Origin of the sequence: Micromonospora parastrephiae (genome assembly GCF_016802865.1) — a bacterium.
GTDB lineage: Bacteria > Actinomycetota > Actinomycetes > Mycobacteriales > Micromonosporaceae > Micromonospora > Micromonospora parastrephiae.
Genome location: NZ_JAEVHM010000016.1, coordinates 1 through 57,208, shown reverse-complemented (window position 1 = coordinate 57,208; position 57,208 = coordinate 1). Strand labels below are relative to the sequence as shown.

Genomic DNA, 57,208 nt, shown 5'->3' with positions numbered 1-57,208 from the left:
CGGCTGCGGAGCCGACCTCCCCACTCAGCCCCTTCTCCGCGGAGTCGTCCGGGCCCCGGGAGGCGGCCATCGACCTCTTCGCCGAGGTGCTGACGGGCTCGACCGCCAAGGTCGACGCCGACCTGCGTCCGCAGTTGCCCGAGCTGCTCTGGCTGGCGTACATGGGCGTGGTCCTCTACTGGGTGCACGACAGGTCGCCCGGGCAGACCAAGACCCGGCAGTTGATCGACGGCGTCGTCCCGCTGATCGACCGGCTCACGGCGCTGTCCCGGCTCCGGGTCCTACGCCCCGTGACCCGACAGGTGCTCGACCTGATCCGCACGCTACGTCACTGACGGGTCTGCACTCCCCGCCCGACCGACATGCAGGTCAAGTCCACTATTCGACACTCCGAACCGACAGCTCGCACCTTGCACCGAGCTTGCTCGATACGTAGCGTGATCGGCACGAACCGGCCCGCCCACGCGTGGACGGTCGCCCGAAACCGGGACCTGGGGGGAGGTCGCGGACCGTGGATCCGGCCCGGGATCCACGGTCCGCGCCCGACGCGGTCAAGCGTCAGCGCGGATAGACCCCGTACGCGCGCCAGCCCCGGTCCGGAAAACCCGCCGCGTCGGCGACCCGGGCGGAGGCGAGATTGTCCCGCTCATGCAGATAGGTGGGCACCGCGCCCTCGTCGAGCACCCGCCGCGCCGCCTGCGCCACCAGCCGACGGGCGAGGCCGCGACCCCGGGCGGCGGGCACGGTGCCGACGGCCAACTCCTGCCCGTACGCGTCGTGCCGCTTCATCCCGGCCCCGGCCAGGTAGTTGCCGTTAGCATCGCGGACCACCAGCACCGGCCGGTCGAACAGTCGCAACCAGGGTGGCAGCCCGGGGGCGGTGGACTCGGTCCACTCCCCCACGTCGGGTAGCGGCGCGGGAGCCACGCTCCACCGGAACGGGCCGTCGTGCACGCACCACTGGGGCAGACCGACCGCCTCCGGCAGCGCGGCAACCAGCCGGCCCGGTACGCCGCGGGCCAGCGCGCGGACCGCGGCCACCCGGTCCGGCGCCACGGAGAGCACGGCGCTGCGACCGGTGTCCACGGCGAGCGCCGGACGCAGTCGACCGTCCCAGGCCGGCTTGGCCCGCCGGTGCGAGCCGACCACGTGCAGACCCGGCCCGGCCGGCCACTGCCCGAGCCAGGCGGCCAGGTGCAGCTGGAGCCGTCGGTCGAGCATGCGTACCTCCCCGTCACCCGGCCCGTCGTGGATCACCGTACGCCGGGCGGGCCGGTCGGGCGGACGATCCCCAGGGCCGGAGGACCGAGCACCTAGGTGCACCTATCGACCGTCATAGGTATTTCCATACATGGACACCTTTGTTTGGGACGGTATGGTCATGCCGATTCAGCCGAACGACCGCCACCAGCAGGACCCCGAGCGCCTCTGGGCGGCAGCGGAGGCAGTCGAACGCCTCCCGGCCCAACCACGCCATCGGGGGCCGCGGGCGACAGGCGATGCCAACGGCATGTCGTGGGCCGCGCTGAACAAACTGCGCGTCGGCAGCTCCAGTCGGCACGGCCTGAACACGCACTGACTCTGAGTTCGCGCCGGACGACACACCGGAGGAGGTCCAGCGGCGGCTTTCGCACACCTGTCGGGTAATTTCTTGTGGTCCCGCATCCGGCCTACGACAGGAGAAGCTCCGCGCATGGGCAAGAAGACGATCCACGTCTCCGACTTCACCGGCACCGTTCTCCAGCAGGACGACGAGGCGGTGCGCGTCGTCGTCCTGGAGCACCCGGACCTGGTCGCCGGGCCCGTGCAGTTGGACGCCACCCCGGCCGAGGTGGAGAACATCGACGACGCCGCCCTGGACGTCGCCGTGGTCGAGATCCACGACCGGCACGGCGGCGGCGAGCCCCGGCGGGTGGTGCTGACCGCCAGCGAGTTCGACGCGATGGCCACCGACGTGCCGATGGCGCAGTTGCTGAAGACCGCCGAGCGGGTCCGCCCGCCCAAGGCCCGCAAGAGCGCGGAGAAAATCGACTACGGCACGCTGGAGCACGCCGGCAAGCCGCACCGGGGCCGGGTCACCGAGGAGGAGGCCCGACTGGTGCGCGAGCAGCTCGACGAGGTCAACAAGCGCCTCGCCGACGCGGGCGTGCGCCAGATCGACCCGGCCGATCCGGAGCACGCCCTGCGCTACGGCTTCCCCGAGGCGCCCTGACCTCGGGCGGTCACTTCTGCCCGACGACGGCGGCGAGGACGGCACTCAGGTCGGCCTCGACCGCCGCCTTCTCCAGACCGAGGTCGTTCAGCACGCCGGTGCCGTCCTCCTGCTCCAGCAGGGCGAGCAGGATGTGCTCCGTGCCGATGTAGTTGTGCCCGAGGCGCAGCGCCTCCCGGAAGGTCAGCTCCAGCGCCTTCTTGCCGCGGGCGTCGTACGGGATGAGGTCCGGGACCTGGTCGGCCGGCGGCGGGAGGGCCGCGCCGACCGCCTCCCGCACGGCCTCCGGCGTTGCGCCGCGACCGGCCATCACCTTGGCGGCCAGCCCTTCCGGCTCGGCCAGCAGGCCCAGCACCAGGTGCTCCGGGCCGATCTCGGCGTGACCGGTGGCGCGAGCCTCCTCCTGCGAGGCCATCACCACGTTGCGGGCCCGGAGGGTGAACCGGCCGAAGCCGGCGCTCGGGTCGAGCGCTCCGGCGTCGGTGGACGCCTTCGCCACGAAGCGCTTCTGCGCGGCCTGCTTGCTGACCCCCATGCTGCGGCCGATGTCGGTCCAGGAGGCGCCCGAGCGCCGCGCCTGGTCGACGAAGTGCCCGATCAGGTGGTCCGCGACCTCGCCGAGGTGGTCGGCGACGAGGACGGCGTCGGTGAGCTGGTCGAGCGCGTCGGTGTGCAGCTTCTTGATCGACTGAATGAGGTCGTCGAGCTTCAGTGCGTTACTTGCCGGGACAGATTCGGTCATGCGTCAACCATAAGTTGACGCCATCACTGCGTCAACCTCAAGTTGACGATTGCTCGCTGACTGATCACTTGACGCCGACACTGCTGTCGAGGACTGAGGTTCAAGCGGTCTCGGCGTACTCCGGTAGCCGGCGGACGACGGTGGCCGGCGAGGGCATGCGGGCGATCTCCTCGGCGAGCGCACGGGCGGCGTCGCGCTGCTCGCCCGTGCCGTGCTGCGGCAGCAGCCTGCGGGTCTGCTCGGCGATGGCGTCCGCGTTCACCTCGCCGGGAAGAAGGCGCAGCGCGGCACCCGCGACGCTGACCGCGTCGGCATTGGCGAACTGGTCGGCGCCCTGCGGCAACAACAGCTGCGGTACGCCGGCCGCGAGAGCGCCGAGGGTGGTGCCGCTGCCGCCGTGATGCACGACGGCGTCGACGTACGGCAGCAGTTCCGCCTGCGGCACCCAGGGCTGCACGGTCACGTTCTCGGGGATCCCGCCAAGCTCCTGCGGCGGCACCCGACCGGCGGCAACCACCACCCGCGCGTCCAGCGTCGTCAGCCCTGCGATGGCCGTGCGCAACAGCTCCGGCGTGCCGAACGCCGTACCGAGGGTCAGGTAGATCAGCGGCCGTGACGTACGGCGGCCGAGCAGGGCGGGCAGCGCGCCGGGCGGCGAGAACGGCACCGGCCGCAGCTCGATCCGCCGTTCCGTGTCGAGGAAGTCCCTGTCCTGCAACGAGGGCGGGCAGATGTCGACGTGCCGGCGACCAGCGACCTCGGGATTCCCTGTCGGCAGTTCCAGTCCGATGCCGTCGGGGTACATCCGGCCGAAGCCGTGCCAAATGCCGGGAATGCCGGCCCGCTCGGCGGCGACGGCCGCGCCGGGCAGCCCCCATTCGTGCACCACAAGGTCGGGGCGCAGCCGCGCCAGCTCGGGTTCGAGATCCTCGGCGTACACCTCGTAGAAGGCGTCGCCGGGGCGGAACGGCCGCAGGCCGTTCGCGGCCAGCGGCGGGTGCACCGCCGTACCCGCGGCGAAGTGCACCTCGTGACCGGCGTCCCGGGCGGCGACCGCCAGCGGGATCAGCGGGTAGGTGTGCCCGACGGACGCAAGGCTGGCGAACAGCAGACGCATGGCGTCGGACCCTACCTGCCGCACCGTCGGTCCGGTCACGCCCGACGCGCGTATACCGTGGGCTCCGGCCAGTCGCGGTTCACCGGAGGGAGGGCGGTCGTGCGGCTTTCCGTGGGATGCGCGATGTGGACCCACCGGGCGTGGCAGGGTCGGCTGCTGGCGCATCCGCTCGCGCGCAGGAGCGTCTGCGGCACTACGCGGGCTGGTGCGACGCCGTCGAGGGAAATACGACGTTCTACGCGACGCCGAGCCGGGAGACCGTGGCGTCGTGGGCCGCGCAGACCGACCCGGGTTTCCGCTTCGTCCTCAAGCTTCCCAGGGTCGTCACGCACGAACACCGGCTCACCGACACCGGTGAGCCGCTGCGCGCCTTCCTGGACGCGATCGAGCCGCTCGGTCCGCGTACCCATGCTCTGTGGATCCAGTTGCCCGGCTCGTTCTCCCCCGCCGACGTGCCGACCCTGGGTCGTTTCCTGGGCCACCTCCCCCGTTCCCACCGGTACGCCGTGGAGGTCCGCCATCCGGCGTTCTTCACCGACGCCCGCGCGACCCGGCTTCTCGAACAGACCCTCGCCGGCGTGGACGCCGAGTGGGTCCCGTTCGACACCACCGCGTTCTTCGCCACCCCTCCGAGCAGCGACGCGGAGCGGGACGCCTGGACCAAGAAGCCGCGCGTACCGCTGCGGTCGGTGGCGCTGACCGACCGGCCGATCGTCCGCTACCTCGGCCGCGACGACACCGCCCGGACCGTCGAGGGATGGCAGCACTGGATCGAGGTCACCGCCGACTGGCTGCGTGCGGGACGCTCGCCGACGGTGTTCGTCCACACCCCGGACAACGCCGACGCGCCGGTGCTCGCCCGCCGCTTCCACGACGAGGTACGGGCGCGGGTGCCCGGCCTCGACGCGCTGCCCGAGCCGATTCCGGTCGAGCCACTGACCCTCTTCTGACGCCGCCGGGCGGCCGGGTCAGGCGCCGACGTACGCCGCCAGGTGCTCGCCGGTGAGGGTGGAGCGGGCGGCGACGAGGTCGGCGGGGGTGCCCTCGAAGACGATCCGGCCACCGTCGTGCCCGGCACCGGGGCCGAGGTCGATGATCCAGTCCGCGTGCGCCATGACCGCCTGGTGGTGCTCGACGACGATGACCGACTTGCCCGAGTCGACGAGCCGGTCCAGCAGACCGAGCAGTTGCTCGACATCGGCGAGGTGCAGGCCGGTGGTCGGCTCGTCGAGGACGTAGACGCCGCCCTTTTCGGCCATGTGGGTGGCCAGCTTGAGCCGCTGGCGCTCGCCGCCGGACAGCGTCGTGAGCGGCTGACCGAGGCTGAGGTAGCCGAGCCCGACGTCGGCGAGACGGTTGAGAATGGCGTGCGCGGCCGGCGTACGCGCGTCGCCCGCGCCGAAGAACGTCTCGGCCTCCGACACCGGCATCGCGAGCACCTCGCTGATGTCGCGACCGCCGAGGTGGTATTCCAGCACCGACGCCTGGAACCGCTTGCCCTCGCAGTCCTCGCAGGTGGTGGCGACGCCGGCCATCATGGCCAGGTCGGTGTAGATGACGCCGGCACCGTTGCAGGTCGGGCAGGCGCCCTCGGAGTTGGCGCTGAACAACGCCGGTTTCACGCCGTTGGCCTTGGCGAACGCCTTGCGGATCGGGTCGAGCAGGCCGGTGTACGTGGCCGGGTTGCTCCGCCGCGAGCCGCGGATCGCGCCCTGGTCGATCGACACCACACCCGCGCCGGCCGGGATCGAGCCGTGGATCAGTGAACTCTTGCCGGACCCCGCCACGCCGGTGACGACGCAGAGCACCCCCAGCGGAACATCGACGTCGACGTCACGGAGATTGTGGGAGGTGGCGCCGCGGATCTCCAGCGACCCGGTGCGGGTGCGCACCGTCGGCTTGAGCGACGCCCGGTCGTCGAGGTGCCGACCGGTGATGGTGCCGCTGCTCCGCAGGCCGTCCACGGTGCCCTCGTAGCAGACGGTGCCGCCCGCCGTGCCGGCGCCGGGGCCGAGGTCGACGATGTGGTCGGCGATGGCGATCGCCTCCGGCTTGTGCTCCACGACCAGCACGGTGTTGCCCTTGTCCCGCAACTGCAACAGCAGCTCGTTCATCCGCTGGATGTCGTGCGGGTGCAGGCCGATCGTCGGCTCGTCGAAGACGTAGGTGACGTCCGTGAGCGACGACCCGAGATGGCGGATCATCTTGGTGCGCTGCGCCTCACCGCCGGACAGCGTGCCCGACGGCCGGTCGAGCGAGAGGTAGCCCAGCCCGATCTCCTCGAACGAGTCGAGGAGGTGTTGCAGCCCCGTGAGCAGCGGGGCCACCGACGGCTCGTCGAGGCCGCGTACCCAGGCGGCGAGGTCGCTGATCTGCATCGCGCAGACGTCGGCGATGTTCTTTCCCTTGATCTTCGACGACAGGGCTGCCTGGCTGAGCCGGGTGCCGCCACACTCGGGGCAGGTCGTGAACGTCACCGCCCGCTCCACGAAGGCGCGGATGTGTGGCTGCAACACGTCCACGTCCTTGGACAGGAACGACTTCTGGATCGAGGGGATCAGGCCGGCGTACGTCAGGTTGATCCCATCGACCTTGATCTTGGTCGGTTCCCTGTGCAGCAGGTCGTCCAGCTCCCGCTTGGTGTACTTGGCGATCGGCTTGTCCGGGTCGAAGTAGCCGCAGCCGCGGAAGATGCGGCCGTACCAGCCCTCCATGCTGTAGCCGGGGATCGTGATCGCGCCCTCGTTGAGCGACAGGGTGTCGTCGTACAGCGCGGACCTGTCGATGTCGGTGACCGAACCCATGCCCTCGCAGCGCGGACACATCCCGCCGAGGCGGGTGAAGGTCGCCTTCTCGGTCTTCGTCCTGCCCGCGCCACGCTCGACGGTGATCGCGCCGCTGGCCTTCACCGAGGGGACGTTGAAGGAGTACGCGTTGGGCGAGCCGATGTGCGGACGCCCGAGCCGACTGAAGAGGATGCGCAGCATCGCGTTCGCGTCGGTGGCGGTGCCGACCGTCGAACGGGAGTTCGCGCCCATCCGCTCCTGGTCCACGATGATCGCCGTCGTCAGGCCGTCCAGCAGGTCGACGTCCGGCCGCGCCAACGTCGGCATGAAACCCTGCACGAACGAGCTGTACGTCTCGTTGATCATCCGCTGCGACTCGGCGGCGATGGTGCCGAACACCAGCGAGCTCTTGCCGGAGCCGGAGACGCCCGTGAACACCGTCAGGCGGCGCTTCGGGATCTCGACGCTGACGTCTTTGAGGTTGTTGACCCGTGCGCCCTGCACCCGGATGAGGTCGTGACTGTCGGCTGCGTGCGGCGCGGACGACCGCGTGGCCCTGTTCATCGTGCCTCCACCTGTCGCCCGGCCCCGCCGACCGCTCAATGCTTCTCCTGAATGCGGATCATGTTGCCAGCGGGGTCGCGGAAGGCGCAGTCCCGGACGCCGTACGGCTGGTCGGTCGGCTCCTGGACGACCTCGGCGCCGCTGCCCTCCAACTTTCCGAACGTCTCGTCCAGGTCGGCGGTGGCCAGGTTGACACCGAAGTAGCTGCCCTTGGCCATCATCTCCACGATGGTGCGGCGCTCGTCGTCGGTGAGACCGGGGTTGGCGGTCGGCGGGTGCAGGACGATCGACGTGTCGGGCTGACCGGCGGGGCCGACCGTGATCCAGCGCATCCCCTGGTATCCGACGTCGTTGCGGATCTCGAAGCCGAGGACGTCGCGGTAGAAGGCCAGGGAGGCGTCCGGGTCGGTGTGCGGGAGGAAGCTGGAGTGAATGCTGATGTCCATGACAGTCAGGCTAGGTGCGGTCCGAGGTGCGCGGCTTCTCGATTCCTGATCGGTCTGGTCACCTGCTTCGCCACGCAGGACGGCATCCCGGCCGTCGCGCGCACCGCCTCTCGTCGGTAGACGCTGGGCGGAACACCCACCAGCTCGGTGAAGCGGGTGCTGAAGGTGCCCAGGGACGAACAGCCGACCGCGAAACAGACGTCGGTGACGCTGAGGTCACCTCGGCGCAGCAAGGCCATCGCGCGCTCGATGCGTCGCGTCATCAGGTAGCTGTACGGGGACTCTCCGTACGCCTGCCGGAACGCCCGGCTGAGGTGCCCGGACGACATGTGCACACCGTGGGCGAGCGCCTCCACGTCCAGCGGCTGCGCGTACTCCCGGTCGATCCGATCCCGGACGCGACGCAGCCGAGCGAGATCGCGCAGGCGCTGCTCCTCGGCAGGTGTGCTGGTCACAGCCGAAATCGTGCCACATCGCGGGTGTCGATTGGCAATCGGAACAGCGTTCCGTATAGTTGTTAACGGAACGACGATCCGCTTGCCTGAAACGTACCCCGCTCTGGAGGACCGTCATGCAGTACCGCAGCTTGGGCCGCACCGGCGTGCAGGTCAGCACCCTCGCGCTCGGCGCCATGAACTTCGGCAGCCTGGGGCGCACCACCCAGGACGAGGCCACCGCCATCGTGGGCGCCGCCCTGGACGCCGGGATCAACCTCATCGACACCGCCGACATGTACAGCCAGGGCGAGTCGGAGGAGATGGTCGGCAAGGCCATCGCCGGCCGCCGCGACGACATCGTGCTCGCCACGAAGGCCGGTATGCCGATGGGCGACGAGCGCAACCATCAGGGCAGCTCGCGGCGCTGGCTCGTCACCGAGCTGGACAGCAGCCTCCGCCGCCTCGGCGTCGACCACGTCGACCTCTACCAGATCCACCGGTGGGACCCGCGCACCAGCGACGAGGAGACGCTGTCGGCCCTGACCGACCTTCAGCGCGCGGGGAAGATCCGCTACTTCGGCTCGTCGACGTTCCCCGCCTACCGCATCGTGCAGGCCGAGTGGGCCGCCCGGGAACACCACCTCGGCCGTTACGTCACCGAGCAGCCCAGCTACTCGATCCTGCAACGCGGAGTCGAGACGCACGTCCTGCCCGTCACCGAGCAGTACGGGCTCGGCGTGCTGGCATGGAGCCCGCTGGCCTCGGGTTGGCTGTCGGGCGCGATCCGTGCGGGCCGGGAGATCACCACCAGCCGCTCGGCGATCCTGCCGCAACGCTTCGACACCACCATCCCGGCCAACCGGGCCCGGCTCGACGCCGTCGAGCAGCTGGCCGCGGTCGCCGAGGAGGCCGGCCTGACCATGATCCAGCTCGCGCTCGGTTTCGTCACCGCGCACCCCGCCGTGACCAGCGCGATCATCGGCCCCCGCACCACGGACCACCTGCGCTCCCAGCTTGACGCAGCGGACACCGCGCTCTCCGCCGACGTGCTCGACGCGATCGACGCGATCGTCGCTCCGGGCGTCGACCTCGCCGCCCACGAGAAGTTCGACACCCCGCCCGCCCTGCTCGACCCGGCACGTCGACGCCGCTGAGGCGCCGCCTACTCAGGGGACGTTCGGGAGGACGTCGTCCACGCGGCCGGTCTGGGGTAGTCCGGCGGCCGCGGCGATGGCCTCGACGGCCTGCACCAGCGTGGTGCTTTCCGGCAGGACGAGTTCGTCGGGCCAGCCCAGGACGTCGTGGGCCGAATAGATCCCACTCATGTACTCGGCGGTGAACTCGTTGACCTGAGGGCGCGTGAGGTGCCGGCGCAGGGTCTCGGGCAGGGACACGTCGAGGTAGCAGAACAGCGACCGCCCACGATGGTCGTCCCGCAGGCCCGTCAACAGCGTCCGGTAGAGGCTGGTGTGCAGGATGCCCTCCAGCACCACGTGGTAGCCGTGGTCCAGCGCGAACCGGACGGTCTGCCCGATCAACGCCGGCGCCGCGCCGCCGGGCCTGTCCCGCTCGCGCAGCACGATGCGACGCAGGTAGTCCTGTTCGACCAGCGCGCACCCCCGGCCGTGCCGGCGCCGCAACTCCCGGCCGATGCTGCTCTTGCCCGAGCCCGAGTTACCCCGGACGCAGACCAGGACCGTGTCCGGGCTGCCGGTAGGGCCGGCGTCAGCGGCCATGGCCTTCCTTCACCTCGGTGGGCAACCACCGGAGTGCCGCGTCGGCGGTGTCCTCGGGGCTGTTGTTGAAGGCTATCGCCGCGCCGGAAGCATGCTGCCGGACAGGTCCCAGTGCCATGCGTACTCCCGTAGAACGGTCCGCCCGCGGCCAGCACCGTCGATGCTGCCACAGGGGGCAGCAGAATGAGTACGAGCACTCATCCTGCTGCTCCCGCCGGCCGGCATGCTCGACGCCATGGCTCTTCTTCGCCGACTCAGCGTGGTGATGGTGGCGAGCTGTCTGCTGCTGAGCGGATGCGCCGAGTACCGCGACGGCGACTCGATGGCGCGGGACATCGCGGCGGCCGAAGCGGAGCGCCTCGTCGACGACCTTGGTCATCGCAACCGGGTCCGGGACGCCGAGTACATCGCCGCGACCGGTATCCCCAAGGCGGCGCAGGGCGGCAGCTCGCCGGTCCGGATCGAGGCGTTGGCCTGGTCGGGCCGAACCGCGCCCGACGAGCAGGCCATCATCGACGTGCGGATCGCCGTGACGGTGACCGAGGACTACGGGTCCTCCTTCGGCGACCGCGGCCACTCCGCCGGGCAGGCCACGCGGTGCTACCGCTACCGGCTCGCACTCCACCGTGCCACGTCCCGTCAGGAGATCGACTGCCCGGCCGTGGCCACACCCCCGGTGCCCACCGCCGTGCCGATCCCGGCACTGCCCGACGACGCGCGCGACCGGCTCACCGGGGCGCTGCGCACCGCCACACCCGACACGCTCGCGGGCGCGGTGCGGGCGGCGTTTCCCGAGAAGCACGTCACCGTCGACACGGTCACCCACGAGGGTGCCCTCGTCGCCGCGGTGGGCGTACCCGCCGAGCTGGACTGCCTCCTCCTGGTCCGGACTCCCGCCGGGGCCATCGAGTCGCCCGGGTACGACCCCAACTGGCTGGAACCGGGCGAGACGGGGTGCCGGACCGGGCTGTACGTCTCGCCACCGCGTTAGAGACGGCCACACCGACGCCCGCAGCCGGGCAGTGGTTGTGACGCTCCTTTGGAGCTGAACCGTTTGGGACATCGCGCGTCAAGGCGCCACTCGTTGCGATGACGCGGGTCCCGTCCGGTCGTTGCGATGACGCGCGTCGTCCCGTCCGGTGCCAGCGCATCGACACACCGCAGACCGGCACGCGGGTACGGCGGCTGCCGATCACCTGGCCGCCCCGCTCCCGATTCGCTTACGACATCAGCTCCAAAGGCCCGCTGGGTCAACAGCCTGCCCGGGGCACCGGCGGATCGTCGGCGCAGCAGCGGTGCGAACGCGAAACGGCCCGTAACGAGATCTGGGCACCCACCCGTGCGGGTGACTGCCCAGATGTTGCTGGTGCGCCGCCAGGGACTCGAACCCCGAACCCGCGGATTAAGAGCCAGCGCTGATCAATGCTCCCCTGTCCCTGCACGTCACACCAGTGCACGTTCTGCCGGATTCTGCCTGGTTACGCGTCATGGATCACACCCAACGGTCCACCCGAGCTGACCCTGTCCGTGGGCGGCCGAGCACCCCCGGAGCACCCGCATCACACGGTCTCAGGTCCATAGTTCGACGCTCACCGGTTTGCCAGCAGCAGCGGCAATAGAGAGTCGCTTAGCTGCTCCGTGACCTCGACGATTTCCCGGTGTAGTGCGATCTTGTCGTCAAGAGCACTCATGATGTCGCCGATGGTCGTCTGCACGGCGCTGGGCGGAACCAGTACTGGCAAGGTTCGCAGTGTGCTGAGGGTCAGCGATGGGACGGTGGCTGTGGAGGCGTGCCGGGCAATCCAGTCGCGGACCGTCGGATGCCGCAGGTACTGCAGCAGATACCGGGATTCAACCGTCGGTTCGGGACGTAGCCGGAAGCAGGCGGTGCCGACTACCCATCGCTGATGCTCCGGGCCGGCGAGGGCTTGCTTGCCGAGGTCTCCAGTACGCACGCAGATCAGGTCACCGGGGACGAGTCGATATCGATCCAGCCGTGCGGATGCCTCAGCCGTCACCAGCAAAGTGCTGCTATCCGCAATGCGTCCGTGCAGCAAGTGCTTTGGCGCGACGACTTCGATCGGCACGCCATCGGTCTCGACGGGGCGAATCATGCTATTCGACGGGCCAGCCAGCACGTGACACACGTCGGCGAGAGGCATCTCCTGCCAGCCATCGGGCACAGGACCGATCAGCGAGCTCACAGTGAAAGCTCCTTGAGTTGCGCCTCAATGGTCCGGTCGAGGCGGGCAGCTTGTTCGGCAAGCCAGTCGAGGCGCTGGGTGAGTTCGCCTACCTGCCGGGCTCGCGTCCGCAAGTCCGGCGCCTCGTCAATTGGCCTGATGTACGCCCGGGGGTTCAGTCGGTACCCGTCGCTACGAATCTTCTCAAGCGATACTCCGGCGGCGATCCCTGCCACCGCGTCATGTCGGTGTTCGCGCCAGTCCTGATACGTCTCCACGATTTTGTCAATGTCTGCGTCGGCGAGGGTGCGGCGGGCCCGCTGGTAGACGCTGCCCATCCCGGTAGCGTCGATGAACAGCACCTCGCCAGGCCGGCTGGCGGGCGAGCGCTGCAGCAGCCAAAGCGTGACCGGGATGTCGGTGGCGGTGAACATCTGACCCGGCAGCGCGATGACTGCCGACACCACGCCGTCTTCGAGGATCGCGGTCCTGATGCTCCGCTCCTGCGTGTTCTCCGAGAGGCCAGCGCCGTACGGCATTACCACTGCTGCTCGGCCACCAGGGTTGAGCGAGGCGATGATGTACTGCAGCCAGGCGAAGTTGCCGTTGTGTGCCGGTGGCACGCCGTACCGCCACCGTCCAGTGATCTGGCCATCGTCGTTCCAGCTCGACAGGTTGAACGGCGGATTCGCCGTTGCCAGGTCGTACCGGTTCTCCGGCGCCCCGGTGGGCAGACTTTCGGCGACGCCTGGCAGCACCTGCGGCGTTATCCCCCTCAGGCGCAGGTTTAGGTACGCCAACGCGCACGAGCGCGTCGAATAGTCGGAAACCGCCACCGCCAACCGATCGGCGGCGGCGCCCTGCCGAATCAGCCCATCGGCAATCGCGGCTGGAAATCCACCCGCCTTGCAGCAGGGGTCGAGTACCCGGTCACTTGGTGTCGGGGCGAGCAGCCCTGCGGCCAGGTCGGTGATCGCCTTGGGCGTGTGGAACTCCCCAGCGCCTTTGCGGACGGCTGCCCCGCTCACATGGTCAAGTACCGCATTGAAGACCTGCGGGAGTGGGACGTCACCGTCGGGGTCAAGCCGGTCGACCAGCTCGACAAGCGGCGCCAACTGTCGCGCCTCGCCAGCCTTACGCACCGATTCCAGCAGAGGGCGGAGGAGCACCGGATCCTCTCCGTCCGCTGACAAGTCGGCGCGAATCGCCCGCTCGACGTCTGGAGCGCCGTCGGACAGCACCTCCCACGCGGAGCGGCCCCGCAGGTACAGCAGGACGAGCACCACGTCGCCGAACTCGACAACGCTTAGCCTCCCCCGGTATCGGTCGAGGCTGCGCCAGAGCGCCTCATTGATACGCCGGGCCGCCGCGTCATCCGCAGCGGCCGAACGCATGCGCTTGCCCGATACGTCGGTCATGTCTCCCGTCCCTTGCCCTGCTTGTCCTTCGGGCCTTGCTGACGCGAAATGATCCGCAGCCAGAGATTAAGTAGGTCCTTCGACTCTCGAGGCAGTATCCGATGCGTCAGTGCGAGAAGGACGGTACCGACGAACATCCACCACGGCGCATCGGCCAACACCGTGCCGACCGGTGCCATCATGCTGGCCCACATGCCAGGCGACGGCTTAGTGATCATCGGAGTCCGCCGGGCAGCCCGAGGCGACGGCCGCTCGACTCGGCCCCAACCACATGCCCTACAGCCCCGGACTTGACCACATCCAAGAGCACATCCCCTTCCACGAGTAGGTTACTCAACTATAGGCGCGTATGCTTCTGCGCGTCAACGCGCAGGAACATGCGCATCCATCTAGCCGTACTCTCTGGCACCTTCGGCACGATCTCAACCGTCGGCATCATTGGACGCGGCCAAGCCCGCACGGTTCGCACAGATCGAGTCGAGCGCCTTAGGATCTACACCCTTCCGGGGGAGGAATCACATAGGCGAATCCGGTAGCTTTAGCCGGTTCTGCTACAGAGCGGGGAGGGCGCGTGGACGAGCGACTTCGTGACCTTGCGAAGGCGTCACCGAACTTCGGGGTGCTGTACCCGCACCAGCCTCTGCTGTCCGTCTACGGCGCCCTGGCCGAGGCCACCATCTTTAGCAACCCGAACTCTTCGCTTGTGCAGGCTGGCCAGTTCGGCGAGGTTCTGGCCGAGGAGCTAGTCACCCGGATCGGGATGCGCGTCGAGGGTGACCGCCAAGTCGACCGGCTGAACGCACTCACCAGAGCTGGTGTCCTCGTCCGCGAGATCCGCGACGACTTCGAGCAGTTGCGTCGCGACCGCAACCGAGCCGCTCACCGGCACTTGTTCGACACCGCGCGCGCCCTGGCCGCTGTACGGGTCTGCTACAAGCTCGGCCTGTGGTTCCACGACGCGATCGAGGGTCGCCGAACGGTCGCCGAGTTCGTCCCACCCATTGACCCCGGCGACAACGCTCAGGTGACAGACACGGCCGAGCTGGCCGAGCTGCGCGAGGCTCTCAGCGGTCATCACAAGGCTCTGACTCAGGCCCGTGTGCGCCTGGCGGAGTCCACCAGTGCGTTGGAGGCCGAGCGGAAGGCTCGCGCCGAGGCCGAAAATTTGATTGCCAGCGCCGACTCGAACCGCACGCAGTTGCTCGCCCGCGTCGAGCAGCTGACCGTGCAGATCGAGGAACTGCGCAACGCTCAGCATACGAAGTACGAGGCCGCCCGGCGCCAACCTCGGCCGGTCGACGCCAAGGGGCGCGAGGCGATTATCCACCGCGCGCAGCGGCCGGCACCCCTCAATGAGGTGCAGGCGCGCGAGGTCATCGATGAGATGCTGCGCAAGTCTGGCTGGGTCATCCAGGACCGCAACCAGGTCAACCCCATGGCGGCTCAGGGCGTGGCGGTCAGGGAATTCACCCTAGCCACCGGCCGTGCCGACTACGTGCTGTACATCGACGGGAAGATCGTCGGGGTAGTCGAGGCCAAGCGCGAGGGTGACCACCTCTCTAGTGCGGTGGAGCAGAACGATCGGTACGCCGCCGGCGTGCTCAAGGAGCACAGCCTCGCCGTCTGGCGCAAAGCCGAGCCCTTCGCCTTCCGTTATGCCACGACCGGCACCGAGACCTACTTCATTAACCGCCTCGATCCTGACGCCCGTTCTCGCGAGGTCTTCTGGTTCCATCGCCCGGAGACAATCGTGGCGTGGATGCAGCGCGCAGACGAGACGCCGAGTGCCCCGACGTTCCGGGCCGCGCTACGCCGGTTGCCTGTACTGGAGCCGCACGGGCTGCGGCTTGCCCAGATCGACGCGATCAGCGGTCTGGAGAAGTCCCTGGCCGAGGACTTACCACGTGCACTGATCCAGATGGCGACGGGTGCAGGTAAGACCTTCATGGCCGTGGCGCAGACGTATCGGCTGCTCAAGTACACCCAGGCGCGTCGTGTCCTGTTCCTAGTCGACCGCAACAACTTGGGCAAGCAGGCGTACGACGAGTTCCGCAAGTTCACCACGCCGGACGACGGGCGGAAGCTGTCCGACATCTACAACGTCGACCGGCTCGGGGCGGCGGGCCTGCAGGACACCTCGTCGGTCGTCATCTGCACCATCCAGAAGATGTACTCGCTGCTGCGCGGCGAGACACTCACCGACGATGCCCAGGCCGACGAGGCCAGCGACAGCACGGCGTACGAGGACCCCTACGCCACCGACCAGCCCATCGACGTCACCTACAACCCGCAAGTACCTATCGAGTCCTTTGACGTGATCGTCGTGGACGAGTGCCACCGATCCATCTACGGCTTGTGGCGGGGCGTTCTGGAGTACTTCGACGCACACCTGGTCGGCCTCACTGCCACCCCCACGCTGCAAACGCTCGGCTTCTTCGGCCGCAACCTGGTCTCGGAGTACACCTACCCCCAAGCGGTCGCCGACGGAGTCAACGTGGACTTCGACGTCGTACGCATGCGAACCGACCTGCGCGAGAAGGGCGCGGCGACGATCGACGCGGGCACGACGGTACGGGTCCGGGACCGCAAGACTCGGCGCCAGCGCTATCACGAACTCGATGACGACTTCACGTATACCACCGGGCAGATCGGCCGGTCTGTTGTCGCGGTCGACGAGATCAGGGCGGTGCTCACCGCCTATCGGGACAACTGGCGGCGCTGGTTCCCGGGCCGCAGCGAGCTGCCAAAGACCCTCATCTTCGCGGTCGGCGAGGACCACGCCGAGGACGTCCTCGCCTTGGTCAAGGAGGTCTTCGGGCAGGGCGACGACTTCGCCAAGAAGATCACGTACAAGAGCCGCCAGGCCGGTGAGAATCCAGACGAGTTGATCCGTGCGCTGCGGACCTCACCCCGACTACGGGTCGCCGTCACCGTCGACATGATCGCCACGGGCACAGACGTCAAGGCGCTGGAGTGCGTGATCTTCCTACGCGAGGTGCGCAGCGCCGTACTGTTCGAGCAGATGAAGGGCCGCGGTGCCCGGACCATCGATCCAACAGAGCTGCAGGAGGTCACGCCGGACGCTGACGCCTCGGTGCGCAAGGACCGCTTCGTCCTGATCGACGCGGTGGGCGTCACGGAGTCCCCGATGGTCGACGCCAAACCGCTGGTACCGGCGGGTGAACGGCAGGTCTCGTTGGCGAAGCTGCTGGACAAGGCTGGTACGAAGTCAATCAGCGCTAGCGAGGCCGAAATCCTCGCCGGCCGACTGGCTCGACTCAACCAGCAGCTGACGGACGAGGAGCGCGAACTGCTGACCCGAGCATCCGGCGGACGGACCCTATCCCAGATCGCTAGCGCCATCGTCGCAGCAGTTGACCCCGATCGGCAGGAGCAGGCCCGGGAGGAAGGCGGCCATGCGGCAGCCCGAAAGCTGATCGAGGACGCGCTCGCGCCTCTGACCGAACATCCCGAGCTTCGACGGCACATCATCGAGATCCGCCGGGACAAGGACTACCTGTTCGACGAGTTCACCGCCGTAGAGGTGACCGATGTCCAGGAGGTCCCGCGTGAGGAGCGGGCCCGCGAGCAGATCGGCCGGTGGAGCCAACTGCTGGAGAAGGAGCGCGACCGCATCGCCGCCGTTAGTATCGCCCTGACGAGCCCCAGGTCCGTGTCGCCCGCGGAAACCTACACCGCACTTCAGGAACTAGCGGTAAAAATTCGCCGTCCGGACTACGCGTGGACACCACAAGCGCTCTGGGCCTACTACGAGGACTTGGGCGCGGCCACGCACTCGCCCGACCGGGAAGCAGGCGTGCCGGACCTAATTTCACTGATTCGGTACGAGCTGGGCGTGGACGACGAACTGCGACCGTACCGGGAGACGGTGGAGGAACGCTTCGAGGGCTGGCTGCTCAGGCAGCGACAGGCAGGGACGGAGTTCACCGAGGAACAGCTGTGGTGGCTGCGGTCCATCCGGGACGTGGTGGCCAGCGATGTCGGCATCAGCCCGGCCGAGTTCAACGCCGAGCCCTTCAAAGGCAGAGGCGGCGGGCGGGGATTCGCGCACGTATTTCCGGGGCGGGATGTCAGGGCTTTGCTGAGTGAGTTGAATCGAGAATTGGCGTGATCGGCTTGAGTGACGTGGATCTTCCGGCTGGATGGGCTCGAGCGCGACTGGGAGACCTCGGCAAGTACACCAATGGGCGAGGTTTCAGAAAATCTGAATGGTCGGACACCGGCCGCCCCATCATCCGCATCCAAAATCTCACCGGCTCAGCCGCATCCTTCAACTACTATGCCGGAAATCTTGAGGAACGACACACGGTTCGCGCTGGCGACCTCCTCGTCTCATGGGCGGCCACTCTGGGTGCCTACCTGTGGCGCGGACCCGAGGCTGCCTTGAATCAGCACATCTTCAAAGTCGAACCGTTCATCGATCGCGACTTCCTCCGTTACCTCATAGACTACAAGATCCAAGAAATCCTGGCAGCTGCCCACGGTTCTGGAATGGTCCACATTACGCGCTCGCGATTCGATGAGCTCCCGGCAGCCATCCCTCCGCTTGCAGAACAACATCGCATCGTCGAGGCCCTCGAACATCACCTATCCCGTCTAGAGGCAGCAATGAGAGCGGCTGCGGGCGCGAAACGGCGCCTCAAGCCCTTCAGTGCCTCTGTGTTGGACAGGACAGTCCTCGGAACATTCACAATCAGCGCCGCCTCGAGCCCAAGCGACGCCAGCCACCACTTGCTTGACGGTTTCGCAAGCAAGCGCTTCGACTACGCCGCCTTGCCTTCCCTGCCCGTGGGATGGTTCTGGCGCCGCTCCTCTGATGTGTGTGAGTTCATCTGCAGTGGCTCCACCCCTGCGGCTCACTTGATGCACCCAGGAAATGGTGACGTTCCCTTCCTGAAAGTTTACAACATCACGCAGGACGGACGAGTGGACTTTACTAACAAGCCCACCTATATCGATCGCGAGACACACGAGCACCCACTGAAGCGATCGCGCGTACGACCAGGGGACGTCCTTACTAATATTGTGGGCCCACCACTAGGCAAGACGGCGGTCGTGCCAGATCTTCATCCAGAATGGAATATGAACCAGGCAATTGTTGCTTTCCGCGCAGGTCCCGATGTTCATCCTGAGTGGCTAGCTCTCGCCCTTCGTTCACCATTCATCCTAGGCATGCTACAAAAGACAGCAAAGGCAACTGCTGGTCAGTTCAACATTGCGCTTTCAACGTGCCGCGAGTTGCCCCTACCCGTTCCACCGATGAATGAGCAACTGGACCTCGTAGCACGGTCCGCCGAACTGCTGGAAGTGACTAGGCGCTCTGCCTCGCAGTTGGCGCTTATTTCCCTACGATCTCGGCATCTCCGGCAGGCGATTTTGAGGCAGGCGTTTGCTGGCAAGCTCGTCCCGCAGAATCCCTCTGACGAGCCGGCCTCCGTCCTCCTCGACCAGATCAGCGCCCGAGACGGCAAGACCAAGCGCTCCACCCGCCACCCCCGGAAGACCGCAGCTGTCAGGGCCGCGTCACCCCCGCCTTCCATGCCGTCGATCCCCGCACCCACGAACGCTGTTCAGCAGGAGCTTCCGCTGTGACGATCACATCCTCGGCCCACATGCACGCACAGACTAATGCCCTGGTCGCCAAGCTCTGGAATTACTGCAACGTCCTGCGGGACAACGGCCTGTCCACCATCGAGTACGTCGAGCAGCTCTCGTATCTACTCTTCCTCAAGATGGCCGACGAGATTGCCTCGGACCCTTTCACCGAGCAGGAGGCAAGGACTGTCGTACCCGCCGAGTACGACTGGAAGTCACTCGCCCGCCTCAAGGGCCTCGACCTCGAAGTCCACTACCGCGAGATCCTCGCTGCACTAGCCAAGAACCCCGGCACCACTCTTGGAACCATCTTCGCTAAGGCGCAGAACCGCATCACCGAGCCCGCCCTCTTGGAAAAGCTCGTCGTTGAACTGATCGGCAAGGAAGACTGGACGATCCAGGGGACGGATCTCAAAGGCGACGCTTACGAGGGTTTGCTGGCCAAGGGTGCCGAGGACACCAAGACCGGGGCCGGCCAGTACTTCACGCCCCGGGCGCTCATCGACGCGATGGTCGACGTGATGCAGCCGGGACCCGAAGACACCATCACTGACCCCGCCTGCGGGACCGGTGGATTCCTCATTGCCGCTCACCACTACATCCGTAAGAACCACATGCGGGACCTTTCCCGCGAGCAGCGCCTCGCCTTAGGGGCCGGCAAGATCTGGGGCACCGAGCTGGTCAACGGCACGGCACGGCTGGCGGCAATGAACATGCTGTTACACGGCATCGGTGATGCCGACGGCCCTTCTCTGATCACGGTGGGCGATGCCCTCGCCTACAAGCCCAAGCGGCATGCCTCGCTCGTGCTCGCCAATCCACCCTTTGGTAAGAAGTCCGCCATCACCGTCGTGGGCACGGATGGCAAGATCGAAAAGGAGGACATCTCCTACGAGCGGGACGACTTCGGCGCCACCACTACAAACAAGCAGCTCAACTTCCTCCAGCACATTATGTCGCTGCTGGCGATGAACGGCCGGGCAGCGGTGGTGTTGCCGGACAACGTGCTGTTCGAGGGCGGCGCGGGCGAGAAGGTACGCCGCCGCCTGCTCGAGGACTTCGACCTGCACACCATCCTGCGTCTGCCAACCGGCATCTTTTACGCGGGCGGCGTTAAGGCCAATGTTCTGTACTTCGAAAAGAAGCCACCACGAAGCGGAGACAGGCATAACACCTCAACGTTGTGGGTGTACGACTTCCGCACCGGCAAGCACTTCACCCTCAAGCAGCGCCCACTGCGCCGGATAGACTTAGAGGACTTCGTCGAGGCATACCTGCCCGGTAAGCCCCGCAGCGAGCGAGTGGAGTCGGAGCGCTTCAAGTCTTTCGATTACGACGAACTCATTGCGCGTGACAAGGTCAACCTCGACATCACCTGGCTAAAGGATCCGGCACTCGACGATGCCGACAGCCTGCTTCCGCCCGAGGTGATCGCCCAAGAGATCGTGGACGACCTGCAGGCTGCGCTGGCCGAGTTTGCCGCCATCGCGGAGGCCCTCGCTGGAGAGGTTCCGGTTCACAGCGACCTGACCCAGCCGACGGAGATCGACTAAGTGACAGTCCACTTGCGCCGCTCTCGTTAACGCCGGCAGACTCGATCGAGGTGAATCGGTGTGACGGGAGCGGCGCATGGCAGATCGACATCCAGGAACGCGCGAGTTCCAAGCATTTAGGATGAATATCGAGTATGCCAGAAAGATGGTCATCGCCGGACGGAGTCTGGCGGCGTTCCAGTCCCCCATCCTCGACGTCGGCGACTTCTATCGCGCCGCGTGGGTGCAGGCTGTCAGCGCGATAGATCACTGGTTCCATGAAGAGCTGTACCGGCGCGTGGCTGACCTGGCTGGCCAGAACAGCCCCAACATGCCGTACCAGCTCACCAGGTTTGAGCTGCCGCTCGAGAAGGTGGAGGAGATACGTCAAGGCACCACCACGCTCGCCGGTGCCGTCTCTGATCACGTACGGGCGAAATGGGCGAACGCCTCCTTGCAGAACCCTCGCAAGATCAGCGAGGCGCTCAAGCTTGTGACGGAGGAGAACATCTGGGCCAAGGCGGCCGCCCAGATCAACGAGTGGAACCATGGCCGGACGGCGATGACCGAGCAGACGTTGAAGAAGCAGTACACGGCGATTACCGAACGTCGCAACAAGATCGCCCACGAGGCGGACCTCCTCGACGGTGATCTTAAGCAGCGCCGCGGCATTACCGACGCAGATGCTACGGATGCCATCGACTGGGTTGAACGCATCGCCCTAGCCATCGCCAGAATCCTCGGATAAGGGATGGCTCGCGGTGACGTCATCCCAGAATTGACCACTGGCCCCAGCGCCGATGTGGGCGGCTGAAAGCACAGAAGCCTATGCCGTCTGCGCTCCATTGCCCCGCCGTCGTGGTACCACGGCCGCAGTGGCCTCGGCGGCGGCGTGGGACAGCTCTGGGAGGACGTCGCCGTAGAACTTGGCGGTGAAGTGTGGGCTGGAGTGGCGGAGCCGGTTGGAGATGACCTTCATCTGGACGCCAGCAGCGAGTCCCATAGTCGCGGCGCCATGCCGGAGGTCGTGAAGCCGGATGGGTGGTAGCCCGGCTTGCGTGGCGAGGTGATGGAAGTGGTCGGTGACGTCAGCAGGGTGGAGCCGACCACCAGTGGGCGTGGTGAACACGAGCCCGGTAGTGGTCCAGGCAGCACCGGCGGCGAGACGTTCGCGGTGCTGCCGGGTGCGGTGGGCGCGCAGCACCGCGACGGTCTCAGTGTCGAGAGCGACCGCGCCTTCGCTGCCGGTGGTTTTCGGGGTGTCGATGGCGGTGGCCCAGCCGTGTTGGACGAGTTGCCAGCGGACGGTGAGGGTGTGGGCGTCGAGGTCGAGATCGTCCCAGTGGAGTCCGCAGGCTTCGCCTCGGCGGAGGCCGGTGAAGGTGATGAGGTGGTAAAGGGCGTAGAGGCGGTCGCCTGCGTCGTGGATGTGGTCGAGGAACTGGCCGGTGTGTTCGGGGGTCCAGATCATGACCGGGCTGGGGACCTTGCCGGTGTCGCGCCAGGTCTTGACGCGTTGGTCGGTCCAGATGGTGGGCTTGGGTGGTCGGGCGGTGGGTAGTTCGATCATGAGGGCGGGGTTGGTGTCGATGTAGCGGTGGCGGCCCATCGCGTCGTTGAGGGCCTTGCGCAGGGTGGCGTGGATGACGTGCAGGGTTCTGAGGCCGACGATGCGCTGGTTCTTGACCTCATCGCGTTTGGCGGGGTCGCGGCTGGCTCGCAGGGTGGCGATGGTGGTGTTGCGCTCGGTGATGGCGTTGTACATGGCGTCGATGTGGCCGGGGCGGAGCCGGTCGATGCGCAGGTGGCCGAGGTGCGGGATCAGGTACAGCCGGATGTGCCCTTCGTAGGAGCGCAGCGTGCCGGTCTTGATGTTCTTGCGCCCGGCGAGCCAGTCGGTCAGGTACGCCTCCATCGTGGGCAGCTCGGTCGGGGTGATGTCCAGGTGCAGCGCCCGCCGGACCTGGTCCGAGGTGGGAACGGGCGCGCCGGTCTTGACGGCGGCCTCGATCAGGTCGCCGGTCTTGACGGTGGTGTGCGGGTCGGTGGGGTCGGGGACGGCGAGCACGGCCCGGATGCGGTCCAGAACGGCGTCGGCGTCGGCCTGGGTGGCGTAGGGGCCGTGGCGGAGCGGGCGGCGAGTGCCGTCGGCGCGGGCGGGTACTTCGATCTGCCAGTGCCAGTGGCCGTGGGTGCGGGACCAGGCGCCGCCGGGCCGGCGCAGCTGGGGACAGGAGCGTCCCAATCGCCGGCCCGTGACGCTGTCGCGGCAGCCGCAGCGTTTGAAGGTGGATCCCTTCACTCATCGTCTCCTGGATGCTTCGTATGGTGCCGCCAGCGGTACCGGGTGGAATCCGCTGGTGGCGGGGTCACCGCATCCACGCTCACCTTCGCGTCGGCATCAAGTCGTCGGTGGTCGTCGGTCGAAGCGGGGTCCCCGACCAGCAGGAGCTGAAGAAGGCCGGCAACCGGGACGATGATGCGGCTGCCGGCCCGGATCAGCGGTACGGGGAACTGGTCGGCGGCGGCGAGCCGGTACGCCTGGGATCGGCTGATCCCGAGCACCGAGGCGGTGGTGGCGAGGGTGGTGGTGACGCCGAGGGCACGGATGCGCTCGACCGTCCACACCTCCCCGACACCGGACACGGTGGTAGTGCTGTCGGTCGTAGTGCGGGTTGTCTGGTCAGCGGGGTTCGTTGGGCTGTTCATGATCAGGGTTCTCCTGGCTGTGAGATGGATGGCTGTGCGGTAGGAGCGGGGTAGCCCCTTCGGGGTCGACCGGCGCAGGGGTGGCTGCTCCGTCACCGTTGCGCCGCTCTGGTGACAGAGGTGGCGTCGGGTTGGTCGGCACGGTCGGGCTCGCGATCAGCTCGGGTGGTGCCTGCGATTCGACCTTGAGGGTTTTGAGGAGTTCGGATACTCGGGTGTTGGACACGGTGTGACCGGCTGCGCGCAGCGCTTCGGCGAGTGCCGCCCGGGTCAGTGCCTGCCCGTCCGCGGTGAGCCGGTTCCGAATGTTGCGCGCCGCCGGCAGCAGCTCGGCCACGTCGCCGGGCTGCTGCGCGGACGGTCCCCGGTCCGCTCGCCGCTGCCGGTCCCGTCCGCCACGCCTACGGCCCGCAGCTGGTGCGCGGACGGTCCGGTTGATGCTGGACCGCTCCCCCGCCGTGAGGGCGGACCGGGTCGCCTCGCCTGGTCCGCCGTCCGCCACGGTCCGCCCTGACTCACCCGGCTGGTATCCCAGCACCGTTACGGCAGGGGCGGGCATGGTGGTGCTGGTGCGGCCGAGTGCGATCTTGACCATGACGAGGAAACCGAGCGCGGGTACGGCGGCGGTGATCCACCCGATGACCGAGGGTTCGGCCTCGACGACCTGCGCCGCCAGGGACAAAGTGACCGCACACGCCAGCACGGTGGCCGGGAACACGGTCGAGGTGTGAGCGCGTTTGCGGCGGCGTAGTTCCAGGCCGGAGGCGATGGACATCAGCTCCAGAACGATCGCGTCGGCCCAAGCCAGCCAGCCGGGTTGGCCGTGCGCAGCGGCTACGTTGTGCACATGGGTGAAGCTGGCCGCTCCGGCTGCCCCGCCAATGGCCAACATGATGACGACCTGGACGACGCCCTCGACGCGGCTACCCCGCACCCCCGCGCTCGGGTCAGTGGCCGGTGCCGTCGTGGCCCATCACCTCCTCGACCCAGACCGGAACAACGACCCGTCCGCCCGTCACAAGAGCCCGGACCGGATGCCGGACCGACCTGGCACCGGACAACCATCGGGACGGGGATCGCACGTCGGCCGTGGACCGTCCGCCGCAGACGCGGGACCGGGATGCGGTCCCGCGGCTGTGGGAGCGGACGTTCGGTGCTCTCACAGATCTGTCAGCACCGGCCGAACTGCTCAGAACAGATCCGTGACAGACGCCGGCCGTTGCTGTCCGATCCGCAGCGGAGGTACTGTCCGCCGCCGTCGTGCCGTCGCCGATCACGCGGCGTCACCCGCCCGGCTGGAGGCGTCAACGACGTAACCGGCCAGATCAGCCAGCCGCAGCCGCTGCCCTTCCTCGCCGGCTACGGCCCACACCGCCGCCGCTGGGCCCAGGCCGGCGGTCGCGGCGTGGTCGCGGGCCCCGGTGGCCACCGGCACCATCAGCGGCACGTCGGCCAGCACGCGGCGCAGGTTGCGCTCCCGGGCGGCCGAGGGCAGCCAGAACAGCACCGGCCACATCCGCCCGAGCGTGCCGAACAGCTCCTGATAGCCGTCCACCTTGCCGGCCAGGATCGACAACTGCTCGGCGCCGGTGTCGTACTCGACGAAGAACGGCACCTCTGCGCCACCGTCGACCCACCGGCCGTAGCCGTCCGGGCGCACCCGCGGCTGATACGCCCGCACCAGCCCCGGATCCTGCCGGCTGGTGAACGTACCGGCGCGCTGGCACACCGCCTCCGGCAACCACTCCACCAGGCCGGTGCCCGCACGGGTGCGGGCGTGCCCGGCCAGGTCGGTGAAGAACCCGTTCACCCCGAGCCGGTGCGCGAGGCTGCGGGTCGAGGTCCAGCGCCGCCGCTCCACCCGGGCGTGGTCACGCCGCGGTGGGCGTTCGTCCCGGCTGGCCGCGACGACCTCAGCGCCGAGCTGATCTATCACGTAGTGGTACGGGTACGAGCCGCCATCGGCACGCTGCGGTCGGACCCGGGCCACCAACCGCAGCCGGTACAGGGTCCGCAGACGCCGCTGACAGAAGTCCAACGACGGGAACAAGGCGGTCGCGAGCTGGAACGACGTCAACACGCCGTGGTCGTACAACCAGCCGAGCAGCACACGGTCACGGCCGGTCAGCTGGGACTGGACCCGGAGGACTGGATCATCCACCGGCTACCACCTCCTTCCCCAGTAGGGATGCCAGCCCCAGGGGGAGAGACCCGAGACCAGGCAGGGTCTGTCGCAGGACAAGCCGACGACACTGACAGACGAGCTGACCTGCGGTGTGAGAGGAAACAGGGGGTCGGTTCGGGGGTCCGGCTGAAGACTGACGTCAACGCTGACGCCAAGCCCGACCCCCGAACGGGGATCAAGCCGGAACTCATTACTGCCGATGCCCACGGCAGTTGTTGAAGGTGTCGGCGGAAGCACGAGAACTCCTTGGTTGAGGATGTGGAATGTGGTGCTGGTGGCCTGGTCCGGCACGACAGCCCCGCCGGAGCGGACAGTGCCCGGTGAGATGCTTCCCGGCGCCGCCCCTGTCGTGGTCGCCGCCAGCGGTGCGTGAGTGCCGACCGCCGGGAGCACCGGCGCGACGAATGGCTTTGGGGCAAGCGGACGTAGGTAGCCGTTGGCGGGGTGAGGGCTAGCCTCTGGGTCATGTCCGACCCTGCGCAGCGTCCGTTGCTGTTCCTCGACGTGGACGGCACCCTCATCCCGCTTGGCACACCCACGGCGGCTCAGCCGGGCACTCCGGATGGCCACCGCGAGGCACCGGTTCTGACGGCCGATACCCATCCCCTGCTGCACAAGGTCGATCCGGAACACGGCCGCCGGCTGGAGGCTCTGCCGTGTGATCTGGTGTGGGCGACGACCTGGATGAGCGACGCGAACGACGTGCTCGCGCCGCTGCTCGGGCTACCGCCACTGCCCGTGGTGGACTGGCCTGACTCCGACGAGGTGGGCGTCCTGCACTGGAAGACCCGTGGGCTGGTCGAGTGGGCGCAGGGACGCCCCTTCGTCTGGGTCGACGACGAGATCTCCCACGCCGATCAGCAGTGGGTGTCGACTCATCACCACGGCCCGGCCCTGCTGCATCGGGTCGATCCCCGTCGCGGGTTGACCGAGCACGACTTCACTGTCATCGAGAGCTGGCTCAGGCGGGCGCGGTAGGGCGAGCTCCATGCCGTCGCAGTCGCCGTGCTTAGCGGGCTGTCTGGCCACTCGGGACCGACGGTGGCGAACGGTGCGCCGGAACGGCACCGGTAGCCGGCTGAGCTGCTCTACGGGGCCGGAACGTTCGGCAGTCGGTCGTCGTCGCGTCCGGTCTGGGGTAGCCCAGCCACAGCGGCGATGGCCTCGACGGCCTCGTCCAGTCTTGTCGTCTCGGGAAGGACGAGCTCGTCAGACCAGCCCAGGACGTCATGCGCGGCGTACCAGCCGCTCATGTCCTCGGCCGTGAACTCACTGACCTGCGGGCGCGTGAGGTGCCGGCGCAGGGTCTCGGCTAGGGACACGTCGAGGTAGCAGAACAGCGATTGCCCCCGGTGGCCATCCCGCAGAGCCGTCAGCATCGCCCGATAGCGGCTGCTGTGCAGGATGCCCTCCAGCACCACGTGGTACCCGTGGTCCAGCGCGAACCGAACGGTCTGCCCGATCAACGCCGGTGCCGCGCCGCCGGGCTTGTCCCGCTCGCGCAGCAGGATGCGGCGCAGGCAGTCCTGCTCGACCAGGGCGCAGCCCCGGCCGTGCCGGCGTCGTAGCTCGCGGGCGATGCTGCTCTTGCCCGAGCCAGAGTTGCCCCGGATGCAGACGAGGATCGTGTCCGGGCTGCCCGTGGGTTCAGCGAGCACGACGCCTCCTCTGCTTCAGTCGTTGCGGACGGTGAGGGCGAGGGCGGCGACGGTCATCTGGGTGAGGTCAGGAAGCTGGTCCTCGCCAAGGGTGACGCCGCGCAGGTTGTCCAGCGGCGCCTTGAACCCGTCGAGTCGGCTGCCCCGCAGGTCGGTGCCGTCGAGGTGGCAGGAGTCCAATTCCAGTCCGGCGAGGTCACATGACCGCAGCGCGATGCGCGGTAGTCGGCAGGAAGACCACGCGCCGTTGGTGAGGGTGCAGTCGGTGAAGGCGACCGAGCCGGCTGCGGTGACGCGGTGGAGGGTGGCGTAGTCGAAGCGGCAGCCGTCGAACAGGACGTCTTTGAGCCGTACGTCGGTGAGTTTGGTGCCGGTGAACCGGGAGCCGGTGATCGCGCAGCGTTCGATGGTGATGCCGGTCAGGGTCGCTCCGGAGAAGTCGGTGCGGGTGATCTCGCAGCCGTAGAGGCTGCCGGCTTCCCAGGTGCTCTCGCTCAGGTCCACGCCGGCGATCAAGCTGCTGCGGATGCTGGCGTCCTCAAGGTGCGAGCCGCGCCACCCTGCGCCCTCGACGAGGGCCTCGGTGAGGCCGCCGTCGAGGTCCGTCGTGGTGTCGAGGTCGTCCGGTTCGAGGTCCGGCAGCAGAACCTTCACGTCGCCGATCGTGGTGGTGCGCATGTGTCCTCAACCTGTGTGGGCGCGGGGTGGGCACGCCACCCCGCGCGTCCCCGTGGCGGGGGCTACTTCTTCTTGTTCCAGTTGTCCCAGCCGGGTCGACTGTCGAACTTGCCCTTGTTTCCCCAGCTGGGGCGGTTGTCGAACTTCGCCGCGTCGATCGACGCTACCGACCGCTCCTGGTCGACGCCGAGGCGAGCGAGTAGCTCAGGTGCGGCGTTGACGAGAGTCGCGAGAGCGTTGGTCATGGTGCTCCTCCTTGAGGGGTGAGGTGATCCGCAGCAGCGCGAACGAGGGCCTGTCGGGTGGTCCGGCAGTAGGCCGTTTCTCGGGCGGTGAACGTCGCGTGCTCGAAGTAGCGGTTGCCCGCCTGGGCGCCACGGCAGAAGTCGTAGAAGGCGCAGAGGTCGGCGCAGTCGTTGAGGGCTGCGACGAACTCGGCGACGTAGCCCAGGTCGCCAGCGCGAGCGAGCATGGCGGTGATGGATTGCTGGAGGACGCTGCCGGCGACGAAGTCGCCGTATCGCGGCTCGCTGATGCCGAGCAGCTCCGGTGACAGCAGCACCACCTTCCCATCCCAAGAAACGGTCGGGATCGGCTCGTAGGGGGCGTGGTCGACGAGCCCGGCACGGGTGGCGGCAAGGTAGTCGGCCAGCCGGTCCACGTCGCGGATCCGCAGCGGGCTGCCGCCGACGCGACGTGCGATGAGTCGCTGCCAGAACCGGTACGCGGCATCCTCCAACACCGGTTCCCGGTCGGCGCCCTCCTGCTCTTCGATGTTGAAGCCCACCGACTCGCAGCCGGGCAGGCCGGTGAAGAAGTCGACGAGGGCGCCCGCGTGGTCGATGGTTTCCGGGGTGACCACACAGATCACCGAGTACCTCAGCCCTGCGTCGGCCAGGGTCTGCATGCCGCGCAGGGTCCGGGCGCCCGTGGGGTTGCCAGCCCGGTCGAGACGGTTACGGTTCAACGCGCCCGGTCCGTCGATGCTGACCCCAACCTCGAAACCGTAAGCCGTGAACAACTCGCACCACCGGCGGTTGATCAGCGTCGCGTTCGTCTGGATCTCATGACGCACCAGCCCCGCGCGCCGCAACTCCTCGAACGGGGCCAGCAGCTCCCGGAACAGCCCGATGGGTGTGGCGGTGGGTTCGCCCCCGTGCCACACGACACTCACCGGATGACTGCTGTTCTGCTGGGCGATCGACTCGGCACAGGCCCGCGCGACCGCGCCGCTCATCAGGCGGAGGGATCTCCGGTCGGGCAGGTAGCAGTAGGTGCAGTCGAGGTTGCAGAAGCTCGTCGGCTGCACGACCAGGGTGTGGAAACTGCCGGCGATCGCCGGCTGGCCGGTGGCGGTGATGAGACCGATGCCGATCACGAGGAGGCTTCCTCGATGCTGACGGCCGTGGTGGTACTGACACGGTAGGCGTGGGTATGCCGGGCTGGCCAGCCGAGGAACCGGTAGAACATGTCCGCGGCGCTGCCCGTGACGCTCGGGTTCAGCCGGTGCAAATCGTCGATCGCGTCGTGCAGGCAGCCGGCCAGGTAGAGGAACAGGCTCACTGGCACTTCCCGGTACTCGGCTAGGAGCGCGAGCTTCGCTGCGCCGCAGGGCCACGGCTGCCCGCATCGGCGGCACCGCCACAGCGGGCGCATCGGCAGATGTTCCACCTCGGCTGGCGCGAGCCGGTTCGCCGCGAGGCGGCGCTGTGGCCCGGTCACCGGCGACCGCCCTCGCGGGCTTGCTGCTCGAACAGCCGACGCCACACGAAGGTGAGAAGCGGCGGATCAGCCGGCCACACCCGTCCCGGCGAGGCCGTCCACCTCGGCTCGGGAAGCCGGGACTGGCCGGCCATGGCGTTACGCGAGACGTACACCGTCATGCCGCCACCCCCACCAGGGACGATGAGCGGCGGGCTCGCCGGGGGAATGGCGACCCCGCCGCCGCACCACGGCGGCTGGGAGCAGACCGCCGATCACCCACCCACGCAGCCCTCATGGCGGTACGCAGGCGGGGAAGACGCCGAGACAGTTCGCTCCCGGACGGGCCGAGCCAGCGGCCCAAGCCGTGGTGTGGTGCGCCGCCCATCGATCCCTCCCTCTACAGCTCCCTGTCAGTCATCCCGACACCGGCATCGACACGCGCCGGTGATCTGGGGTGAACTGAACGTAGGGGCGGTCCGTACGGAGGACCGGGAAAATCCGTACCGGGTCCGGCGGCCTTCAGCGGGCAGGGTGATGGTGTGCGAGGGATGACGGAAGACATGACCATCGGCCAGCGCGTCGCCTTCTACCGACGTCGACGAGGCCTCTCCCAAGAGGTGCTAGCCGGTCTGGTCGGCAAGACCCAGGAGTGGTTACGCAAGGTCGAGACGAACCGGGCCGACCTCGACCGGCTGTCGGTCATACGCGCGATCGCCAAAGCCCTCGACGTGTCCCTCGGCGACCTGATCGGTGCACCGAGCCTGTTCGAGTGGTCGGACGACTCAGGGCGCGAGACCATCCCGGCCTTGCGGGCCGCGCTTCACGACTATCGTCACCTCGCGCCGACGCTGGCCAGCACGGGAGACGTCGAAGCGCCCGCTCTGCGCGAGATCGAGAACGACGTCGCCGAGATCTGGACCGCCTACCAGCACTCGCGATACGGCACCCTCGCCCGCCGACTGCCCTACCTCATCCACGACTGCCTCACCGCCACCGAGGCGTACGACGGAGACGATGGCCAGCGAGCGCACGCGATGACCGCCTACGCCCACCAGCTCGCCGCGTTGTTCCTCACCAAGCTCGGCGAAGGTGACCTCGCGTGGACCGCAGCCAGCCGAGGGTTGGCCGCCGCCAACGCCAGCCACGACCACGTCGTCATCGGCTCGCTCAGCCGCTCCGCCGCGCACTCGCTGGCGTCCATCGGCGAATATGCGCAGGCTCGTGGCCTCGCCGCCACGGCGGCGCAGTTCCTGGAACCACGGCTCGCCAAACCCACTCCGCAGCTGCTGTCGGTCTACGGCAGCCTGCACCTCGTCTGCGCGCTGGCCGCCGCCCGGGACGACGACCGCGCCTCGGCCGACACCCACATCACGGAGGCCGATGCCACCGCACAGCGGCTCGGTGCTGATGGCAACCACGTCTGGACCGCGTTCGGGCCGACCAACGTGTCGATCCACAAGACGACCGTGGCGATGGAACTCGGCGACGTGCAACGCGCCATCGCCATCGGCGCCACACTCGACACCAGCACCGTGCCCGTCGAGCGCCAGGTTCGGCATGCCATCGAAACCGCCCGAGCCCTTGCCCGGTGGAACCGCATCGACGACGCGCTCGCCGCGCTCCTGAACGCAGAGGTTATCGGCGCTGACCAGGTGCGCTACCACCAGCTCTCCCGCGACCTCGTTCGGGACATCCTCACCCGCCCCCGGCCACCCCGACTGGCCGTCGAACTCAGCGATCGGATGGGTGTCCGGTCGGGAGGGCCGCGCTGGTAACCAAGCTCAGATCAGTCGGCTCGTGTAGCCAGCCGCCACCAGGCGCTCGAACGCCGTCCGCACCTCGTCTGGAATCACCTGCGGGATCGCGAACCCGCGCTCCGCGTACACCTCGATCCGCTGCGTGTCGCCTACCAGCATGTCCACCACCCGCCGCGGATCGCCGATATTGGCCACGTAGTCGTCGAGTTCGAGTGGGTTCGACGCGCACACCACGTCAACCTCCGGCCACATCAGCCTGCAGGTGGCGTAGGCCCGACGCTGTTGGTAGGGCCGCGACATGATCAGCACCGACTTCACCGGGATCCGGTGTTCGGTCAGGAGCTGACGCGAGTACTCCAGGTTCTGGGCGGTGTTCGTGGCACGCGGCTCCACGAGAATCGCTTCCGCGGATACGCCCTGCTCGATGGCGTACTCGCGGTAGTGCACTGCTTCTCCACGCGGAAAACGCTCGACGGTCGTCGGGGCGTTCGCGCCGGTGAACACGATCCTGGGGAACAGGCCCTCGTGAAACAAGCGCGTCGCGATGACAGCCACCCCGAGGTCATGACTGCCCAATCCGATCCCCACGTCGCACGGGCGCAACTCGTGACGCATGTCGTGGTAGCGCCACAGCGTCTCCACATCAGCCCGGGTCGCGTCAGGGATCGCCTCCGCAGGTGCCTCTGCATGCCGGTTCATCAGCACCTACCAGTTCGGTCCGCGCTGCGCTCCCTCATGCCGCCAGCGTAGGGGTAGCAGCGCAGCACGACGACGCTGACTCCAGCATCACGCCGCCGGCCTCATCGCGACCAGGAGGCTGATCGTCGTAGAAGCATCGTGACGAGGTGCGGTCAGGATCCGAGCTCGACGAGGCGACGTCTGCCAGTTTCACCCGGGACCTGCCATAGCTGCTCGTCCGGCCAGTGGCGATACAACAACTGCTGCGTGGTCGTGGCGACAACGTTCCGCAGCGGCCCACGGAGTAGGTCGGTCCGCAGTCGTTCCTCCCGCTCGGCGTCCTGAGCGATCACCAGAACCGCCCCGACCGGCACCGGCCGGTCCGCACGCCGGTAGCCGACCAGCAGTGCACCCAGACCTGACGTCGCCCGTTCGTGCTCGGCGAATACGCCGATCGGGCCACGGTCTACGTGGACCAGGAACCGCAGGCACCGTCCGTCCTGCAGCCAGACGCCGTAGCCGTCGGCCCGCAACTGCGCCAGGTCGTGCTGGCGCAACCACGACGAGGTCTCCATCGTCGCCAGCCACTGGAACAGCTCGCACCGCCCCGGGTTGCGCCGCGACACCTCGATCAACGGCAGAAACAGCAGGGCATCCGCCCTGCCGGAGGGCCGCTGACCCAACCGCAGTGGAACCGGCCGCCCCGACGCCGTCAGGGCGCGGCGGAGCACCTCCGTCCCCTCGGCCGTAACCTCGTACCACCAGGTGTGGGTCCGGTCCTCCGGCGAGCGTTCACGGCGCACCAGCCCGCCTCGTGCAGCCACACCAGGTCGCGGTGGGCCGTCAGCCGCGACACCGCACAGACGAGCGCCACGTCCAGCGTCGACGCGGACCCATGCTGTGCCAGGTACGACAGGATCCGCCACCGCCGCGGGGATAGCAGCCGCACGGCATCCTGGTCACCCATTCCCTGATGATCCCTCCGAGCCCCGGCGGCCCGACATCCTGTTCGCGAAGGCTGTAACAGAGAGTGGTCGATGCCCTGATCGCAAGATTGGGAACCGGGACCCCCGTGACCGGAGACAGCGCACGCCGGAGGCCGTTGAACGAGGCGTGAAGGGCCGTGCGAGCACCCACATATCCAAACCGTGGTTTTGGGGCCGATTTTCGAGATCACTGTTCACCGAATCAGCCGAAGAGCTGAGGACAGAGGAGGCGAAGCGGTCAAACCAAACCCTCAGTAGTTGATCTCCACAGAGAGCGCTGCACCGCGGCACCAATCTCCAGGAGCGCCTGACACGCGCCTTTCCGGCCCAGCAATGGCGCACCACGGGCCGAGACAGCGGTTACTAACAGTAATGGGAAAGATGGGTTCTGCGCGCTGGCGTTTGACTGAGAGTCCAACCCTCACCCCTGCCGGCTAGTGCCGGATCCATTTAATGTGAGACCGTCTATGTAACTAAACGTGCCTGGGCAGCTTCATTTAGCAATGTGGGTGGTTCCGTTGGAACAGCTTCCGTTGTGGGGACCGAGCACCGACGAAGATTCGAGACCGAAGCCAGTCCTGGCACGACCAGCGACACTCCGCCTCTTGATCACAGTGAAGGCGGCACCCAACCCCTCCGCGCGGTACGGCGAGACGGTCTGCGTCGGGGCACTGGGCATGGACCCGCCCTGGACGGGTTGGATTCGCCTCTACCCGGTCCACTATCGAGACCTCGACGACGACGGCAAGTTCCACAAGTACGACATCATCCACGTCGACGCACTGCCAGCCAGTCAGGACCAGCGGCGCGAGAGCTGGAAGCCGATCGTGGACACCATGACCACCGAGCGGCACATCGCCAGCCGACAGTCGCGTCGAAACCTCCTCGATCCGCTCGTCGAAGACTCCATGTGCTGGCTCAACAAACAGGCCCGCGACGACCGGAGCGCACGATCGATCGCGCTGATTCGCGTGGCCGACATCTCGTCTCTTCAGGTCAAGCGCCATCCCGGCTGGTCGGCGGAGGATCGCAAGAAGATCGCTGGCTACCTCAACCAGCTCGACCTACTGGAACCGGCCAAGCGCAGCCCGCTTCAAGCACCACGCTTCACTGGTGCCTACCGCTATCGCTGCGCAGACCGTCATTGCCGCGGGCACCAACAGACACTCTGGGACTGGGAGTTCGTCGCCCTACAACGTCGTCTAGACCAGCTCACCGACGCCGAGGCCGCGGAACAGCTGAGAAACAAGTTCCTCACCCAGCTCTGCGCCGCCGACCGCGACGTCGCCTTCTACGTAGGGAACCAAGCGGCAAGACCGCAGTCCTTCAGCATCGGCGGTGTGTACGCACCGAGACGGCCCGCCGCGAGATACGGATCGCACCTCAACCGATGATGTCGGCCAGCACGTCGGCATGGCACGCATCCTCGACGCGGCACCAACACGCCAACTGTTTCCCCGTGAGCTCCCGCCGCGCCCGGTCAACAAGGGCTGGCTGCCCCGCAAGCCACTGCCGATAGAGGCGTAACGCCTCCGCCCGATCATCCTTTCGCAGGCTGAACGGATTGGCCCAGGGAGAGCGCCGCAACCCGAACCCCTGCCGCCCCACGTACACGGCGCCAGGCGGCACCACCGGGTGATACAGGTCCCCCTGCACGCGAACCCGCAGCTGTCCCCCCACGCCACCAGCGTAATCGCCAACGACCGGATGCTCGAAGACGCGCGGCGACGCCTCAGCGGTCGGATGCGCCAATGCCCTGACGCTCGGCGTGGGATGGCCACTTCAGAAATGACGATGAGCGCAGGCGTCCACGGAACACCGACATGTCCCAGCATCGCCAGCCCTGGTCCAACGGCTCCCGAGCACCCGCCGAGCGACCACCCACCACCCGCGTACACGAAAAAGGCCCCGCCCCAGTGTGAATCACTAGGTCAGGGCCTTGATCGTTGGTGCGCCGCCAGGGACTCGAACCCCGAACCCGCGGATTAAGAGTCCGCTGCTCTGCCAGTTGAGCTAGCGGCGCTCGCTGACAACGACGAGCACGCTAACACGTCTCCGACCGGGGCATCGGACCCGTCCCCGGGGCCGGGCCGGGTCGGCCCGGCCCCAGGCGTGGCCGGTCAGCTGCGCAGGCTCCACAGCTGGTTGGCGCCACCATTGCACGACCAGAGGATGACCTTTGTGCCGTTGGCGGTGGCGGCGCCGTTGGCATCGATGCAGAGGCCGGACTGGACGTTCGTGACGGTGCCGTTGGCGTTGACGTTCCACTGCTGGTTGAGTCCGCCGTGGCAGTCCCAGATGATGACCGCCGTGCCGTTGGCCGTGCCCGCCCCGGAGGCGTCCAGGCACTTGTTGCCGTACACGGTCAACTGCTTGCTGGCGGTGTAGCCCCACCGCTGGTTCGTGCCGCCGGAGCAGTCCCAGAGCTGCACCTGGGTGCCGTTGGCGGTCGTGGAGTTGGGCACGTCGACGCAGCGGCCCGACTGGCCACCCACGAGTTGTCCGTTCCGCTGACCGCTGCCGGTGCCCTGCTGCCGGACGATCGAGGTCGACTCGGCTGATCGATTGCCCTGGGCGTCAAGAACGTACAGCCGGTACTCGCCGGGTGCCGTCGGCACGGCGATGGAGGTGGCGGTGCCGCCTGCGCTGGTCATCGTCGGGCCGGCGGCGAAGGTGGTCGTACCGGAGGGAGCCAGCCAGATCGTCCTGGTCGCGTCACCGACGCTTCGGATCGGAATCGACGACGTTCCGCTGCTGACGAACGTGCTGGCCGGTAGGACGTAGTTCGGCGCGGAGAAGTTGCTCGTCGGGATGATGTCCCGGAACGGATCCTCGAGGCCGGAGTTCACCGCGATGCCATAGGCGGCCGCCGGCCAGACGTAGTCGGAGGAGACGAGGATGTCCTGGATCGTGCTGTTCGGCAGATTCTTGTTCGAGACCTTGTTGATCGGGCCGTAGATCTGCGTGATGCTCAAATCGTGCTTTCGCCCGAAATCGTCGGAATTGATCATCCAGGTGACGTTCTTGTCGATACTCAGAACGTTGTCGCGGAACGTGATGAACGCCGATCCCTCGTCCGGGTGCAGTCCGTACTTGTGGCCGGCGGGCACGCCTTGGAGGTAGTTGTTCGTGATCGTCGTCCCCGGCTGACTGCCCAGCGTGTAGATCGGAGCCGTGTCGCTCAGGCGCTGCACCGTGTCGATGATGTGGTTGTAGCTGATGGTGTTGTTTCTCGCCGTCGTGGTGGGGCGGTTGGGCACGATCGAGCCCGATGATCCGTCGAAATTCCACCAGCCCCAGCCGAGGGTGATGCCCGACCACGGGCTCTTCTCGATCCGGTTGTGCTGAATGGTGAGGGTATCGGCGAAGTACGCCGAGATCGGGCTGTGCCCGTTGAACAAGACGGCGCTGTCGTAGATGTAGTTGTTCTTGATGTCGATGTTCTTCGGCAGTCCTTCGACCTGTGCGGAGTACTTCTCGCGGTTGGTCGACGTGCCGTCTCCGATGTAGACATGCTGGGGATGACCCACGGTGATGGCGGAACCGGCGACGTCGTTGGTGTGGTTCCCGATCAACTGCGTGCCCTGCACGTCGTTGACCATGTTGATTCCGTCGCCGCCGGTGTGCTGGATCCGGTTGCGCTGCAGGAGGATCCCGTCGGCATTCTGGATCTGGAGGATGCCGGGAGTAACGTCGACATTGCGGTAGTAGTAGACGTGGAAGTTGCCCTTCGCGTACACGTTGGCGCTCAGATTGCCCTGCTGAGCTTGCTTGAAGGACGAGCCGGCGACGTTGACCAGGTTCCAGTCGGAGTGCTGCACCGTCAGACCGGAGAACGTGATGTTACGCGCGTGGTTGCTCGTCGAGGAGCCGGCAACGCGCAGCACGGTGGCCACGTTGTTCGGCGCGTAGACCGTCGCGGTCGACATGTTCTCGGTGGTGGCCTTGTAGTAGTAGACCGTCCGGCTGCTCTTGTCGAAGTAGAACTCGCCGGGTGTATCCAGGAACTCGTAGGCGTTCATGACCTTGTGGGTGCCACCCACCTGCGCATTGCCGTTGAAGGCACCCTGGGCGATGGCCGCACCCGGTTGCTGGAACAGGGCAACCCGGTTCGCGCCGTCGGAACTCGTCGTCACCTGGCGGACGCCCACGATGGCCGTGGTCCAGGTCGTCCCCGTTTCGATCTCGATATCGTCGTGGTTGCGGGCGATGGCGGGAAAATCGCTCAGGCTGTACTTGGCGCCATCACATTGCGATCCCGACTCCCAGGCCCAGTCGGCCTGGCCAGCGGTGATGTTGTACGTCCCGTAGCACCCCGCCGAGCTGATCGTCTTCGACGCCATGTACGCGCGCTTGTCATTGACATAGAGCGTCCGCAGCTTGTTGGCGCGGTCCAGGGGCGCCTTCCAGATGTTGCCGCTGTGCTGGGTCCACCCGGTGACCTGGACGCCCCCGTCGAGGACGGGCCTCTCGTTGGGGTAGGCGGCATAGACCACCCGGAACCCGTTGGTACCGGAGTCGGCGGCGCCGAACTCGACGGTACCGCTGACCGGATAGTTCCCACCGCGCAGGTACACGTTGATATCGCCGGTCATGCTCGCGTTCACCGTGCGGACGACATCCCGGGCTCGTTGCAGAGTCCTGAATGGGGACTGCATGGTGCCCGGGTTGGTGTCGTTGCCGTCGGGTGCGACGTAGAAGGTCTGCTGGACCGCCGCCGATGCCGGCGACTGGTTTGTCATCACGGCCGGCAGCACCGCGGCGACGAGCACCGCTGCTGCCAACAATGACGTGCGAGCGGTGGACACGATTGTTTTCACGCACTGTTCCTCTCACTTGCCGTCGACACGGGCCCACGTGCTTATCGAGCGACGAGTACGGAAACAGCGACGCCACTAAGGGCCGGCGGGGGACTTCTGTCGCCCGACCGCACTCTTTTGCCAATCGCTACGAAAGTCTTGCCCGAAGCGTAGGTCACACGTGTGACGAATGCAACCATCGATTGGAGGCGGTCTATGCGCAAATGCGTTCGGATCGGGCGGAGCGCCCCGCCTGACTCCCAGACCCCGCTGCCGTCATCCGACGAATCCGCGTTCGCGCGGTGGCGTCATCGGCGGACGTACCTGGCGGAAGCCTTCGCCGCCACGTCGCGTCCCGCTCAGGTGTGGTTCGCCGAGCCGCAGACCGACGGCGATGTCGCGCCCGCTACGGGTCACCGCGGGGACCTCGGCGCTGGCGCCAACACCACGTTCGGGTTTCTCGGCTCGTCCACCGGTACGCCCAGCACGCCCACACTGCCCTGCACGGCGAGCTGACGAACCGAAGGCCCGGGGCCGGGCCGACGATCGACCCGGCCCCGGGCTCAGGTCACCTGATGGAGAAGTCCGCCAGCCGCAGCGCGGAGTCGAACACCAGGTACACGTCGTGGGTGCCGGCGGCGCGGGCCAACTCAGCGTTGACGCTGACGTACCGGTAGTCGTCCCCGGTGCTGGGCACGGTGGCCGTGCCGAGCAGCCGGCCGGTGGGTGAGCCCAGCCGGACCTGGATCGTGCCGGCGCCCGCGTCCGCCCTGGCGACCCTCGCGGTGAGGGTGTGGGCGCCGGGACGCAGCGCGGAACCGGCGAAGGCGATCCACTGGCCGGCCGCGGTGGCACCGACGGCCGTGCCGCGGGCCTTCGTCTCGTCGACCAGCCGAACCCCGGAGTACCTGTCGAAGTTCTCCGCCCGGGTGGGCCGGGACAGGTCACGGGCGGGGATCACCTCACCCCGTACCCGAATCGCGGTCCGCGCCCGGAAGTCCTCGGCGGACGCGCCCACCATCAGGTCGTGCACGGACGACTCGACCACCCACCGGCTGCGGGTGACGTCCCAGTGCGCCAGGTCGGCGGCGGGCAGTCGCACCGTCACGGTCCGGGTCTGCCCCGGCGCGAGTTCCACCCGCTGGAACGCCTTGAGCTGGCGGATCGGGGTCTTGACGCGCGAGGTGCGCTGGTGGGTGTAGAGCTGGACGACCTCGGACCCGGCCCGAGTGCCGGTGTTGGTCACGTCGACGCTGACCGTGATGGTGCCGTCGGCCGCGACCGAGGTGGCGCCGGTGCGCGGCTGGCCGTACCGGAACCGGGTGTACGACAGCCCGTGGCCGAACGGGTAGAGCGGCTTCGCGGTGCTGTACAGGTAGGTCTGCCCGGACGTGATGATGTCGTACTCCAGCAGGTCCGGTGGCAGTTGCCCGTCCGAGCGGTACCAGGTCTGGGTGAGCTTGCCGGACGGGTTGCGGTCGCCGAACAGGACGTCGGCGACGGCGTGCCCGGTCTCGGCGCCCGCATGGGTGGTCCAGACGATGGCCGGAACGTGCTCCTGCTCCCATCCGATGGTGACCGGGTAACTGGTCTGGAGCACCAGCACCGTACGCGGGTTGGCCTTGGTCACGGCCTTGACCAGCGCCTCCTGGCCGGCACTCAGGGCGGTGGAGGTGCGGTCGTGCGCCTCGCGCCCGTTGATGAACGGGTTACTACCGACGACCAGGACGGCGGTGTCGGCCGCCTTGGCGGCCGCGACGGCCCGGTCGATCCCGCTGCTGAGCACCTCGCGACTGAAGTGGGTCGCGTCGGCCGCCGTGGACGCGCCGAGCTTGAGGGCGCCGTCGGCGCGACCGTGACGTACGTGTCGGCGCCGAACCAGCTCTCCGTGGTCTCGTAGCCGGCGTAGCGCAGCGCGACCGTACCGTCGGCCTGCGGCTCCAGCTTGAACTGCTGCTGGACGTACCAGCCGTTCGGCTGCGCGTCCCGGGTGAGGAACGGCCCCCAGTTGTAGCCGAGATAGCGGCCGTTGGCGGCGTTGCGCAGTGTCACCACGTCCTGCCCCCAGTCCACCACGTCGAACTGGGCGGCGAGTTCGGCGGTGGCGCCGGTGGCGGCGACCGGGTCGGCGTCGGTGGTGCCGGTGGCCGTCACGTACCGGCCGGTCGCGGGGACCTTCAGCGCGATCCGGTCCGCCCCGTCGAGCCCGCTGACGGTGGCCGAGCCGCCCAGTCGTTCCCGGATGCCGTCGAGTGCGGTCACCTCGTACGGCAGGTCGCCGCCGTACCAGTCGGAGTAGAGGGTGTCGGCCAGCGGGCCCAGGACGGCGACCTTGCGGGTGCGGGTCGGGTCCAGCGGGAGGGCCTGCCGGGAGTTCTTCAGCAGCACCATCGCCTCGCCGGCGGCTTGCCGGGCGAGTCGCTGGTGTTCGGGACTGTTGATGACGTCCGGGGTGATGCCGCCGTACCGGCCGCCGCCCGGGTCGAACTCACCCAACCGGAACCGGACGTTGAGAATCTCCCGGATCCGGGCGTCGATGTCCTGCTCGGTGAGCAGGCCGGTCGCCAGCGCCTGTTTGATGGCGGTGACGGTCGGCTGCGCGTTGGTGTCGTCGGTGATGAAGCTGTTGAGGCCGGCCTTGATGATCGCGGCGTTCGCCTCGGCCTGCGTGGGGTAGTACCCCTGGGAGGCGACGAGGTTGTTCGGCGCCCAGGCGTCCGTGACGTTCATCAGCGGCTGGTCGGTCCAGCCGCGCACCACCGTGGCAAGATCCGGATCCACCGTGGCGGGACGGCCGTTGACCAGGTTGTAGGAGGCCATCACGCCGGTCGCCGCGTCGGCGGCGATGGCCGGCTTGAAGGCGGCGCGGTCGTACTCGTTGAGCACCCGTGGGGGCACGTTCGACGAGGTGACATCGCGCCGGACCTCGTTGTTGTAGGCCAGGTAGTGCTTGAGGGTCGGGGCGCTCTTTAGGTGGTCCGGGTCCCCGCCGGTCATCCCCGAGCCGTACGCGGTGGAGATGGCCGCGGTGAGCAGCGGGTCCTCGGAGTAGCCCTCCTCGTTGCGGCCCCACCGGGGATCGCGGAGCAGGTTGACCACCGGCGCCCAGAGGTTGAGGCCCCAGACTCGGGGGTTCTGCGCGTGGTAGCCGCGTGCCTCGTCGCCGACGGCCGAGCCGACCCGCTGGATCAGGTCGGGGTCCCAGGTGCTCGCCATGCCCACCGGCTGGGGGAAGGACGTGCCGCGCGCCTTCACGACCGCGCCGTTGTTGTCGATGTCGGTCGACCAGGCGACCCCGTGCAGGGCCTCGGTGCCGGTCTTGAACAGGCCGATGCCCAGCCGGGGAATGGCTGGCTGGTACTGGTGCAGCCACGAGATCTTCTCGTCCTGGGTGAGCCGCCCGAGCAGGTCGTCGACCCGGGCGTGCACCGGCAGGTGTGGATCTCGGAAGGGGTAGGTGGGTTCGGCGAGCGCGGTGCCGGGAACGGCCGGCAGGGCCAGCAAAGCGAGCGCGAGCGCGGTGATTCCACGCCGGAGGCGCCTGTTCCGCATGCGGTTCTCCTCATGTCGTACGACCGACGCCAGGGGCGCCGAGACCGGCGTGGCCAGGCTCGACACCCGGTTGACGGGCCTGAACGACGGATCGTCGAAGCGCTTCGACGATCCGGCCGCGCTAACCACGGCCATGATCTAGTGATTGACGCAACTATAGACGTACGACGATTGATGGCAGCACCGGCAGTGGACCGGCGACTCCCTGCGCCCCGGGTGCCGCGTGCCCGGGTCATTGCCTCGCCAGTGCGGGTGAACCCCGACCGACGAGGCAATGATCACGAGACGGGCACTACCTCTTGACGATCCTGATCGTCGCCGTGCGGTAGTTGTTGCGCTTGTCGTTCTTCGTCGGGTCGTAGTTCTTCTCGATGTTGCCGGCGCTGTCCACCGAGAACCAGCGGAACGTCGTCGTCTCGGTCACGTGGAACACCTGCCCCGGCTCACGGAACTCGGTCGCCGCGTAGCGTGGCGACTGGAGCGTGGGTCGACTGCCGTCCGTCGTGTAGTAGATGGTGGCCGGCTCACTCGTCTCGAAACGCACGTCGACGGGCCCGCGGTATGTCCCGTCGCCCGGGACGAGCCGGGACGTCGGGTCCTTCCTGTCCCGGCCCCAGTCCGCCGCGACCCGGAACATCTCCATGATCCCGTTGGCGTACTCCATCGTCTCGGCGTGGCCGCTGACGAGCTCGGGGTTCCCAGCCCATTCCGGCTGGAACGAACCGCCCTGCCAGTCGCCGGTGGCCGGGTTGTAGACGGAGCCGCCGACCTCCCAGCCGAAGGCGTAGATCCCGTAGGTGTAGTACAGATCCTCGCGCACGTTGCCCGCGGAGGAGTACAGGACGTCGGACGAGCCGCCGACGTTCTCCGGTGTGACGACGGTTTCCCGGTGCGCCTTGACCTGCGACAGGATCCTGGCGGCCGACTGCCAGTAGAACGCCTCGTCACCCAGCGGCGGACGCGGCGTGGTGATCCGTCCGTCCGCGATGTACGCGCCGGGCTGCCAGAACAGCTGACCGCCGTTGGAGTGCACCGACATCATGAACTTGATGTTCGAATACTTCCCGACCAGCCAGATGATGTTCTTCGACTCGGGCTCGGACAGCTCCTCCGGCCCCTGGTAGGTGCCGCTGACGCAGCTGGTCGACCCTCCCGCGTAGCCGTCGTGGCCCGACCCGACCCGGTAGTTCCGGTTCAAATCGACGCCCCAGGAGTTCCGCTGCCCCGGATCGGCGGTCGCGTCCGGGCAGTGGTTCGTCATGTTCTTACGCTGCGAGGCGAAGTTGTAGAAGCTGTAGTTCGCCCCGTCGGGGTTGTTGGAGAGGATGAAGAAGACGTCGGTGTTCTCGACGATCTTCTTCGTCTCCCGGTCGGACCGGTAGTTGTGCACCAGACGCTCGGCCGACTCCAGGCTGGTCGTCGCCGGCACCCACTCGCGGGCATGGTCCTGCGCCTGGATCAGGACACCGGGTTTCTTACCGTCACGGTGCTTGCCGATCCGCAGGACGGGGATCGTGACCGGGCCTCGCGGGACCTCGCCCGCCGGTGCGCCGGCGCGCTTCTGATCGAGGAAGTCGGTCAGCGCGACCGGGCCGGCCGTCGGCGCGACGATGCCGGTGCCCGCGTTGGTGCGATACGGGTGCGCCCGGTCGATGAGGCCCTGGGACTGGGTCCGCAGCGCCTCCGCCACGTGGTTGGCCGTACTCGCCAGCGCTCCGGAGGCGTCCTTCGCGAGGAGGACGCGGACCGCCTTGCCCGCGACCTCCACCGCGAGCGGGAGGTCCGCTCCCGGCCGGTCCACGAACTCGACCGTGACGTCGTTGCCACCCTCGTGGCCCCACGCGGCCGAGCTGACGACGACCGCCTCCTGCCCCGTACCGCCGATCGTGGCCTGGGCCTTGCGCTGGTAGCCGTTGGTCTGGTTCGGCAGGTAGATGATCTCGGCGATGTCCGGGTACTGGCGGGCGATCTCCTTGGCGCGGCTGTAGAGCTGCTGCGGGTGCCGGTAGCCGTCCACGAAGTCCGACTTGTAGGACGGGTTCGCCGTCAGCGGCGGCGGGGCGTCCTCCAGCCAGTCGGAGACGGCGCCGGTTGCCACGCCGCCGGTGGAGCTCGTCACCTGGATCCTGTTGGGGCGAGCGTCGAGCTTGAACAGGTTCCGGTGGAACATGTACTGCCCGGAGTCGACGAACCGGCTCATCGTCCGGGCGAAGCCGAACGGCGTGCCCTTGCCCGAGTCGTTTTCGAGCTGCATCTCGACGACCGGTTCGGCCTGCTGCCCCTCGGTGGTCCGCGCCTCGACGTAGAGGAAGCCCTGGCCCTTCGTGGTGAACCAGTCGGCGCGGGCGATGCGTACCGTCGCCTCGTGGGTCGATGGTTGGACCGCCCGCGCGGCAGCTCCCTGGATGCCGCCGTCGGCCTGGTCACTCCACGCGAAGCCCGCGTCGTCGCCGAGGACCTCGACGCCGATCGCCTTCAGTTGGGTGATCTGCTCGGCGGTGACCACCGCCTCGCCTTCGATGCCGGTCGGCACGCGTTTGAGGCCGTGCTCCAGGTCGAAGCCGGCGGCGACCACCCTGTCCAGCATGTCGGCGCCGGCCAGCTTGATGTGTACGGGGCGTGCCTGGTCCCGATCCTCGGGCTGGGACAGTCCGGGGCCGCCCGTGGCGGTCGACCCCGTGGGATCTGCGCCCGCGGGCCCGCTCGCCACGAGGACGCCCGCCACCAGGGCGGGCAGCGCCACAAACGCGATGCGCCGTTGTCTGCGTCGCATTTCCCCCTCCTTCCACTTGGGACAGCTGCTTGAGGTGCAGGCAACCCCTTCATTGAGAACAGACGGTGGGAACTCGCGTACGTGGTGCCTGCGTACAACGATGGTTGTCGCTGCGAGAAGGGTCCGAAGGGCTGTGCGCGAGCCGAGTTCGGTGAGCGTATGTGCGTTTGCCACGGCACCGGGTCAGGCGACCCGAATTTGAGCATTACTTGAGGCGCGGGACACCGTGGACGGTGTTCGGGACGGGATCAGCGTCCACGTCGTCGCGCTAACGGCCACCACCGTCGGGTGGCATCGACCGCACGGACGTCCCGGCGGCCAGGCGCGCGGCCAGGCGCTCGTCGAGGTACGCCGCCACCTGCGCGTCCTGGGACGGGGTCAGTGTCGTGCGGCACAGGTACCGCGGGTGCTGGTCGGCACAGTCCAGGCGGTACGCCTCGCGCATACGACTGACGTGCTTGACCGCCGTCCACGGCAACCGCAGCGACGTGTGGGCGGTGTGCCACTCGATGGCCTCCGCGGTGAACGCGTACCGCAGCGGCGCCAGCATCTGGGGGTTGCGTCGCAGGTACAGCGAACCGTTGAGCAGCCCCGCGAAGCACCAGACCACCCCGAACGGGAGGCCGAACAGCCCGGCGAGGAACCAGGCGCCGTCGGCCATGAACGTACCGAGGCTCGTGATCGACAGCAGCAGGCCGGCGATGGCGAAGGTATGACTGGTCCGCCGCAGGTCTCGCCGCAGCAACCGCGTGAACCGGGCGTCGGGGGTGACGAGCAGGTCGAACCCGTCCCGGAAGCCTCGTTCGCTGACCTTCTCGTCGCCCACCTGCGCCCCTCGCCGTCTCCGATGTCAACCGCGGAGGAATCTAGACCGGCGAGGGGCCGGCCGTGGACCTTGCCGCACGACAGCGATCGGCCATCGGGGCGGGACACGAAAAAAGCCCTGGCCCGGCGTACCACGCCAGCCCAGGACCTTGATCAGAAGTGCGCCGCCAGGGACTCGAACCCCGAACCCGCGGATTAAGAGTCCGCTGCTCTGCCAGTTGAGCTAGCGGCGCTCGTCGGCAACGGGGAGAACATTAGCACCCGGCTGAGCCGGGCTCCAATCCGGTTACCCGGCTCCCCCCTTCGGTCGAGCTTATCGGGCAAATAGCCATAAGTCGGCCAGTGCGCTGAACACAGGGGCGTGGGTCTCGGCACTGATACGGCACGATGTCCGCCAGGTACGCGAGAACAGAGGTGGGGATGGCACGGTTCACGCGAGCCGGGGCGGTGGTGGGCGCTCTGACCCTGGCGGCGTCGCTGACACTGACCGGGTGCGGCGACGAGCAGAAGAAGCCGGAATTCGTGGGCGGAGGGACGTCGTCCGACGCGAGCGCGGGCGCCGACCCCTCGGCCACGCCCTCGACGCCGGCGACGCCGAGCGGGCCGCCGCTCACATTGAGCCCGGCCGACGGCACGAAGAACAAACCGGTGAGCACGGAGATCAGCGCCAAGCTCCCGGACGGCGCGAAGGTGTCCGCGGTCACCCTGACGGCCGACGGCGGGAGCCCGGTGGAGGGCAAGCTGCGCACCGACGGCTCCTCCTGGGTGCCGTCGGCCGCGCTGAAGTACGGGACCCGGTACACCGCCACGGTGACGGCGAACGCGCCCGACGGCACCAGCAGCCAGGGCACCAGCAGCTTCACGACGATGGCCAAGCCGAAGTCGACCATCGGATCCGGCCTGTACCTGTTCGACGACAAGAGCTACGGGGTGGCCATGCCGGTGGTCACCGAGTTCCACCCGGGCATCCCGAAGAAGGACCGGGCGGCGGTGCAGAAGCGGATGTTCGTCCGCACGGACCCGCCGCAGCCGGGGGCCTGGCACTGGGTCGACAACGGCACCCAGGCGTACTACCGGGCACCGGCGTACTGGAAGCCCGGCACGACCATCACGGTGCGGATCGCGTTGGCCGGGGTGCCGCTGAGCAACGGCAAGTACGGCGACGTCGACCGCAAGGCCACCGCCAAGATCGGCCGCTCGTTCGAGATGAAGGTCGACAACGCCAACAAGAAGATGTTGGTGTACGAGAACGGCGCGTTGGTGCGCACCATCCCGGTGAGCCTGGGCAAGAAGAGCACGCCGTCGTCGAGCGGCACGATGGTGGTGATGGAGAAGAAGGAGTCCACGGTCTTCGACACCCGCGACGACCCGGACCCGGCCAACCGCTACGTCACCGACATCGACTTCGCGCAGCGCCTCACCTGGGGCGGCGAGTACATCCACGCCGCGCCCTGGTCGGAGCATGTGCAGGGGCGGCAGAACGTCTCGCACGGCTGTGTGAACGTGTCGATGGCGAACGCCAAGTGGCTGTTCGACAAGACACGGATCGGCGACCCGATCACGATCAAGGGCACCGAGCGCAGGATCACCGCCGGCAACGGCTGGACGGCGTGGAGTCTGAGCTGGTCGGACTTCGTGAAGGGCAGCGCCCTGCCGGTGCCCAAGGATGGGTCCGGCCCGACGCTCTGAGCCGTGGGCGCTGTCGCGCCGGCCCTGCCGACAGCGGGGGCCGGCGCGTACCCTTGCACTGCCCGCGACGCAACGACGGCGGCGGCAACCCCTCGGACCCGGTACGGAGACGAACCCGATTCACGAAACGCCGGATGGTAGCAAAATTCCGGCAAAGTGGTCGGCGTGTTTCGGTTCACCCTCGGCAACCAGGGCCAGCCCTCACGCGTCAGTAAGAGACGATGGGTCAGGGACCACGGACTGTGAGGGAATCATGCGAGCTAGCCAGGACCAGCTGATCCGGCCGCGTCGGCGACGCCGCGTACTCGCGGCAGGGCTTCTCGCCGTGGCGCTGGCCTTCACCTCCGCCTGCACCGACGGCGACGGCAAACCGTCCTCGTGGCAGGGCGGCGGCGAGAGCCCGGCGCCCAATGCCTCGGCGGCCATCAGCGAACCGGCGGCCGACGCCAAGGACGTGCCGGCGTCCACCGGCATCACCTTCAGCACGAAGGACGCCGTGGAGACCGCCGTCGAGCTCAAGGACGCGGCCGGCAAGGCGGTCGAGGGCACCCTCGCCGCCGACGGCAAGACCTGGCTTCCGGGCGGGGCGTTGGCGTACGGCACGAGCTACACCGCCACCGTGACCGCGACCGGAGACGACGGTCGTCCGGCCACCGCGACCAGCACCTTCACCACCATGGCCGAGCCGGGCAAGCAGATCCGGGTGAGCAGCTTCCTCGGCGACAACCAGGTCGTCGGCGTCGGGATGCCACTGATCGTGAAGTTCGACCGGTCCGTTCCGGAGGACTACCGCGACGACGTGCAGCGCCGGATGACGGTGACCTCGACGCCCGCCCAGGAGGGCATCTGGCACTGGGTCAGCCCCACCGAGGTGCGGTACCGGCCGAAGGAGTTCTGGAAGACCGGCAGCAAGGTCTCCTACCGCGTGCAGGCCGGCGGGTTGCCGATGGGTGACGGCTGGTACGGCCGTGCCGACCTCTCGGTGGACATCAAGATCGGCGCCGCGGTGGTCATGACGGTGGACAACAGGACCAAGCGGATGACGGTGACCCGCAACGGCTCCGTGATCAAGACCATCCCGGTCAGCCTGGGCAAGAAGAGCACCCCGTCGTCCAGCGGCACCATGGTCGTCATCGAGAAGCTGCGCAAGACGGTCTTCGACACGATGGAGGAGCTGGGCCCGGAGGAGGGCTACCGCACCAAGATTGACTTCGCGCAGCGCCTCACCTGGGGCGGGGAGTTCATCCACGCGGCACCCTGGTCCGAGGGTCAGCAGGGCAGCGTGAACGTCTCGCACGGCTGCGTCAACGTGTCCATGGCCAACGGTGACTGGCTGTTCAAGAACACGCAGATCGGTGACCCGATCACGGTCAAGGGCACCGAGCGCAAGCTCCAGAACGGCAACGGCTGGACCGACTGGAACATGAGCTGGGACGAGTACGTCAAGGGCAGCGCCGTGCCGTACGAGCCGCCGGCCGACCCGGACACCTCGCCGACCCCGGACGGGGCGGTCACGCCCACCCCCACGCCGACCGCCTGAGCGACCAGAACGACGAGAGCCCCCTCCGTTCGGAGGGGGCTCTCGCGTGTCCGCCTCGATGAGGCGAGATGGCTCCGGAACGACTCAGGCCCCCTCCGAGGAGGGGGCCTGACCTGCTGGGTGACTGATGGGAATTGAACCCACGACAACCGGGACCACAACCCGGTGCTCTGCCAACTGAGCTACAGCCACCATGCCGCCGTCGCCCGGTCGATAGCACCGGGCGGGGTGCGGACCAATAATAGCCACACCGCCGCCGGACACGTCCAGCGGGTTCCCGGGTCAGCGCCCGAGGGGTCAGAGTTCGGCGGCGATGCCCTTGGCGGTCTCCACATCGGGGCCGGGCAGCGGGACGAAGATGGTGCGCCGGTAGTACTCCAGCTCCCGGATGCTCTCCCGGATGTCGGCGAGCGCCCGGTGCGCGAGGCCCTTCTGCGGCTGCCCGAAGTACACCCGGGGGTACCAGCGGCGGCACAGCTCCTTGATCGAGGAGACGTCGATCATGCGGTAGTGCAGGTGCGCGTCGAGGCGGGGCATGTCCCGGGCGATGAAGCCCCGGTCGGTGGCGATCGAGTTGCCGCACAGCGGCGCCGTACGCGGATCCTTGACAAAGGTGCGGACGTACTCCAGCACCAGGTCCTCGGCCTCGGCCAGGGTCACCGCCGAGCGGCGCACCTCCTCGGTGAGGCCGGACTTGGCGTGCATCGTCTGGACGATCTCCGGCATCGCCTCCAGCGCGGCCTCGTCGGCGTGGATCACCACGTCGACCCCCTCACCCAGCACGTTGAGATTGGGGTCGGTGACGAGGGCGGCGACCTCGATCAGCTTGTCGCTGCCGAGGTCCAAACCGGTCATCTCACAGTCGATCCAGACGAGGAGTTCAGCCACCGGCACAGCCTACGCGCAGCCCACACCCCGCGGCTGCGCGCTCTGGGTGGAGCAGACCGCTAGGGTTTCGGAGTGCCAGCAGAACCCGTCGCACCGCCCGCCGTCAGCGAGGACGACCCCGGCGGCCGTACGGTCCGTCGGTTGGTCACGGTGGTGGCTCTGATCGCCGTGCTGCCGGCGCTGTACCTGCCGGGGCTGGTGCACAACTTCTTCGACCTGAAGATCTACATGTCCGCGATGGAGTGGTGGACGGCCGGCAATCCGCTCTACGACTACGTCCAGCCGGACCGGGTGCAGGGCGAGCTGTACTTCACCTACCCGCCGTTCAGCGCGCTGCTGCTGTGGCCGTTCGGGCTGCTGAGGCTCGGTGCCACCGTGACGATCTTCACGGTGCTCACCGTGCTGGCCGTGGTGCTGACCACCCGTTGGCTGGTGACGCCGGTGATCGCGCGACACGACCTGCCGCGGGCGTTCACGCTCACCGTCGCGGTGCTGCTGGTGCTGGCGGTGGAGAGCACCCGCGAGACGATCACCTTCGGGCAGATCAACATGCTGCTGGTCGTGCTGATCCTGGCCGATCTGCTGTTCGCCGTACCGCAGGCGCGACGCTGGGCCGGGGTCGGTGTGGGGCTGGCGACGGCGCTCAAGCTCTTCCCCGGCATCTTCATCGTGTATCTGCTGGCCACCCGTCGGTGGCGGGCCGCCGCGGTGGCGAGTGCGACCGCGGCGGCGGCGACCCTGCTCGCGGCGGCGATCGCTCCGCGTGACTCGTGGCGGTTCTGGACGCACGAGCTGTGGGCCACCGAGCGGGTGGGCCGCACCGACTACACCGGCAACCAGTCGTTGTTCGGCCTGCTCAGCCGCTTCACCGCGCCGGAGAAGCCGGACCGGCTGCTCTGGTTGCTGGTGGTTGCCGTGGTCGCCGGCTACGGGCTGTGGCGGGCGGTCCGCGCCGCGCGGGCCGGGGACGCGCTGACCGGCCTCACCCTGACCGGCCTGGTCGGCGCCCTGGTCAGTCCGATCACCTGGACCCACCACATCTACTGGTTCGTGCCGGCGGTGGTGCTGCTCGCCGACGCGGCGTTGAGCGCGGACCGGCCGGACGAGGTACGCAGGCGGCGGTGGCTGGCCGGGCTGGCGGTGGGCACCGGCGCCCTGATCATCTACGGCGTGGTGTCGTTCCACGACTGGGGTGTGGCGCCGGTCCGCACCGATGACCCGGTGGACTTCGTGCTGCGCAACGGTTACGTGCTGCTCAGCCTGCTGCTGCTGGTGGTCCTGCCGGTCCACTCGACCCGAGTCGCGGAAAAGTCGCACCAAATGGACAGACTTCCCCAGTAGCCACGATCGGGGCTAACCTGGTCTCATCTACCTCAAGCGTCGCTCGGGTAGCACCGATCCCCCGGTGAGGGCGGCCCTCCGTGTCGGCAGCGCGGAGGGCCGCCCGCCGTTTCGTCCACCTCCACCGGCCGGACCGTCGGCTCCGCCGCCGCGGGGGGCCAGGCCAGACTCAACGTCACCCCGGGCGGGCAGGATTGTCCCGCCGCCGCCTCCAGGTCGGCGAGGGTGGCCGGTCGCGCCGGCTCGGCACCGATCGCCGAGCGGGGCCGCTCCACCGAGCCGACCGGAGCGAGCTGCCGTACCGCCGGCGGGGCCGAACCGGGAACCCGGGCGCCCAGGCCGCTGAGCGAGGTGACCCCGAGCCGGCCGGCGAGCACCGGCACCTGGTCCGGCTCGACCACGAAGACCACCTCGCGCGGGCGCTGCGGCCGCAGCAGGAGCAGCACCGCGCCCACCACCAGCAGCACCCCGGCGGCCAGCAGACCCCAGGTCGCCGGGCCGATCCAGGCCGCCCGCAACTCGGCGCGCAGATCCAGCGCCAGGTCGGCGCCGCCATCCGGGCGCATCACCACCAGGCTCATCGGCTCGTCGGCCAGCTCGTCGGCGCTCCACTCCAGCGAGCCGATCCCCTCGCGTACCCAGAACGGGCGGCCCAGCGGGCTGACCGCGCCGTCGGTGGCCGGTGCAGCGGCCGGGCCGGCCGGGTCCAGCCGGACCGGCAGCGGACCCCGGGCCAGCGCGACCCGACTGACCGTGGCGTGCGGCACCGGCTCCAGCCAGCGACGCACCTCGGCGGTGGGCGCCAGGCCGACGAACGCCGGGCCGCCGGGCGTGCGGGCGTCCACCCGCAGCCGGGTCGGCACGGTACGCGCGAACGGCGCCTCCTGCCGCAGCAGCCGGTCGAGGTCGCCGACCACGACGGCGTGTCCGGGTGTGCGGACCGTCTCGAAGCGGGCGGCGAAGGCCCCACCGGGATCGGCATGCCGGGTCACCAGCCACAGCGCCCCGCCGGCGAACAGCGCCGGAATCCCGATGACCAACAGCAGCACTCCGGCGATCGCCCGCACGAAACGCATTCGCACCGTCCCCCTCCGTAGCCAGATACCCGGCCGACCTTACCGACGTACGCCGCCTGATCAGGGGATATCGACAGCACGGACGGTTCCGGCCGCCGGAAAGCGCGCTTGGCCCGCCGGATGGTCCGGCGGGCCAGTGGGTGTGCGGTGGGTCAGGACTTGGCGACCGGCTCCCGACGCGTCCGGGCGAACGCCAGCCCGCCCAGCGCCAGACCGGCCAGACCGGCGACGAGACCGGCCACCGCGAGGCCGACCGCGAGGCCGTCGCCCTCGCCCTCGTCGTCGTCATCGTCGTCGGTCGACGTCACGGCGGCGGCCGGCGCGGCCGACGCGACGGCGCGGCGGCCGTGAGGGTGAGCACCGGCGCCGGCTTCTCCGGCTCCGCGCCACCCGGCTGCGGCTCGTCGATCCAGCGCGCCACGTTTCCGTCCGAGTACGTCTGAAGGGTCTTGAAGATCATCGACTCGACCTTCGGCAGCGGGCCCATCGAGACCGGGAACTCCTGGAACTGGCCCGGCTTCACCCCGGCGTCACCGGTGGCCGTCCAGGTGATCTTGGCGACCGCCTCGGTGATCTGGCTGCCGTGCACCTCGATCGGCGGGTCCACCTTGCGCTTCTCCACGGCCACCGTCCAGCCGGGTACCGGCATGGTCGACACCGAGCCGACCGGCGCGTTCTCCGGCAGCACCACCTCCAGCTTGGTGGTCGACGCGGTGTCACTCTCGTTGGGCACCCGGAACGCCACCCGGGCGTAGCCGCCCTGGGTCGCCTCCTTCGGGTTCACGGTCACGTGGGCGGAGGCGGGCCCGGCGAAGCCGAGGACAGCGACGGCGGTGAACGCCAGGGCGGTAGCGGCGGTTGCGGTACGCCGGAGTCGGGTCATGGGTTTCGCGAACCTCTCTAACGGATGGGCACGGTGGCGGTCACCGTGGCCTGGTCGATGTCGGTCGTCCGGACCGTGATCTTCAGTTGCCAGTCACCGGCGGCCGGCAGGCTGACATCGCCGTACGCGTGGTTGTCCACCAATGGCAGCAACGGCACGTCGATCGGCTCGATCCCGGCCGACGGCAGCGCCGCGGTGGCCTTCCACTCCGCCACCGGCAGCGGCTGCGACTGGTTGTCCGGGGCGTACGCGTACAGGTGGATCGAGTTGTTGCCCCGCTGGGCCGGGTCCAACTCGACCCGCAGGGAGTAGAGCGGGCTGGACAGGGTGGTGCTGAACAGGCCGGCCTGGGTGCCGGACGGCTCGGCCACGGCGGTCCGCGCCGGTGTCGTCTGCACCAACGTCGCGGACAGGCCCAGCACCACCGCGGTCACGGCCAGCTCCACCCAGACCGCTCGGCGCACCGGCGCCGGCCGCTGCGCCGCGGTGCGTCGACGCACCATCTGCCGGGAGTACGCGGCCACGGCGATCACGATCGCGAACAGGCCGATCTTGGCCAGCAGCAGTCGTCCGTAGGTGGTGTTGAACAGGGCGTCGGGGGTGGCCACCTCGATCAACGCCTGGACGGTGCCGGCCAGCAGCAACGCCGAGACGGCGAGCGCCGCCCACCGGGACCAGATCGGCAGGATCGCGCCCAACTCCCGCTCGTCGGCCTGGCGCAGCAGGAAGCCGCCGAGCATCAGCAGACCGCCCAGCCAGACCGCCATGCTGCCGAGGTGGACCGCGTCGACGACCACCGACACCGCCGGCGCCGGGGACGCCGCCGGGTGCCCGGCCAGCGGCCAGGTCAGCAACGCGGCCGCACCGAGCACGGCCAGGATGATCGCGTCCGCGCGGCCGGACGGGCGGGCCAGCATCGGCCGGAGCAGGAACGCCGAAGCCGCCAGCAGGCCGAGCCGGACCAGATGGGCGGCACCGAAGGCGCTGCCGAACACGCTGCCGAGCCCCTCGCCGGTCACCTCGAAAAGGCCACCACCGGCGGTGTAGGGCACCTGCAACCACAAATCGGCCAGGGTGGCCACGGCCACCAACCCGAGGCCGGTCCAGGCCAGCCGGGTCGGCCCCCGCCGGGAGAGCCGCCGCGGCCACAGCACGGCGAGCACCAGCACCGGACCGACCAGCAGCACCAGGCCGGCGTAGCCGAGGAAACGGGCCACCTTCACCGCGTTGACCACGACCGGGTTGGCGCGGCTGTCGTTGCCGGAGTCGACCGGCGGGGTCGAGGGCGCGCCCACCGAGTAGGTGAACGCGCCGGAGACGGGGTGGCTGTCGGCGGAGATCACCCGGAAGCTGACCAGGTAGGTGCCACGCCCGGCGGACGGGTCCACTCCGATGGTCACCACGGCACCGTCGAACGACGGCTCACCGCGGTCGGCCCGGGAGCCGTCCGGCGCGATCACCCGGACCTTGTCGGGGACCTTGCGGACCGACTCACTGAACGTGAGGACCACCTCGGACGGCCCGCTCGGCACCACCGCGGAAGCTGCCGGGCTGCTGCTCGACAGCACCGCGTGGGCGCTGGCGGGGGTGGCCGGCGCGATCAACAGGGCGACGACGGTGACGAGGAGGCCGGCGGCTGCGGCCAGCCGGGCGACCCAACGGCGGGGGGCGACAGTCATGCCGGCCATGGTCGCCGACCGACGCGGCTCTCGGCGACCCGAGGCGGGTGAACGGTTCACCTGCACCCAGCCACCAGCGCCGCGCGTACCTGGTCGCGTCTCATGAGCAGGTAGTCGGCGCGGTGCGGGGAAAAGTTCCCGACGTGGCGCAGACCATCCGAGGGCCGAAGGGCCCTGACGCTGCGCCGGGCGCCGCGTAACCTGGTTTCTCGTGATCCCCGTCCCGCGTGACGCCGGCGCCTCCGGTCCAGCCGAGCCGACCGGTGACGCCGGCCGGGATCCGGCCACCGAGTGGGCGCTGACCGCCCGCGACGGCGATCCGGCCGCCCAGGCCGCGTTCGTCCGGCTGACCCAGGCCGAGGTCTGGCGCTTCGCCGTGGCTCTGGTGGACATCGACAGCGCCGACGATCTGACCCAGGAGACCTACCTGCGGGCCTTCCGGGCGCTGCCGGGGTTCGAGGGCCGCTCCAGCGCCCGCACCTGGCTGCTCGGCATCGCCCGGCGGGCCTGCGCCGACCATCTGCGTACCGTGGTCCGCCGTCGCCGCCTCGACGAGAGGTTGGCGGCGAACGCGTACACCGACCGACCGCATCCGGATCCGGCCGGCAGTTCGGCGCCGCCGACCTGGTCCGCCGGTTGAGCGCCGAGCGGCGCGCCGCGTTCGTGCTCACGCAACTGCTCGGCCTGTCGTACGCGGAGGCCGCCGCGGTCGAGGGGGTGCCGGTGGGCACCATCCGATCCCGGGTCGCCCGGGCCCGCGACGAGCTGGTCGAGGCGGTCGGCGACGCCCTGGCCGGCTGAACGCGGAACTTCCGGCGGAGACGGGACGACAAATGAGCGTGACAGCACCTCCCGCGCGGGCCGGCCGTTGGCCTGTCGTCCGACCCTGGCTCGGCATCGCGGCCCGGCTCGGCCTCGCCGCCGTGTGGCTGATCGCCGGCGCGTCGAAGGTCGGCGACCTGGCCGCGTCCGGGCGGGCCGTCAACGCCTATCAGGTGCTGCCGTACGACGTGGCGACCGCCGTCGGCGCCGCGCTGCCCTTCGTCGAGCTGGCGCTGGGCGTGCTGCTGCTGCTCGGGCTGGCCACCCGGCTCGGCGCGGGGGTGTCGGCCGCGCTGCTGGTGGTCTTCGTCGCAGGGATCGCCTCGGCCTGGGCGCGGGGCCTGTCCATCGACTGCGGCTGTTTCGGCAGTGGCGGGCAGCTGGCCGAGGGGCAGGCACCCAGTTACCTCCCGGAGATCCTGCGGGACCTGGGATTCTTGGTGCTGGCCGGATTTCTGCTGATCTGGCCACGTACGCCCGTATCGGTGGACGGGTGGCTGTCCGGCGAACCCGCTGTGGAGGTCGAGGATGAGTAGTCGCAAGGGGCAGCGGGACGCGGCCCGGGTGGTCCGTGAGCAGCTCGCCCGCGAACGGCGCCGCCGCCGCACGATCTGGGTCTCCGCCGCCGCCGTCGCCGTGCTGGTCATCGCCGGTGTGATCGGCTGGACCGTCTGGTCCAGCCAACGCTCGGACACCTTCACCACCCCGCCCGGCGCGAACGCCGACGGCACCGGCATCGTCACCGGCGGCGGACCGGTCACCGTCGACGTCTACGAGGACTTCCTCTGCCCGGCCTGCAATCAGTTCGAGCGGACCAGCGGGGCCACCCTGGAACAGTTGGTGGCCGAGAACAAGGCCAAGGTGGTCTACCACCCGGTGGCGTACCTCAACCGCTTCTCCACCACCGAGTACTCGACCCGGTCCTCCGCCGCCTCCGGCTGCGCCGCGGCGGGCGGCAAGTTCCGGGAGTACGCCAAGGCGCTCTTCGAGAAGCAGCCGCCGGAGGGCAGCGCCGGGCTCAGCAACGACGAGCTGATCGACATCGGCGCGGGGGTGGGGCTCGACCGGGGCTCGTTCGGCGGCTGCGTCAAGGAAGGCACCTACCGGACGTGGACCGAGCACGTCACCGACGAGGCCAGCCGAAGCGCTGTCACCGGCACGCCGACCATCCTGGTCAACGGCCAGCCGCTCGCCGACCGCAGCCCGCAGGGCCTCACCGCAGCCGTGGCGGCGGCCAACAAGTGATCCGTACCCTGCTGGCCCGCGCCAGCCTGGTCGCCACCGCCGTCTGCGCGGCGACCCTGCTCACCGCGGCGCCCGCCGCCGCGCACGGCGCGGACGCCCCGAACGGCAGCGACTACCGCACCCGGGCCACGGGCGTCACCCCGGCCCGGCCCGGCCTGGAGGTACGCGTCATCGAGGCGGGTGCCCGCCTGGAGCTGACCAACGACACCGGCCACCCGATCGAGGTGATCGGTTACTCGGGTGAGCCGTACCTGCGGGTCGGCCCGGACGGCGTGTACGAGAACACCCGGTCCCCGGCCACCTACCTGAACCGCACCATCGCCGGGGACACCACGCTCCCCGCCGACGCGGACCCGGCGGCGCCTCCGTCCTGGCGGCGGATCGCCGACGGCAGCACGGCGCGCTGGCACGACCAGCGCGCCCTGTGGCAGGAGTCGGCACCGCCGCAGGCGGTCCGCGCCGCGCCGGAGCGCGAACACCGGGTCCGGGACTGGACGGTCCCGCTGCGCGACGGGGCCGACCCGGTGCGGATCGACGGCACGTTGGACTGGGTGCCGCCGCCGGACGCGTACACCTGGTGGGCGTTGACCATCGTGGGGGCGCTCGCCGTGGGCGCGCTCGGCCTGCTCGCCGCGGCCTCCCCCGCCGGCATCCGGGCGCTGTCCGGGCTCGGGGCGCTGCTGATCGCCGGCGGCGCGGTCGCCGTGGTGTACCCGGTCGGGCGGGAGCTGGACGCCGGCGCCCAGGGGGTGGGCGGCGTACTGGTCGGGCTGCTGTCCGGGCAGGTCTGGTCGTTGCTGACCGGCCTCGGCGCGATCGCCGCCGGCTGTTACGCGCTGGTCCGCCGCCCGGCCGCCGACTTCGCCGTCGCGCTGGCCGGGGCCTGTCTGGCGCTTCTCGCCGGAACGGCGAACGCCGCCGTGTTCGCCCGCGCCATCGCCCCGGTGCCGTG

The 57,208-nt window shown here is 68.7% G+C and carries 50 protein-coding genes, 3 tRNA genes and 4 pseudogenes (1 of these 57 cut by a window edge); 20 read left to right on the top strand and 37 right to left on the bottom strand.

Annotated features, from left to right (window positions below; genetic code table 11):
• Positions 1-335, top strand: the end of a protein-coding gene (locus JNW91_RS06095) for a TetR family transcriptional regulator (protein ID WP_203173939.1). The gene continues 364 nt to the left of window position 1, outside the view; only the last 335 of its 699 coding nucleotides appear in the window; its start codon lies off the left edge, out of view; it ends in the stop codon at positions 333-335.
• A 223-nt stretch (positions 336-558) separates the two neighbouring features.
• On the opposite strand, the gene JNW91_RS06090 is transcribed toward JNW91_RS06095, so the two are convergent.
• Positions 559-1,221, bottom strand: a complete 663-nt coding sequence (locus tag JNW91_RS06090) for a GNAT family N-acetyltransferase (protein WP_203173938.1) — start codon at positions 1,219-1,221, stop codon at positions 559-561.
• Between the two features lie 130 nt (positions 1,222-1,351).
• On the opposite strand from JNW91_RS06090, the gene JNW91_RS06085 reads away from it, so the two are divergent.
• Both JNW91_RS06085 and JNW91_RS06080 read left to right on the top strand, forming a co-directional pair.
• Positions 1,352-1,579 carry a DNA repair protein gene (locus JNW91_RS06085; protein WP_238424443.1) on the top strand — a complete coding sequence of 76 codons (228 nt, stop codon included), beginning with the start codon at positions 1,352-1,354 and terminating at the stop codon, positions 1,577-1,579.
• Positions 1,580-1,693: 114 nt separating this feature from the next.
• Positions 1,694-2,212 (top strand): hypothetical protein, encoded by a 519-nt coding sequence (locus JNW91_RS06080; protein ID WP_203173937.1) that lies wholly within the window; start codon positions 1,694-1,696, stop codon positions 2,210-2,212.
• A gap of 10 nt (positions 2,213-2,222) precedes the next feature.
• Here the strand turns inward: JNW91_RS06080 and JNW91_RS06075 are convergent, their stop codons facing one another.
• Both JNW91_RS06075 and JNW91_RS06070 read right to left on the bottom strand, forming a co-directional pair.
• A complete protein-coding gene (locus JNW91_RS06075; protein WP_203173936.1) occupies positions 2,223-2,954 on the bottom strand; it encodes a Clp protease N-terminal domain-containing protein in 732 nt (243 codons plus the stop codon).
• Positions 2,955-3,054: 100 nt separating this feature from the next.
• Complete coding sequence (locus JNW91_RS06070; RefSeq protein WP_203173935.1) at positions 3,055-4,071, bottom strand: glycosyltransferase; 1,017 nt, start codon at positions 4,069-4,071, stop codon at positions 3,055-3,057.
• Between the two features lie 123 nt (positions 4,072-4,194).
• On the opposite strand from JNW91_RS06070, the pseudogene JNW91_RS06065 reads away from it, so the two are divergent.
• Positions 4,195-5,021, top strand: a pseudogene (locus JNW91_RS06065) (DUF72 domain-containing protein).
• An 18-nt stretch (positions 5,022-5,039) separates the two neighbouring features.
• Here the strand turns inward: JNW91_RS06065 and JNW91_RS06060 are convergent.
• The 3 genes from JNW91_RS06060 to JNW91_RS06050 are packed head-to-tail and all read right to left on the bottom strand — an operon-like array spanning position 5,040 to position 8,322.
• Positions 5,040-7,421 (bottom strand): ATP-binding cassette domain-containing protein, encoded by a 2,382-nt coding sequence (locus JNW91_RS06060; protein WP_203173933.1) that lies wholly within the window; start codon positions 7,419-7,421, stop codon positions 5,040-5,042.
• A 35-nt stretch (positions 7,422-7,456) separates the two neighbouring features.
• Positions 7,457-7,867 carry a VOC family protein gene (locus JNW91_RS06055; RefSeq protein WP_203173932.1) on the bottom strand — a complete coding sequence of 137 codons (411 nt, stop codon included), beginning with the start codon at positions 7,865-7,867 and terminating at the stop codon, positions 7,457-7,459.
• 5 nt (positions 7,868-7,872) lie between these two features.
• Positions 7,873-8,322, bottom strand: coding sequence for a helix-turn-helix transcriptional regulator (locus JNW91_RS06050; protein ID WP_203173931.1), 450 nt, complete (start codon positions 8,320-8,322; stop codon positions 7,873-7,875).
• Positions 8,323-8,438: 116 nt separating this feature from the next.
• On the opposite strand from JNW91_RS06050, the gene JNW91_RS06045 reads away from it, so the two are divergent.
• On the top strand, positions 8,439-9,458 hold the full coding sequence (locus JNW91_RS06045) for an aldo/keto reductase (protein WP_203173930.1): 1,020 nt from the start codon (positions 8,439-8,441) through the stop codon (positions 9,456-9,458).
• A 12-nt stretch (positions 9,459-9,470) separates the two neighbouring features.
• Here JNW91_RS06045 and JNW91_RS06040 read toward each other — a convergent pair whose 3' ends face one another.
• Positions 9,471-10,040, bottom strand: coding sequence for a kinase (locus JNW91_RS06040; RefSeq protein WP_203173929.1), 570 nt, complete (start codon positions 10,038-10,040; stop codon positions 9,471-9,473).
• The gene (locus tag JNW91_RS33100; protein WP_255545009.1) at positions 10,030-10,158 is read right to left on the bottom strand and encodes a hypothetical protein; all 129 of its coding nucleotides are present in this window, start codon (positions 10,156-10,158) and stop codon (positions 10,030-10,032) included. Before JNW91_RS33100 ends, JNW91_RS06040 begins: the two co-directional genes overlap by 11 nt.
• 117 nt (positions 10,159-10,275) lie before the next feature.
• On the opposite strand from JNW91_RS33100, the gene JNW91_RS06035 reads away from it, so the two are divergent.
• Entirely contained in the window at positions 10,276-11,031 is a 756-nt protein-coding gene (locus JNW91_RS06035) for a hypothetical protein (RefSeq protein WP_238424442.1), read from the top strand.
• A 598-nt stretch (positions 11,032-11,629) separates the two neighbouring features.
• Here the strand turns inward: JNW91_RS06035 and JNW91_RS06030 are convergent.
• The 3 genes from JNW91_RS06030 to JNW91_RS06020 are packed head-to-tail and all read right to left on the bottom strand — an operon-like array spanning position 11,630 to position 13,859.
• Entirely contained in the window at positions 11,630-12,244 is a 615-nt protein-coding gene (locus JNW91_RS06030) for a restriction endonuclease subunit S (protein ID WP_203173928.1), read from the bottom strand.
• On the bottom strand, positions 12,241-13,641 hold the full coding sequence (locus JNW91_RS06025) for an N-6 DNA methylase (protein ID WP_203173927.1): 1,401 nt from the start codon (positions 13,639-13,641) through the stop codon (positions 12,241-12,243). The genes JNW91_RS06030 and JNW91_RS06025 overlap by 4 nt, the downstream gene beginning before the upstream one ends.
• Positions 13,638-13,859, bottom strand: a complete 222-nt coding sequence (locus tag JNW91_RS06020; protein ID WP_203173926.1) for a hypothetical protein — start codon at positions 13,857-13,859, stop codon at positions 13,638-13,640. The genes JNW91_RS06025 and JNW91_RS06020 overlap by 4 nt, the downstream gene beginning before the upstream one ends.
• A 353-nt stretch (positions 13,860-14,212) precedes the next feature.
• On the opposite strand from JNW91_RS06020, the gene JNW91_RS06015 reads away from it, so the two are divergent.
• The 4 genes from JNW91_RS06015 to JNW91_RS06000 all read left to right on the top strand — a co-directional run bounded on the left by JNW91_RS06015 (position 14,213) and on the right by JNW91_RS06000 (position 21,537).
• Positions 14,213-17,773 (top strand): DEAD/DEAH box helicase family protein, encoded by a 3,561-nt coding sequence (locus JNW91_RS06015; RefSeq protein WP_203173925.1) that lies wholly within the window; start codon positions 14,213-14,215, stop codon positions 17,771-17,773.
• On the top strand, positions 17,770-19,254 hold the full coding sequence (locus JNW91_RS06010; RefSeq protein ID WP_203173924.1) for a restriction endonuclease subunit S: 1,485 nt from the start codon (positions 17,770-17,772) through the stop codon (positions 19,252-19,254). Before JNW91_RS06015 ends, JNW91_RS06010 begins: the two co-directional genes overlap by 4 nt.
• Positions 19,251-20,810, top strand: coding sequence for a type I restriction-modification system subunit M (locus JNW91_RS06005; RefSeq protein WP_309244255.1), 1,560 nt, complete (start codon positions 19,251-19,253; stop codon positions 20,808-20,810). Before JNW91_RS06010 ends, JNW91_RS06005 begins: the two co-directional genes overlap by 4 nt.
• Before the next feature lie 121 nt (positions 20,811-20,931).
• Positions 20,932-21,537: a hypothetical protein gene (locus JNW91_RS06000; protein WP_203173923.1), complete on the top strand. Its 606-nt coding sequence runs from the start codon at positions 20,932-20,934 to the stop codon at positions 21,535-21,537.
• A 78-nt stretch (positions 21,538-21,615) separates the two neighbouring features.
• Here the strand turns inward: JNW91_RS06000 and JNW91_RS05995 are convergent, their stop codons facing one another.
• The 4 genes from JNW91_RS05995 to JNW91_RS05980 all read right to left on the bottom strand — a co-directional run bounded on the left by JNW91_RS05995 (position 21,616) and on the right by JNW91_RS05980 (position 25,659).
• Entirely contained in the window at positions 21,616-23,091 is a 1,476-nt protein-coding gene (locus JNW91_RS05995) for a tyrosine-type recombinase/integrase (RefSeq protein WP_203173922.1), read from the bottom strand.
• Positions 23,088-23,498, bottom strand: coding sequence for a helix-turn-helix transcriptional regulator (locus JNW91_RS05990; protein WP_203173921.1), 411 nt, complete (start codon positions 23,496-23,498; stop codon positions 23,088-23,090). Before JNW91_RS05990 ends, JNW91_RS05995 begins: the two co-directional genes overlap by 4 nt.
• Positions 23,473-24,393, bottom strand: a complete 921-nt coding sequence (locus tag JNW91_RS05985; protein WP_407664266.1) for a DUF2637 domain-containing protein — start codon at positions 24,391-24,393, stop codon at positions 23,473-23,475. The genes JNW91_RS05990 and JNW91_RS05985 overlap by 26 nt, the downstream gene beginning before the upstream one ends.
• A 378-nt stretch (positions 24,394-24,771) precedes the next feature.
• The gene (locus tag JNW91_RS05980) at positions 24,772-25,659 is read right to left on the bottom strand and encodes a replication-relaxation family protein (RefSeq protein WP_203173919.1); all 888 of its coding nucleotides are present in this window, start codon (positions 25,657-25,659) and stop codon (positions 24,772-24,774) included.
• 489 nt (positions 25,660-26,148) lie between these two features.
• On the opposite strand from JNW91_RS05980, the gene JNW91_RS05975 reads away from it, so the two are divergent.
• Positions 26,149-26,661: an HAD domain-containing protein gene (locus tag JNW91_RS05975; protein ID WP_203173918.1), complete on the top strand. Its 513-nt coding sequence runs from the start codon at positions 26,149-26,151 to the stop codon at positions 26,659-26,661.
• A gap of 110 nt (positions 26,662-26,771) precedes the next feature.
• On the opposite strand, the gene JNW91_RS05970 is transcribed toward JNW91_RS05975, so the two are convergent.
• The 6 genes from JNW91_RS05970 to amcA (JNW91_RS05945) form a co-directional block, all read right to left on the bottom strand.
• Entirely contained in the window at positions 26,772-27,341 is a 570-nt protein-coding gene (locus JNW91_RS05970; RefSeq protein ID WP_203173917.1) for a kinase, read from the bottom strand.
• A gap of 15 nt (positions 27,342-27,356) precedes the next feature.
• A complete protein-coding gene (locus JNW91_RS05965; protein ID WP_203173916.1) occupies positions 27,357-28,019 on the bottom strand; it encodes a pentapeptide repeat-containing protein in 663 nt (220 codons plus the stop codon).
• A gap of 62 nt (positions 28,020-28,081) precedes the next feature.
• Positions 28,082-28,264 (bottom strand): multiple cyclophane-containing RiPP AmcA, encoded by a 183-nt coding sequence (gene amcA / locus JNW91_RS05960; RefSeq protein WP_203173915.1) that lies wholly within the window; start codon positions 28,262-28,264, stop codon positions 28,082-28,084.
• Complete coding sequence (gene amcB / locus JNW91_RS05955; RefSeq protein ID WP_203173914.1) at positions 28,261-29,397, bottom strand: cyclophane-forming radical SAM peptide maturase AmcB; 1,137 nt, start codon at positions 29,395-29,397, stop codon at positions 28,261-28,263. The genes amcA (JNW91_RS05960) and amcB overlap by 4 nt, the downstream gene beginning before the upstream one ends.
• The gene (locus JNW91_RS05950) at positions 29,394-29,741 is read right to left on the bottom strand and encodes a hypothetical protein (RefSeq protein ID WP_203173913.1); all 348 of its coding nucleotides are present in this window, start codon (positions 29,739-29,741) and stop codon (positions 29,394-29,396) included. The genes amcB and JNW91_RS05950 overlap by 4 nt, the downstream gene beginning before the upstream one ends.
• Positions 29,738-29,902, bottom strand: coding sequence for a multiple cyclophane-containing RiPP AmcA (amcA, locus tag JNW91_RS05945; RefSeq protein ID WP_203173912.1), 165 nt, complete (start codon positions 29,900-29,902; stop codon positions 29,738-29,740). Before amcA (JNW91_RS05945) ends, JNW91_RS05950 begins: the two co-directional genes overlap by 4 nt.
• Before the next feature lie 369 nt (positions 29,903-30,271).
• Between amcA (JNW91_RS05945) and JNW91_RS05940 the strand changes: the two genes are divergently transcribed.
• Positions 30,272-31,498 carry a helix-turn-helix domain-containing protein gene (locus JNW91_RS05940; RefSeq protein ID WP_203173911.1) on the top strand — a complete coding sequence of 409 codons (1,227 nt, stop codon included), beginning with the start codon at positions 30,272-30,274 and terminating at the stop codon, positions 31,496-31,498.
• Between the two features lie 6 nt (positions 31,499-31,504).
• Here the strand turns inward: JNW91_RS05940 and JNW91_RS05935 are convergent, their stop codons facing one another.
• From JNW91_RS05935 to JNW91_RS31960, 3 genes are all read right to left on the bottom strand, one after another.
• Complete coding sequence (locus JNW91_RS05935) at positions 31,505-32,185, bottom strand: YdcF family protein (protein ID WP_203173910.1); 681 nt, start codon at positions 32,183-32,185, stop codon at positions 31,505-31,507.
• Positions 32,186-32,331: 146 nt separating this feature from the next.
• Positions 32,332-32,961: a hypothetical protein gene (locus tag JNW91_RS05930; protein ID WP_309244254.1), complete on the bottom strand. Its 630-nt coding sequence runs from the start codon at positions 32,959-32,961 to the stop codon at positions 32,332-32,334.
• Positions 32,871-33,125 (bottom strand): DeoR family transcriptional regulator, encoded by a 255-nt coding sequence (locus JNW91_RS31960; protein ID WP_238424441.1) that lies wholly within the window; start codon positions 33,123-33,125, stop codon positions 32,871-32,873. Before JNW91_RS31960 ends, JNW91_RS05930 begins: the two co-directional genes overlap by 91 nt.
• Before the next feature lie 522 nt (positions 33,126-33,647).
• Here JNW91_RS31960 and JNW91_RS05925 point away from each other — a divergent pair.
• Positions 33,648-34,538, top strand: coding sequence for a hypothetical protein (locus tag JNW91_RS05925; RefSeq protein ID WP_203173940.1), 891 nt, complete (start codon positions 33,648-33,650; stop codon positions 34,536-34,538).
• On the opposite strand, the gene JNW91_RS05920 is transcribed toward JNW91_RS05925, so the two are convergent.
• The 8 genes and pseudogenes from JNW91_RS05920 to JNW91_RS05890 all read right to left on the bottom strand — a co-directional run bounded on the left by JNW91_RS05920 (position 34,528) and on the right by JNW91_RS05890 (position 45,326).
• The gene (locus JNW91_RS05920; protein WP_309244253.1) at positions 34,528-34,824 is read right to left on the bottom strand and encodes a DUF4326 domain-containing protein; all 297 of its coding nucleotides are present in this window, start codon (positions 34,822-34,824) and stop codon (positions 34,528-34,530) included. The two genes, JNW91_RS05925 and JNW91_RS05920, sit on opposite strands and share 11 nt — an antisense overlap.
• 267 nt (positions 34,825-35,091) lie before the next feature.
• A tRNA-Lys gene (locus JNW91_RS05915) sits at positions 35,092-35,167 on the bottom strand.
• Between the two features lie 97 nt (positions 35,168-35,264).
• Positions 35,265-37,964: a ricin-type beta-trefoil lectin domain protein gene (locus JNW91_RS05910; protein ID WP_203173908.1), complete on the bottom strand. Its 2,700-nt coding sequence runs from the start codon at positions 37,962-37,964 to the stop codon at positions 35,265-35,267.
• 547 nt (positions 37,965-38,511) lie between these two features.
• Complete coding sequence (locus JNW91_RS31955) at positions 38,512-39,729, bottom strand: glycoside hydrolase family 3 protein (RefSeq protein WP_407664264.1); 1,218 nt, start codon at positions 39,727-39,729, stop codon at positions 38,512-38,514.
• 398 nt (positions 39,730-40,127) lie between these two features.
• Positions 40,128-41,495 (bottom strand): annotated as a pseudogene (locus JNW91_RS31950) (glycoside hydrolase family 3 protein); the annotation flags it as partial.
• A 292-nt stretch (positions 41,496-41,787) separates the two neighbouring features.
• Positions 41,788-44,268, bottom strand: a complete 2,481-nt coding sequence (locus JNW91_RS05900) for a M14 family metallopeptidase (RefSeq protein WP_203173907.1) — start codon at positions 44,266-44,268, stop codon at positions 41,788-41,790.
• 268 nt (positions 44,269-44,536) lie between these two features.
• A complete protein-coding gene (locus tag JNW91_RS05895) occupies positions 44,537-45,094 on the bottom strand; it encodes a hypothetical protein (protein ID WP_203173906.1) in 558 nt (185 codons plus the stop codon).
• A 159-nt stretch (positions 45,095-45,253) separates the two neighbouring features.
• Positions 45,254-45,326: transfer RNA gene (locus JNW91_RS05890), tRNA-Lys, on the bottom strand.
• 187 nt (positions 45,327-45,513) lie between these two features.
• Between JNW91_RS05890 and JNW91_RS05885 the strand changes: the two genes are divergently transcribed.
• Positions 45,514-46,782 carry a L,D-transpeptidase gene (locus JNW91_RS05885; protein ID WP_203173905.1) on the top strand — a complete coding sequence of 423 codons (1,269 nt, stop codon included), beginning with the start codon at positions 45,514-45,516 and terminating at the stop codon, positions 46,780-46,782.
• 253 nt (positions 46,783-47,035) lie between these two features.
• Positions 47,036-48,322, top strand: coding sequence for a L,D-transpeptidase (locus tag JNW91_RS05880; RefSeq protein WP_203173904.1), 1,287 nt, complete (start codon positions 47,036-47,038; stop codon positions 48,320-48,322).
• A 119-nt stretch (positions 48,323-48,441) separates the two neighbouring features.
• Here JNW91_RS05880 and JNW91_RS05875 read toward each other — a convergent pair.
• Positions 48,442-48,514, bottom strand: a tRNA-His gene (locus tag JNW91_RS05875).
• 105 nt (positions 48,515-48,619) lie between these two features.
• Positions 48,620-49,216 (bottom strand): oligoribonuclease, encoded by a 597-nt coding sequence (gene orn / locus JNW91_RS05870; protein ID WP_203173903.1) that lies wholly within the window; start codon positions 49,214-49,216, stop codon positions 48,620-48,622.
• A gap of 66 nt (positions 49,217-49,282) precedes the next feature.
• Here orn and JNW91_RS05865 point away from each other — a divergent pair, with 66 nt between their 5' ends.
• Positions 49,283-50,551: a glycosyltransferase 87 family protein gene (locus JNW91_RS05865; protein WP_203173902.1), complete on the top strand. Its 1,269-nt coding sequence runs from the start codon at positions 49,283-49,285 to the stop codon at positions 50,549-50,551.
• Between the two features lie 32 nt (positions 50,552-50,583).
• Here the strand turns inward: JNW91_RS05865 and JNW91_RS33855 are convergent, their stop codons facing one another.
• From JNW91_RS33855 to JNW91_RS05850, 3 genes and pseudogenes are all read right to left on the bottom strand, one after another.
• A complete protein-coding gene (locus JNW91_RS33855; RefSeq protein ID WP_407664265.1) occupies positions 50,584-51,627 on the bottom strand; it encodes a hypothetical protein in 1,044 nt (347 codons plus the stop codon).
• 152 nt (positions 51,628-51,779) lie between these two features.
• Positions 51,780-52,510 (bottom strand): annotated as a pseudogene (locus tag JNW91_RS05855) (YcnI family copper-binding membrane protein).
• Between the two features lie 17 nt (positions 52,511-52,527).
• Positions 52,528-54,198, bottom strand: coding sequence for a copper resistance CopC/CopD family protein (locus tag JNW91_RS05850; RefSeq protein WP_203173901.1), 1,671 nt, complete (start codon positions 54,196-54,198; stop codon positions 52,528-52,530).
• A 202-nt stretch (positions 54,199-54,400) separates the two neighbouring features.
• Here JNW91_RS05850 and JNW91_RS05845 point away from each other — a divergent pair.
• The 4 genes and pseudogenes from JNW91_RS05845 to JNW91_RS05830 all read left to right on the top strand — a co-directional run.
• Positions 54,401-54,990 (top strand): annotated as a pseudogene (locus JNW91_RS05845) (sigma-70 family RNA polymerase sigma factor).
• Between the two features lie 32 nt (positions 54,991-55,022).
• Entirely contained in the window at positions 55,023-55,547 is a 525-nt protein-coding gene (locus JNW91_RS05840; RefSeq protein ID WP_203173900.1) for a MauE/DoxX family redox-associated membrane protein, read from the top strand.
• Positions 55,540-56,256, top strand: a complete 717-nt coding sequence (locus tag JNW91_RS05835) for a DsbA family protein (protein WP_203173899.1) — start codon at positions 55,540-55,542, stop codon at positions 56,254-56,256. The genes JNW91_RS05840 and JNW91_RS05835 overlap by 8 nt, the downstream gene beginning before the upstream one ends.
• The coding region (locus tag JNW91_RS05830; protein ID WP_203173898.1) for a hypothetical protein at positions 56,253-57,208 on the top strand (956 nt) is incomplete at its 3' end. The genes JNW91_RS05835 and JNW91_RS05830, both read left to right, overlap by 4 nt.

Bases quoted from the DNA above. Each gene is read 5' to 3' on its own strand.
- JNW91_RS05990 (WP_203173921.1), bottom strand. From the start codon at position 23,498: ATGAACAGCCCAACGAACCCCGCTGACCAGACAACCCGCACTACGACC.
- JNW91_RS05975 (WP_203173918.1), top strand. From the start codon at position 26,149: ATGTCCGACCCTGCGCAGCGTCCGTTGCTGTTCCTCGACGTGGACGGC.
- amcA (WP_203173915.1), bottom strand. From the start codon at position 28,264: ATGACCAACGCTCTCGCGACTCTCGTCAACGCCGCACCTGAGCTACTC.
- JNW91_RS05835 (WP_203173899.1), top strand. From the start codon at position 55,540: ATGAGTAGTCGCAAGGGGCAGCGGGACGCGGCCCGGGTGGTCCGTGAG.
- JNW91_RS05885 (WP_203173905.1), top strand. From the start codon at position 45,514: ATGGCACGGTTCACGCGAGCCGGGGCGGTGGTGGGCGCTCTGACCCTG.
- JNW91_RS06085 (WP_238424443.1), top strand. From the start codon at position 1,352: ATGGACACCTTTGTTTGGGACGGTATGGTCATGCCGATTCAGCCGAAC.
- JNW91_RS06020 (WP_203173926.1), bottom strand. From the start codon at position 13,859: ATGATCACTAAGCCGTCGCCTGGCATGTGGGCCAGCATGATGGCACCG.
- JNW91_RS06025 (WP_203173927.1), bottom strand. From the start codon at position 13,641: ATGACCGACGTATCGGGCAAGCGCATGCGTTCGGCCGCTGCGGATGAC.
- JNW91_RS05965 (WP_203173916.1), bottom strand. From the start codon at position 28,019: ATGCGCACCACCACGATCGGCGACGTGAAGGTTCTGCTGCCGGACCTC.
- JNW91_RS06055 (WP_203173932.1), bottom strand. From the start codon at position 7,867: ATGGACATCAGCATTCACTCCAGCTTCCTCCCGCACACCGACCCGGAC.
- JNW91_RS31960 (WP_238424441.1), bottom strand. From the start codon at position 33,125: ATGGGTGACCAGGATGCCGTGCGGCTGCTATCCCCGCGGCGGTGGCGG.
- JNW91_RS33855 (WP_407664265.1), bottom strand. From the start codon at position 51,627: ATGCGTTTCGTGCGGGCGATCGCCGGAGTGCTGCTGTTGGTCATCGGG.
- amcA (WP_203173912.1), bottom strand. From the start codon at position 29,902: ATGACGGTGTACGTCTCGCGTAACGCCATGGCCGGCCAGTCCCGGCTT.
- JNW91_RS05940 (WP_203173911.1), top strand. From the start codon at position 30,272: ATGACGGAAGACATGACCATCGGCCAGCGCGTCGCCTTCTACCGACGT.
- JNW91_RS06075 (WP_203173936.1), bottom strand. From the start codon at position 2,954: ATGACCGAATCTGTCCCGGCAAGTAACGCACTGAAGCTCGACGACCTC.
- JNW91_RS06045 (WP_203173930.1), top strand. From the start codon at position 8,439: ATGCAGTACCGCAGCTTGGGCCGCACCGGCGTGCAGGTCAGCACCCTC.
- JNW91_RS05840 (WP_203173900.1), top strand. From the start codon at position 55,023: ATGAGCGTGACAGCACCTCCCGCGCGGGCCGGCCGTTGGCCTGTCGTC.
- JNW91_RS06060 (WP_203173933.1), bottom strand. From the start codon at position 7,421: ATGAACAGGGCCACGCGGTCGTCCGCGCCGCACGCAGCCGACAGTCAC.
- JNW91_RS33100 (WP_255545009.1), bottom strand. From the start codon at position 10,158: ATGGCACTGGGACCTGTCCGGCAGCATGCTTCCGGCGCGGCGATAGCC.
- JNW91_RS05850 (WP_203173901.1), bottom strand. From the start codon at position 54,198: ATGGCCGGCATGACTGTCGCCCCCCGCCGTTGGGTCGCCCGGCTGGCC.
- JNW91_RS06040 (WP_203173929.1), bottom strand. From the start codon at position 10,040: ATGGCCGCTGACGCCGGCCCTACCGGCAGCCCGGACACGGTCCTGGTC.
- JNW91_RS06000 (WP_203173923.1), top strand. From the start codon at position 20,932: ATGAATATCGAGTATGCCAGAAAGATGGTCATCGCCGGACGGAGTCTG.
- JNW91_RS05880 (WP_203173904.1), top strand. From the start codon at position 47,036: ATGCGAGCTAGCCAGGACCAGCTGATCCGGCCGCGTCGGCGACGCCGC.
- JNW91_RS05900 (WP_203173907.1), bottom strand. From the start codon at position 44,268: ATGCGACGCAGACAACGGCGCATCGCGTTTGTGGCGCTGCCCGCCCTG.
- JNW91_RS05925 (WP_203173940.1), top strand. From the start codon at position 33,648: ATGTGGGTGGTTCCGTTGGAACAGCTTCCGTTGTGGGGACCGAGCACC.
- JNW91_RS06080 (WP_203173937.1), top strand. From the start codon at position 1,694: ATGGGCAAGAAGACGATCCACGTCTCCGACTTCACCGGCACCGTTCTC.
- JNW91_RS06090 (WP_203173938.1), bottom strand. From the start codon at position 1,221: ATGCTCGACCGACGGCTCCAGCTGCACCTGGCCGCCTGGCTCGGGCAG.
- JNW91_RS06035 (WP_238424442.1), top strand. From the start codon at position 10,276: ATGGCTCTTCTTCGCCGACTCAGCGTGGTGATGGTGGCGAGCTGTCTG.
- JNW91_RS06070 (WP_203173935.1), bottom strand. From the start codon at position 4,071: ATGCGTCTGCTGTTCGCCAGCCTTGCGTCCGTCGGGCACACCTACCCG.